Here is a 57,671-nt window from a genome sequence, read left to right on the forward strand (position 1 = left end):
TTTCAACAGATGTCGCCAGCCATTGTAGAAGGGAAGACAGGAGGCGTGGCGAATCTTGGGCGACAGTTTTGGGGCGCTCAGTCTTGGCGAGTGGTGACCAAACGCAGCGTCAGGCAGCATGTGCAGATAGAAGCGATACGACATCTGCATGAGCCATCACAACTTCTGGATGGGTTTGCAGCGCGGCGCTGTACTTGCTTGAAAAGCGATCGCCCATTGGGTCGGGCGTGAGCAGCGTGCGGACATCGGCCATCAGCAGGGCGATCGCATCGGCTGTGATCGGCTTGTCGGCATGGAGCAAATCATCCACCTGCACGATTAACTCCGACAGGCGATGCAGCCATTCAAACTGCTCGTGATGAATCACCAGTTGCAGCAGTTCGCCCTTGGACACCGTGCCACGCACCTGTTCGTAGCGGATGCGCTCGGATTCCAGCAGTTGTTTGTGCAGCCGCATGAGATAAACTCGAAGGCTACTGATCATTTGATGTTGATTGATTCGCTGTTGCAGCGTATTAGACATAAATTCGTCCCATCCTTCCAGCTTGATAATCGGCGATCGCCTGCATGATTTCGACTTCGGTATTCATTACAAACGGGCCATAGCGAATGACTGGCTCCTTCAGCGGCACACCGCCGATGAGCAGCAGGTCTAGCGGGGTCAGTGCATCCTCAGGATTGGCGATCGCCACGGTTTCGCCGTCTGGTGCAAAGATAATCATCTGTCCATCTTCGCCCCGTTCCCGATCGGCTCCAAATAGCCCAACGCCGTCCAGCACATAGGCAAACGTGTTGTATTCCTGCGGCATGGGCTGAAGAATGCTTGCACCGGGCTGGAGCGTGTAGTGGAGATAAACCATTGGCATTCGAGTTTCAATCACGGCTGTTTCGCCCAGCGCCTCGCCAGCGATAACTCGAACAGTCACCAAGCCATCCTCAGATTGTGCGCTTGGAATGCGCGAAGCCGGGATTTCCTGATAGCGAGGCGGCATCATTTTATCTTGGCTGGGCAGATTCACCCAAAGCTGAATGCCATGCAGCCGCCCGCCGGTTTGGGTAAAGGTCGCCTCTGGCATTTCGGAATGTACAACGCCTGCGCCCGCCGTCATCCACTGCACGTCTCCTGGCTGAAGCACTCCGGCATTTCCAACCGAATCCTTATGCTCTAGGCAACCATCCAGGATATAGGTAACAGTTTCAAATCCTCGATGGGGATGGTCGGGTGCCCCCTTTGCCTGCCCTGGAGCCAAGTCAACCGGGCCCAACTCATCCAGCAGCAGAAACGGATCAAACTCTGAAAAGCTGCTTTTTGGGAAGGGGCGACGAACGAGAAACCCAGCTCCTTCAAGGGTTTCAACACTATTGATGACTCCGGCGACCGTTCGTAGCGATTGCCCGGCCATGCGATTCCTCCTAAATCTTGAAATGATGCTTAGGCCGTTTGGGAATAAAGCGGATAAGTCTCGGCTGATTCGTTTCTGGCTGCCTTCTGGATTGACTGACTCTTTTTGAGCAATTCACTGTCCAGAGCAGCCTGCCTGATTTATCCTAGTAGATTCATCCCATATGTGACTAGTCTTATATTAACATATGAATGAGGCTCTTACATCAACCGCCCATTTATGATGTCTGCCTCTGAGATCCATGCTCCTGAGCGGGGCCACGAATGAAATTGCTGGAAGCCCCACAAACGCCGGACTGGCAATCCAAAAGCGCAAATCCAAAAGCACAAATCCAAAATCGCAAATCCAAAATCGAGAATCGATCGGATTCCCCAGTTTTGCCCATGTCTCTGTCTCATGCAATTCTTGGGCTGCTTCAGCAGCAACAGCAAACGGGCTATGACCTGAAAACGGAGTGTTTTGATCAGTGTATTGCCCATTTGTGGCCCGCAGATCAGGCGCAGATTTATCGCACGCTGGACAAGCTCCAGGCGCAGGGCTGGATTGACTGCACGGTGGAAATTCAGCGCGATCGCCCAAACCGAAAGGTCTACTGCATCACAGAAGCCGGAGCCGCAGAGCTAACTCGATGGCTGCAAACGCACCAACCGCTACCCGTAGTGCGAGAGCCGCTGCTGATACAGCTTTATTTTGCGGCGCAGTTGCCCGATGCGGCAATTTTGCAGCTATTGAACGCAGGGTTGGCCGAGCATCGAGCAAGGCTGGCCACTTGTCAGCAAGTAGAAGTGCCGCCGCTCGATGACCCCAGCGCTACGCGAGAGCAAAAGCTTCGGCGGCTTGTGTTGGATTTGGTATGTCGCAGAGAGCAAGCCTATCTGGGCTGGCTAGAAGAGGCGATCGCCCTATTTCGTGCTGCTGCGTTGGGAGAGGGGGGCGATCGCTGAGCTTGTGGGAACGGGACTTTCGATTGCTTTTAGCGAAATGCCCAGCGTTTTGGACTCGGTGTGGTCGGCAAACAAGCCCAAAATGCCCCCGGCTGAAATCGTCAGTAGCGGATGGGGAAAGGCATTCAGCAGCGCGTCTGCCATATTGAGCGCGAGGACAACGGATAGGGCCGCCACGGGCGCAAGCCTGCGATGATGCCAAGCACCCGTGGGAAAGTAAAAGATCAGCACCAGACTGGGCAGCAAAAAGACGAGCGTAAGGCTCGCCAAGCCTACTAGTCCACGAGTGCCATACACGATAATCCACAAACTATCGGTGATATACTCATAGCCCCTGTGATCAATCACGCGATTTCGCCCATACCCCCCCCAGCCAAACCACATTCGTTGATTGGCTTTGTCTACCAGAACATCTTCAGAATTGAGCCGAAATTGTAGAGATTCCGTCTTGCTTTCAGAAGTAACGCCGCTAACGGCTGCGGTAATTTCATCTTTTGCCAGGGAACCTGAGATGCCGTTGTGCAAATAAATCAAAATACAGAACGAAATTGCTAAAAGGGGTAAAAAGTTTCTTAAATATTTGCTGATAAAAAAGATGAACACGCCGACACAGAAAAACACCGTCGCTGCCAGCGATCGCGTCAAGAAAGACTGCACTACAATGGCGATCGCCAGCCACTTAAAGGGAAGCCCAAACAGACGATTAATTGTGCCGCTTTTCCAAAGCCATACTGAAATGACAGCGGCAGACATAAACCAAGCCCCCACAACCAGCCCGTGCGCCTGAAACACAATCGGTCGATAGCCAACGCCTTCAATCACGTTTTGACCAATCCGGCCCCCTGAGCCATCAAATCCATAAATGGTCTGGTGCAAGATTGGGCTGAGACGCATCTCAATCCAGCAAAGTGGAATATAGCTTAGCGTCCCCACAACAATGCCCAGGCACAGCTTTCTCAATCCTTCTAAATCACGGAGATAAATTCTGCCCAACAGATAGGGCAAGACCCAGTTTATGGTTTGAGCGCCCAGTTCCTTTAGTCCATCAAAAATACCCAGATCATTCGAGATAGACGAAATGAATGGACAGATCCACCACACGATCATTGGCAAGTCGAACCAGCTTAGGCGAAAGGAAAACAGGCGCTTTGCTTCCGCATTAAATAGGATGATTCCCAAGAAAACTGCATAGGTCGTGAATGCCATTCGAGTTCCTGGAATCAGAAGCGGAAGCTCAAATTCAAACTGAGACAGATAGAGAAATCCAGTTACAAAGCTCACAACAATCGCCCATTGAATCGACAATTGTCGAAACAAATTAATTACGATTGGAACCCATGCAAGCAGTGCAGGTGCAGGAGGAATAATCATCGACGTTAATCTGGCATTAATCTGCTGATGAAGCCTGAAACATTTCTAGAAATTCACGCCTTCGCAATACGGCATTTCTTTCAGGGTGAGGCAAGCGCTGCCCTAACGAGTCCAAGGATTATTGACCATCCGCGACCTCACTAGCGTCAGAAACGCTGTGGTGAAGTTAGACATTAAGCCAAGTGTCAAGTTAGGCATTAATCGCTGGTAGATTGACTCCAAAGAAAACTCGACCTGTCAAGAACAGAGACAAAATTGCCAGAAAAAAGAGCGTTAGCCGGAGGTCTTGACTGACACAAAGCAGGTGCTCTTTCCAAAGTCCATAGAGGTTTGCTACATAGATAGGTACGTTGCTGATGGGAACCGCAACTACGGCTCCAAAATCCCCTGCCAGGTGTGCGCCTAGGGGAATTCCTAGAATTAGAAATAGAAAACTCAAGAACTTGCCAAATGCTGAATATTGAGATTGCCCCAGCGCCAGTAGAACAGGACCCACCGTATTAGTTAGCGCCAGGGGCCAGATCCCCAATGAGAGAATTGACAGCATCCATCCTGCCTGACTATAGCGCTCGTCATACATAATGGAGATAATAATGTCTCCTGTACTAATTAGCAGAGCCAGTAATATTCCAATTGCTGCTAATACCAAACCCCGGTTTCTGAGAATCTTGGCTCGCAGTTCGTGTCGCTCTAGATGAATCAGCTTGGCCAGGGAAGGAAAGATTATCGTGCCGCCGACCTTTTCGATCAGCGTAGAGGGTAAAATTGCGATTCCCAGGGCAAGATTGTAAATCCCAAACATCGAGAGGGTAATGAGTTTTCCGAGCACCAATCGGTCGGTCTGGGTCGCCAGAAAATGCATTGCGCTGGAGGCAAAGATCCATTTGCCAAAGTTCAAGATCTCTCGAACGGCTGACTTGTCCCAGGCAAATTTATTCAGAGGGCCAGGAATGCTCCAAATGTTCAGGATCAGCGTAACAACCGCAGAAATAACCCCCGCAGAGGCGATCGCCCAAATCGACGGACTCAGCCAGGCCCAGATAATCAAAATGACACCCGAAACGACCTGAGCGCCGATTTCTAGGGTGGAAACATGTCGCATCGAGAGTTGGCGATTGAGCGTGATTCGTTTGGTCGGGTTGAATCCATCAATGACCAGAAAAAGCCCCATAAACGGCAGCAGCAATACCAGTTCGGGCTGGTCATAGAAACTGGCAACCGGCCAGGCAATCAGCAGGCTGCCTGCCCACAAAATGAATCCTCGAATCACCTGAATTGTCCAGGCGGTGTTTAGAAAATCAGGGTCATCGCCACGCTTGCTTTGAATAATGCTAGGAGCAACTCCCAAGTCCGAAAACAAAACTAGCGCCCCCAAAAACACCCAGACCAAGCTGACTTTGCCGAACATTTCGGGGTTCAGGAGGCGGGTCAGAACTAGATTGCTGCCAATTCGCAGCGCCAGGGAAATGCCATAAGTCAGGACAACCCAAGCCGTCCCACGAATCGCCAACTGCTTAATAGATGCCATTAGATGCCATGACCCTGCTTAAACAAACTTGCTCATCCGACTTGCTCATCCGAACTCATCCAACTTATCCATTAGTGTTGTCGCATTTAGTGTTGTCGCATTCTGTTGGATGTTTCTAGTTCGCTGCGATACAGTTACCTGTTTGAGGATGGATTTTGAAATCATCTGAACCTAGTCTTAACGGGCATCCTGAAGGCACCTCTAGAAGCACCTTTAGAAGATTGGCTCTCCAAACTAAGAATCGAAGGGCGATCGCCCTGCATGACAAAATCCTCCGATTCGATGCCAAAACCAAAACAAAAAATCGCTGGTCAACACTCAGAACTGCTAAAAAGCTCGAAAATCACGCCTCAAACAGACTTGTCGGTGAACCCCTAGTGAACCTGTGACGGACTGGCCTGGAAACTACGCCAATCTGCCAATGGTTTCTCAGTTGTTTCTTTTTGTATAGCTAACTTATATCGGTGAAGCTGGGGGCTTGTCAGTAATTTCACGGCCCTTCATCAAAACTTCATAAAATTCTGGATACCTTTTCTGAGGAAACCCGTAGTCCTTGCCAGTTCTGGATTTCATCGCTGTTGCCGAGCGGATCTGTTTTTGGGCAATCGCCCAAAATTTACGGGATTAGGCGTAATGATACCGTTTGCCCCGGAACAGGTTTGGTATTATCTGTTTGCTTCGATTCACAGAACTTATTAAAGCCAGGTTAATGACAGGGCATCAGTCGCAAGGAGCGTGCCTTATGTCGGATTATCAGGAACGCATTTACTCCCGAAGTGGGGACTTTGCTATTGGGGTTAGGAATGAGTCTGGAGGGGAATCCAGAAATTTTTTAGGGCGTGTTTGGAACGCAGGTCTTGGGCTGGCAGGGCTAGGACTGGGTTGCTGGATGGGGGCGATCGCCCTTGCGCTGCCATCCACCGCCCAGACCTTACCTGAACCTATGCCCTACGAACCTAGCGGAGGGGTTCCCTCTCGTGCGGCGGCAGCGATTCCGGCAGAAGCAGCCAGCACCGAATACACACTGGGAGCGGGCGATCAGGTGCGGGTTGATGTTTTTGGCGTTGCCGATCTCAGCGGCAAAACGTATACCCTGTTGTCCGACGGTTCCCTGACCTTGCCCTGGGTCGGAAAGGTGGTTTTGCAGGGATTGACGACCGAACAGGCTTCAGAAACCCTGGTGCAGCGCTATCGCCGCTATATCCACCGACCGTCGATTACCGTCAGCTTGGTCAGCCCGCGCCCGGTTCGCATCGGCGTGGTGGGCGAGGTGAATCGTCCCGGCGCGTACACCACTGGGCAATCGGCGGGCGGCACAATCGAGGGCGACGGGGCAGCCGCTCCCATTCGCACCGTGACGCAGGCCATCCAGGCCGCAGGCGGCATCACTCAATTAGCCGATATCCGCAACATCGAGATTCGCCGGCCGCAGTTAGGAAATCGTCAGGAGGTGATTCGGGTAGACCTGTGGGCATTTTTGCAGGCAGGCGAACTGGATCAGGACATTCCCCTGCGAGATGGCGACACGCTGATCGTGCCGACAGTCAGCGCCCTCGATCCTCGCGAAGCCGTCCAGTTGGCCGCCGCAAACTTTTCGCCCGAAACGGTCAGAATTAACGTCGTCGGTGAGGTGAAGTCTCCCGGAACGCTGGCGCTACAGTCCAACACGTCGCTCAATCAGGCGATTCTGGCGGCGGGCGGGTTTGACCTGACTCGCGCCCGCACCAGCGAAGTGCAGTTAATCCGCATCAATCCAGACGGTTCAGCCGTCCGTCGAGAAATTCAGGTAGATCTCTCCGCCGAGGTCAACGAAGCCACCAATCCGGCCCTGAGAAACAACGACATTGTGGTGGTGGGTCGCTCTGGGCTGGCGCGAACCGGAGACTTTTTGAATACGCTATTGGGGCCGATTAATCCGTTTGTGGGGGTGTTTAGCATCCTCCGAATTTTTGGCGGGAACTGATCTTCGTAGAGGTTTCGGTAGCGTTCCTAACACTGTGAGTGAGCGTGTGTGAGTGAGTGTGAATGAGAGTATGGGCGATCGCCCGTTCCTATTCTTTGAGTTGCATTCATGTTGCATTGATAACGTTCATCAAACTGTTCATATTTTTATTCATATTTTCATCCGTGTTTTGTGCCAGTCTTCTGTAACTCCTCCAATTGCCAGTTGAGTCAGGTATGAACCCAGAAAATCGTCACGAGCCGCTCCGCCTGGAGAGTAGCAACCAGTTGATCAGCCAGTTGCTCAGCCAAAATTCTGCTAGCGATGCCGATGAGTTTGCCCGCCTGATGCGAAAAGGGCTGAACATTGGTACGTATCGGCGCAGCATCTTCCGAAATTTCTGGCTAACGGCGAGCATTGTGGGATTGGTCAGCAGTCTGGCTGCCTTACGATATGCCACCACGCCCCCCACCTACTTGGGCGAGTTCCAGCTTTTGGTGGAGCCGCTGAATACACAGGCGCGGGTGGTCGATCCACTGGCGGTGACGCGAACGGGCAATAACGTGCCGACCGAGCATTCCTTTGGCGGGCTGGATTATCCTAGCCAGATTGCTGTGCTGCAAAGCCCCGGAATGCTGGAGTCGATTGTGCAGGAAGTGAAAAAGTCTTATCCAGACTTCAACGTGGGGATGCTCCAGCGGGGGCTGACGGTGGAGCGGAAAGGGCAGACGAATACGGATATGACCAAAATTCTTCGCGTCAGCTATGTCCACTCCGACCCCGAACTGGTGGCGACGGTGCTGCGGGAAACGTCGAATCGCTATTTGCAATACAGCCTGGAAGACCGCAAGACCCGCTACAGCGAGGGCATTAAATTTGTCGAAGATCGGCTGCCCGAATTGCAGCAGCGGGTCAATACGCTGCAAGATGAGCTGCAATCGCTGCAAGAGGAATATAACCTGGTAGACCCCAAAGAACAGGGCACGTTGCTCTCGGAAGAGGTGAGTCAGATTACCGCAGAGGAGCGGGAAACACGCAAACTGCTGCGGGAACAGGTAACGCTGTATAACTCGCTGCGGCAACAGTTGAACCTGACCCCAGAGGAGGCGATCGCCGCGTCTGCGCTCAGCGAAGAACCGGGCTATCTGAAGCTGCAAGAGCAGATGCAGCAGCTAGAAGCTGAGATTGCCACTCAATCAGCGCAATTTAGCGAAGAAAGCCCGATTATGCTGGATTTGCGGGCAAAGCAGCGCAATCTTTCGAGCCTGATGGGGCAGGAAGCACAGCGCATCTTGGGGCAAACTCTGGGGCAAGGAACGGGCAGTCCTCGTGTGCAGGCGTTTCAAAACTCGGTGCGGCTAAAGCTGATTGAGGAAATGGTAGCGGCGATCAACCAGATTCGCGTATTACAAGCCCGCAGCGCCGAAATTTCGGGCATCCAGGCTCAGGTGCGGAATCGGTTTCAGGAATTTCCTGCTGTCTCGCGGCGCTATAGCGAAATCCTGCGGCAGCTTGAGATTTCCAACCGCAGCCTGGATCAACTGCTCACCCAGCGCGAAAACTTTCAGATTGAATCGGCCCAGACGGAGGTGCCGTGGGAACTGGTGTCGCCCCCGACGCTGCCGAAAGACGGGCAGGGTCGCCCGATTCCCTTTGCCAAGAGCAACCGAGAACTATTGGGAGCCATCGGCGCTTCGATTTTGCTGGGGCTGCTGGCGGCTATCTTACTCGACCAGTTCCGCAATATTTTCTTTAGAACCGAAGATATCCAGGACGCGATCGACTTGCCCGTGATCGGTGTCGTGCCTTACGATGCCAGCGCTTCTCATCTGCAAGCAGAAGCCCAGCCACAAACGATGGGCGATCGCCTCGATTCTTCTCTGTTTAAGGAAGCCTTCAGTTCGCTCTATGCCAACCTCTGCTTTATGTCGGACGGTGCGCCAATTCGCTCGATCACCGTTTGCTCTGCCTCGCCCAGCGAGGGCAAAACCACGATTGCCCTGCACCTGGCCCAGGTCGTTGCCAGCATGGGCAAGCGGGTGCTGCTGGTAGACAGCAATCTCCGCCATGCCGACTTGCATCGACGGCTGCGGCTGGAGAACGAGACGGGCTTGAGCGATGTGCTGCTGCGTGAGGTGCAGCCTGATGACTTGATCCAACCCACCAGCGTCCGTAATCTGTTTGCGCTGACCGCTGGGCAACCCTCGCTAGAAGCCGTCCGACTGCTGGCATCAGAACACATGCAGACCGTCATGTTCCGGCTGCATCAGACCTACGACCTGGTGATCTACGACGCACCCCACCTGTTGGGGCTGACGGATGCGGAGTTCATCTCCGCAAATACCGACGGCATTCTGATGGTGGTGAGCGTTTGTCAGGCTAAGAAATCGCACGTTATGCAAGCCCTGCAATCCCTGAGCGTCCATCGCCTACCGAGTCTGGGTGTGGTTGCCAATCATCCCAACCCCAGGGCGATCGCCTCTCTGGGCTACTACAACACCCATCCGCGACCGCTGCGGCGACAGGCCCGCATGGTGGAGGAACCCGCCCGCGCCCTGCTGAATGGCAGTTCTGGTAATTCCAGCGGCGGTAATGGTTCTCATCATTCCAGAAGCTAGACACGGTTCAAGAAAGCTGGTTTTTCCCTTGTATCGAACGTGACTCAACTTAAATCTTTAGCGGTGGAGAGTGTAATGCGGATTGCAATTGTCGGTTGTGGATTCGTTGCAGACTACTATCTCAAAACCTTGCAGCGGCATCCAGAACTCAAGCTGATGGGCGTGATGGATCGCGTTCCAGAACGCGCTGAGCGCTTTTCCGCATACCATTCCGTCCCTCGGTATGACACGTTCGACGATCTGTTGCAAGATCCCAACGTAGATATTGTCCTCAACCTCACCAATCCCCGCAGCCATTACCAGGTTTCCAGAGATTGCCTGGCCGCTGGCAAACACGTCTATTCTGAAAAACCGCTGGCGATGGACATGGCAGACGCAACCGAACTGGTTGAACTGGCTGAAGATCGCGGACTGCTCATTGCTTCAGCGCCGTGTAGCGTGCTGGGCGAAACGGCGCAGACGGTGTGGCGGGCGCTGCGGGAAAATCGCATCGGCAAAGTGCGCCTAGTCTATGCCGAAATGGACGACGGGCTGGTTCACAAAATGCCCTACCCAAAATGGGTCAGCGAATCGGGCGTGCCCTGGCCCTATAAGGACGAATTTGAAGTGGGCTGCACGCTGGAACATGCGGGCTATTACGTGACCTGGCTGACGGCATTTTTTGGCCCAGCAGAGTCGGTGACGGCGTTTTCCTCCTGCCTGATTCCTGACAAGGAAACGGACGTGCCTCTGGCGGTGAATGCGCCCGATTTTTCCGTTGCCTGCATCAAGTTTGCCTCTGGCGTGGTGGCGCGGCTCACCTGCGGCATTGTGGCCCCGCATGACCACGGGCTACGAATCATTGGCGACGACGGCGTGTTGGGCATTCACGACTGCTGGTATTACGAAGACCCGGTATATATCCAGCGGATGGTGACCCTGCGCCGCAAAGCCTTTATGAGTCCGATCAAACAGCGCTATCCGCTGCTGAGAAAAGGGGGCAAACGGTTTAACTACAAGGGTTCTCAGCAGATGGACTTTGCTCGTGGCGTGGCGGAAATGGCAGCGGCGATCGCCGAAGGTCGGCCCTGTCGCCTGTCGCCCCGCTTTTCGCTCCACAACAATGAAATCGTGCTGGCGATTCAAAACGCAAGGGAAACCAGCCGAACCTATCGACTCACCACAACCTTTGAGCCAATCGCGCCGATGCCCTGGGCCAGTGAGGGGGGAGAGACAAGGGAACAGCCAGAATTGGAGCCAATGTCCACGGCTAAGGTCGCAGCTTTAACATCCAAAGTCCCGCACTAGATTCGCACTCAAGTCGCACTCAAGTCGCACTCAAGTCGCACTTAATTTCTCGCACTAAATTTCTGAGATGCAAACACCATCACGCACCATTCGCTGGGGCATTTTGGGAACGGGCTATATTTCTAGGGCGTTTGCTGAGGGACTGCGGCCGCTGCCGGGGGCGCAACTGGTGGCGATCGCCTCGCGTACCCTATCCAGCGCCCAGCAGTTTGCCCGAGAGTTTGGCGTAGCCAAAGCCTACGGCAGCTATGGGGAACTGGTTCAGGATGCTGAGGTGGATGTGGTGTACATCGGCACGCCCAACAGCCGCCACCGCGACGACTGCCTGCTGTGTCTGGGAGCGGGCAAGCCTGTGTTGTGCGAAAAGCCCTTTGCGCTGAATGCGCGGGAAGCTGGCGAGGTGATTGAGTTTGCCCGCAAGCAGCACCTCTTTTGCATGGAGGCAATGTGGATGCGCTTCTTGCCGCTGGTGCAGCGAGTCCGGCAGATGGTTCAAAGCGGGGCGATCGGCGAAGTGTGTACGCTGACGGCGGAGTTTGGCTATCCGGCTGCATTTGACCCGTCGAGCCGCTTGTTTAACCGGGAACTGGGGGGCGGGGCGCTACTGGATCGGGGCGTGTATCCACTGTCGCTGGCGTACTTCTTGCTGGGGGAACCGGAGAGCGTGGTCAGTCAGGCGGCGATCGCCACCACGGGCGTTGATGAACAGTCCAGCTATTTACTGAAATATGCGGGCGGGCAATTGGCGATGCTGTCGGCAAATCTGCGAACCTACGCCAGCAACGAAGCTGTGATTACAGGCACTCGCGGACAAATTCGCATCCATGCGCCGTTTTATAAGCCGCATCAGCTTTCGGTGGCGACGTTTGCGGCAGCGGGCAATGGCTCAAGCCAAGCCTCAGGCGGGAATCGTCCCTCCAGCCTGAAGCAAACCATAACATCCGCTGTTCAAGACAATTCCCTTCTGCAACGCCTCTATCTGCAATTCGGCGATCCGTTCCTCAAGCGACTCCGCCAGCCAACCAAAACCATCCTGGAGCCATACGCGGGGAATGGCTACGGCTATGAAGCCGCCGAGGTGATGCGTTGTCTTCGCAGCGGCGAGATCGAGAGCAGGATTATGCCGCTAGACGAGACGCTGGCTATTCAAAAAACAATGGACGAGATGCGTCGCCAGTGGGGTCTGGTGTATCCTCAAGACGAGATCTGACTTGAGATCTGACTAGGAACTTTTTCGAGATTGCCAGGAAGGGCGATCGCGCCTGAGTCCCGTTCCTTAGAGTCCCGTTCCTGTATAGAGTCTGCCATGTCTGCAATTCCTGGATGCGTCACGTAGCGCTGGAATAACGCCGCCAGCCTTGCCGCTTCTACACTGGCACTGTGGGACTGAGCCACTCGCGCTGCGCCAGCCTGTCCCATGCGCTCCAAATCTGCCAGCGGTGTCTTCAAGACCTGGCGCATCGCCGCCGCCAGCGCCGTTACGGAACCCGAGGGCACCAGCCAGCCGCAGACTCCCGGCTCCACCAGTTCAGGAATCCCGGCAATATAGGTACTCAGCACGGGTCGCCCTAGCGCCAGCGACTCCATCAGCACTACGGGCAGCCCCTCGGCAAAGCTGGGCAGCACCATCACCTGCGCCGCCAAAATCTGCTGCTGCACTTCCGCATTGGTCGCCCAGCCCGTGATTTCCAGATAGTCGTGCAGGTTCAGAACATTGATACGCTGTTCAATCTGCGCCCGCAGCGGCCCATCACCCACTAGGACGACCTTAAACCTTAATCCCTCTGCTGCAAGCTGGCTCACCGCTTCCACCAGCAGCAGGTGGCCCTTTTGCTCCCCCAGTCGCCCCACGCAGACAAAGCGGGCCTCCTGCGGCAGCGGTACAGACGGCTGCGATAAGAATAAGTCATCTACGCCGCAGTGGACGATGTGAATCTTTGACCACTGCGGATAGTCGCACCAGCGGAAAAGCTGACTTTCGGTAAAGGAACTAATGGCGACGACAAAGGCAGCGTGGCGAATTTTTTCGGAAAGGGCGATCGCCTCTGGCTTGTCAAACTCGTGGGGGCCGTGAACCGTGAAGCTATAGGACGGCCCGCCCAGCGCATGACACAGCATCGCCACTGCGGCTGCATTCGTGCCAAAGTGCGCGTGTACGTGGTCGATGCCCATTTCCATGCAGCCGCGCAGCAATCCACAGGCCTCAGCTAAGTAAACTAGGTTTACCAGCAGCCCCCTATCCGATTTCCAGCCCGTTTTGAGCGCTAGTCGCAGCGCAGCGAGAAACCGTTGAGGGCGGCTCATCACCCCGCGAACCACATTCAGCAGCAGATCAAATTTAGAGCCTAGAATAAACCGTGTTTTTTGAAACTCTTGCTGATCCGCTGCGTCAGTCAGCGCCAGTTCTGGCTTGCGAATCGAGAAACGGGTTATCTCAATTCCCTGCGTTTCCAGTTCCAGAATTTCTCGACGGATGAATGTGCAGCTTGCGTAGGGATGCTGATTCATCAGGTAAGCAATCTTCATACAGCGTTTTTGAAGCTAGTAAGGCACACGGATGGTCAATAAGCTCTTGCCTCGTGAGGGCAGCATGTGCCTCACCCCGCAAGAAAATGCTGTAGCAGCGATGCACTCAGAGAAAAATGAAGTTCACAGGATTGTGACATATCGCAGCACTGCATTTATGTCCCGGACAACACTAAGGTGGGAAGGTAGCCGACTGTGCAAGTTCTGTGTGTTTCAAAATTATGTTTCATATGAACAGTTCAGAGCGAGATAAAGACGGGGGGTTGGGATTTGGCCTGGCACGGAGCTTTTTAGAATTATGAAGTTTACATGAACTTGAAACGTAGAAACTGTAAAGCTGATGATCTAGAACAAAGCCATGCAGCAGTGTCCTCAGTGTATTCACGGAAACATTTCTAGCCCAAAAGACGCTTGAATTCATGGGACTTTAGCCCGATCCGTCTTGGAAAGAGGCGATCGCCCACGTCATAGTTGTCAATTCTTGAATATGAAGTTTACGTGAATCTGAGGTATAGATATTGCGAAAATCAGGTGTTGCCTAAAGAATAAATTCGAGCAGAGCTAAGTGTATTCACTGAAGCTCCTCTGTTGCTCCGGGGTTGCAGTTATGGTCATCACTGATTGGGTCTTGCTTCTGCTGTCTGGAGTCATTCTGATTCCTTGCGCCGTTCTACTCACTGAGTGTGTAATGGCGTTACGGATTTCGCAGAAGTCGTCAGGCAGACTGCCTCGTTTGTGTTCAGAAGAGGATTCGTGGTCTGGTATACGAAGCGATGTGGAAGCGGGCGATCGCTCGTTCCGGTTTATGGTGCTTATGCCTGCTCACAACGAGGAGCTTGGCATTTCAGACTGCTTGCATCACCTCATCCGCGAGGTTGATTCTCCTGAGCAGGTCTTAGTCGTAGCAGATAACTGCACGGATCAGACAGCGGCGATCGCTCGTTCCTTTGGAGTGAACGTGATCGAGCGCCAAGACCCGGCTCGGCTTGGCAAAGGCTATGCGCTGGACTATGGTCTGAGGCATCTCGAAGCTGTGCGTCCAGAGGTCGTCGTTCTTGTAGATGCAGATTGCGTAGCACGTTCGGGTAGCATTCAGCGAATTGCTCAGTTGGCGTTCCAGGAAAATCGTCCCGTTCAGGCAGTCTATTTGATGCAGGCTCCTGAGGCTCCAAGTCAACGAGATCTGATTTCTGCTTTGGCCTTTTTGTTTAAGAATCTGGTTCGTCCCGCAGGAATGGCGCAGCTTGGACTTCCTTGCTGGCTGACGGGTACAGGTATGGCCTTTCCGTGGTCAGTGATTCGCCAGGTGTCGCTGTCTAGCGGAAACTTGGTTGAGGATATGCAGATGTCGGTTGACTTGGCGATCGCAGGTTCTGCCCCCCTCTTGTGTGCAGACGCGGAAATTGGGGGCTGTCTGCCGTCTCAGCGCACCTCTGCCAAGCAGCAGCGGACACGATGGGAGCATGGTCATTTGCAAACTTTGAAAACGCAGGTACCCCGCCTGTTGCAGGCAGCGATTCATCAGCAGCGGATCGGTCTCTTGATGCTGGCACTGGATCTGGCCGTTCCGCCGCTGGCGCTGCTGGTGCTGCTTTGGACAGTGTCGGTTTTGGTTGCCATAGCGGGTTTTGCAGTGGGCGGAACGATCTTACCTCTAGTGATTTCGGCACTAGCGGGCGCGTTTTTATTAGCCGCTGTGCTGTTGGGGTGGTATCGATTCGGGCGATCGCTCGTGCCCCTGAGCGCGATCCTTGCTGTTCCGTTTTACATTCTCTGGAAGGTTCCGCTCTACGTCACATTTCTGTTCCGTCCGCAAACCAAATGGATTCGCACTGACCGCGAGACGCTTCGTACTGCTGAAGATTAGCAGCACAGCGTTTCAAGCAAGCGTTAATCGTAAATGCTGTGTCAGAGTTTTTTATCTACAACCTTTACCTAGAAAGAGTGGGCCGGTCACGACACTTATCGACAGGCAAGCAGGGCGCAGCACTATGCAAATTACGCAGGCTGAAATTTCAGATGTTTTAATTCTTGAGCCTCGTCTATTTGGCGACAGCCGGGGCTTCTTTTACGAAAGTTTTAATCAGCAGGTTTTTAGAGATAAGACAGGTGTGGACGCACAGTTTGTCCAGGACAACCATTCTCGCTCAATGCAGAACGTGCTGCGCGGGCTGCACTATCAGATTCAGCAACCCCAAGGGAAGCTGGTACGGGTCATCCAGGGTGCCATCTTTGACGTTGCGGTCGATTTGCGCCGACAATCGCCCACCTTCGCACAGTGGGTGGGTTGGGAGCTAAGTGCTGAAAACCGCCGCCAGATTTGGGTTCCGCCTGGTTTTGCCCACGGTTTTGCGGTGCTGTCGGAAACGGCAGAGGTGCTGTATAAAACGACGGACTATTACGCGCCGCAGCACGAGCGGTGCATTCGCTGGGATGATCCCGATTTGGCGATCGCCTGGACGCTCCAGACGCTGCCAATCTTATCTGCAAAGGATAGGGCAGGGCAAACTCTGAGGACTGCGGAGGTATACGCATGACCTCGATTTTACTCATCGGTGCGGCAGGGCAGCTTGGACGAGAATTGCAGCGAAAGTTACCGTGTTTGGGAACGCTCACTCGCCTCGATCGAAGCTGTTTAGATCTCACTCAATCGGATCAGATCTATCAAGCAGTGTATGCATGTAAACCGGACGTAATTGTGAACGCGGCTGCTTACACCGCAGTTGACCAGGCGGAACGCGAACCAGAACTCGCCCATGCTATCAACTCGGAAGCCCCGACGACGCTAGCAGAGATTGCAAACCGCATTGGTGCATCTTTCGTTCACATCTCGACAGACTATGTGTTTGACGGGCAGGCCCACACGCCTTATCTAGAAAATGCCCTAACCGCGCCGATCAGCGCCTATGGACGCTCCAAACTGGCAGGCGAAATTGGCATTCGGCAAGCTTGCGATCGCCACATTATTCTCCGCACCGCCTGGGTTTACGGCACCTGGAGCAAGAGCAATTTTGTAAAAACCATGCTGCGGCTGGGGGGCGATCGCCCAGAGATTCGCGTAGTGGCGGATCAGGTGGGAGCGCCCACGTGGGCAGCAGATTTGGCACAGGCGATCGCCATTTTGATATCGCGCTCTGGTGCGACTTCGGATCGGGTGCATCAGGGCTTGCCGAATGGGTTGCTGGTGCAGAGCAGTTCCCCTATCAATGGCAGTTCCCAGGAATCGCTCTGGGGAACCTACCACTATACGAATAGCGGCGTTGCAAGCTGGTACGACTTTTCGGTGGCCATTTTTGAAATTGCGCGTCAGCTTGGGTTTCCGCTTCAGGTGCAACGGGTGGTGCCGATTTCCACGGCGGAATATCCCACGCCTGCTCAGCGTCCTGCTTATTCGGTCTTGTCGCTCAAGAAAACTGCTGCGGTGCTGGGGGGCTATCCACCCCACTGGCGGCAGTCGTTGAAGAAGATGCTGGCTGAACTTTATACCCACTCCTATGAAAGCTCTTATTCTCTCCGGCGGTAAGGGAACGCGCCTGCGTCCGCTCACTTACACGGGTGCAAAACAGCTAGTGCCCGTGGCTAATAAGCCCATCCTCTGGTACGGGATTGAGGCGATCGCCGCTGCGGGCATCACCGACATCGGCATCGTCATCAGCCCAGAAACGGGTGCAGAGGTGAAGGCGAAGACAGGCGACGGTAGCCGCTTTGGGGTTCGCATTACCTACATTCTCCAAGAGCAGCCCGCCGGACTAGCCCACGCAGTCAAGGTAGCGCAGCCCTTTCTAGAAGATTCACCGTTTGTCCTGTACCTGGGAGACAACCTAGTGCAGGGAGAACTGGGCCTGTTTCTGGAATGCTTCCAAGCGAGGGGGTTGGACGCATTGACCCTGCTGTGCAGCGTACCCAACCCCAGCGCTTTTGGGGTCGCTGAGGTCGATGAGCAAGGGCGCGTGCTGAGGCTGGTCGAAAAACCCAAACATCCTCCATCTAATCTGGCGCTGGTGGGGATTTACTTCTTCTCGCCACGGATTCATGAGGCGATCGCCAGCATTCAGCCCTCCGCCAGGGGCGAGATGGAAATTACCGACGCAATTCAATTCTTAATCGATCAGCAAAAGCAGGTCGAGGCGCTGCAAATCCAGGGCTGGTGGCTAGATACGGGGAAAAAAGACGACCTGCTGGAAGCGAATCAGATCATTCTCGATGACTGCCTTTGCACCCAGCTAGAAGGCAACATTGATAATTTGAGTAAGATTAGCGGTCGCGTTCAGATTGCACCAGATTCTCAGGTGATCAACTGCACCATTCGCGGCCCCGTCGTGATTGGTCGCAATTGCCATCTGGAAAATTGCTTCATTGGGCCGTACAGCAGCATTGGCGATCGCGTCAAACTGATTGATACCGATCTGGAACACAGCGTAATTTTAGAAGGCGCAACAGTTGTTGGAATTCATCAGCGCATTGTGGACAGCGTGATCGGTCAGCGGGTGCAGATCAGGGCCGCGCCCCAGCGCCCAAAAGCCTTGCGTTTTATGGTGGGCGACGATTGCCACATCGAGCTTTGTCAGTAGTGCATGACGATTAGCACATGGAGTTTAGGTTTAAAGAAAGTCGATTTTTTTCATGATTTCTTCTATTCACAATCCAGGTTGAGAACATGATTCAAGCCATTCAGGGAAACCTGTATCTACGGGGCGATCGCCGCCTGCTAGTCACAGGTGGCGCAGGATTCATCGGGGCAAACTTTGTGCATCACTGGCATGAGAAATATCCAGGCGATCGCCTGATAATTCTCGATGCACTCACCTATGCGGGCAACCTGCAAAATATAGAGTCTCTACTTAACGAAGACTCTGTTCGATTTGTTCAAGGAGACATCTGCGATCGCCCTTCGATCGATGCGCTGCTGCGTGAAGAAGCCATTGACACGCTTGTTCACTTTGCAGCAGAATCCCATGTTGATCGATCGATCTTTGGTCCTGCGGCATTCGTGCAAACTAACGTCCTTGGCACGTTCACACTGCTAGAAGCCTTCCGTGATTACTGGAATGAACAACAGCAGCCTAATCACTACCGCTTTCACCATGTCTCCACAGATGAGGTCTACGGCAGCCTCCGCCCCGAAGACCCCGCGTTTTCAGAAACCACGCCCTACGCCCCCAATAGTCCCTATTCCGCCTCAAAAGCAGGCAGCGATCACCTTGTGCGGGCTTATCATCACACCTACGGACTGCCGACACTGATCACCAACTGTTCCAACAACTACGGCCCCTATCAGTTCCCAGAAAAGCTGATCCCGCTCATGTGCATCAACATTCTGCTGGGCAGGCCGCTGCCTGTGTATGGCGATGGGCAAAATGTTCGCGATTGGCTCTACGTCGGCGATCATTGCAGCGCTCTAGAAGTCGTGATTACTCGCGGCACCCCCGGAGAGGTTTATAACATTGGCGGCAATAACGAGGTCAAAAATCTGGATTTGGTACAAGCGCTCTGCGACCTGATGGATGAACTCGCACCCCAACTCCCAGTGCGCCCCAGTCGTAACTTGATTACTTTTGTCCAAGATCGTCCAGGGCACGATCGCCGCTACGCCATCAACGCTACCAAAATCAAAACCCAACTTGGCTGGACTCCTGCGGAAACCTGGCAAACCGGACTGCGGCGCACTGTGGAATGGTATCTCGCACACCCTTTCTGGTGGCAACCGCTACTCTCTAAAAAACTTAATTTTTCTTACACATCTGCCGAATTTTCAGATCTTTTTCAGTTCACGCGCTGCTAGTTTTTAGCTACGATTTACCTCTCAATCATCAGGGTTTATGTGCTTGGATTGTCCCTTTAGGCTGATACTTTTTGTTTGAGTAAACAATCAATTTTCAGTGCGATCGCCCCAAGAATAAACAAGACTCTAGAAATTCTCTGAAAATCTCGTCACAAGGTTACCATCAATACTTACAAGTCCGATGAATTCGTGGTTTATTCACTACCATCGGTTGGTTTATTCACTACTGTCGATCATTGAATTATCTTTAGGACGCTTTTAAGTTGACTCAAGCAAGAGCGACTCAAAGGTATTTCTAAAGCAGGATGAAAAGCACTCACACTGGTCTTTTATTAAGTGTCAGGATCACTAGTCATGAAACTTGGTAGCGGGTTTGTTGCCCTAAGGGAAATCAAAATCCTGGGTATTTCAATACACAACTTCTCTAAGCAGGAATTCCTGGAATTATTGGACTCTGGCGTTGTGTTTACTCCCAACGTTGATCACCTCATCAAATTGGAGCAAGATTTCGATTTCTTCCGGGTTTATCAAGAGGCTGACTATCGAGTCTGTGATAGCAAGATTTTGTATTATGTGTCTCGCTTCTTGGGAATGCCGATCAGGGAAAAAATTTCTGGCTCTGAGCTGTTGCCAGATTTTTGTCAGCATCATAAGGACAATGAAAACATCAGAATATTTTTGCTGGGCGCACGCGAAGGGGTCGCTTACCAAGCGCAACAGCGGATGAATGCCAAGGCCGGCAGGGACATTGTAGTGGGTGCCTACTCGCCTTCATTTGGATTCGAGCGAGATGAAGCCGAGTGCGCCGAGATTGTTGATATGATTAATCGCTCTGGCGCAACGGTCTTGGCGGTTGGTGTGGGTGCCCCCAAGCAAGAGAAGTGGATTGCCAAATACAAACATCAACTCCCAAACGTTCGTATCTTTTTGGCGATTGGTGCAGCAATTGACTTTGAAGCGGGCTACAAGCAGCGATCGCCCCAGTGGATCAGCGAGGCGGGTCTGGAATGGCTCCATCGCCTGCTGTCCGAACCCCGGCGGCTATGGCGACGCTATCTGATTGAGGGGCTGCCATTCTTTTGGCTAATTCTTAAGCAAAGGCTGAATCTCTATCACTCTCCTCACCTGTCGGCTCTTTCACATGAAGCTTATCGTTCTCGCGACAAGGTTGTTCAAAAGATTGGCCGTTAGAAACAAGCAAAGAACATCACAACATTATGAACTGCCCTCATTTGGTCGTTATTCCTTCGGTGCCTGTGTGGCAAGAGGAAGAGTCTCTAATATTTGATCGGAAGTTCTATGATGGAATGTTACAGTATGTTGGGATGTGGCCCGGCGAAGTGTCTTGCATTCTCTCAGCTACCTCTACACAGCTTCCCAGCTTCGGAATCGTGAGCAGAAAGTGGAGTGAGATGCCATTTCATTGCATCATTTTAGACAGTCAAAGATCAATTAGTGAGGTGCATTTACAGAGTGCTTCTGTTGTTCTAGCATCAGGCGATTCATTTGATCAATTTCATATTAGCAAGGTTTGCAAAAACGTGGGGGCAAAGTGCATTTATGTCATTGAATACACTCCTGAATCTCATTATCAAATTGCATCCCTAAGCGCAAAGAATTTGTTGGCTAGATTCCGCAAATTTTTCTATATTTGGAAAAACGAGAAGAAGCGTTTGTCTGCCTTTTCGCTCGCCGATGCACTCCAAATCAACGGTATGGCTGCCTATAGTGAATATCGAAGGTCAAACGCAGATTTGCTTTACTTTGATACGAGAGTTGATCATAAACATATGGTTAGCCGAGAGGTTCTTAGCGCCAGATTGGATTATTTGAGTAGCAGAAAGCCTCTCTGCCTTGCTTTTTCAGGTCGTCTCATTGCTATGAAGGGGGCGGATCACTTGATTGCGATCGCAGCCTTGCTGAAAGCACAAAATGTGCAGTTTTCAATGACCATATACGGCACAGGTGAGCTGGAACAGAAAATGCGTAACAGCATCATTCAGTTGGGGCTTGAAGATATGGTTTCCATGCCGGGAGCAGTTGATTTCTATCAGGAACTAATTCCAGCTTTACAGCAAAACGTTGACTTATTTATCATGCCCCACCGACAAAGTGATCCTTCATGCACATACCTCGAAACATTGGCTTGTGGGATTCCGATTGTGGGCTATAAAAATAAAGCATTCTCTGGACTTTTGGAACGAGCAGATATTGGATGGGGTGTGCAGATTGATGATCTGCAATCAATTGCAGGAACTATTAAATACCTAAGTCTCAACAGAGAAGAAATAGCACAAAAGTCGTTGAACAGCATTAATTTTGCCTACAGCCATAGCTTCGAGCTAACCTTCAAGCGAAGAACTGAGCATTTGTATGCTCTGTCTCAGTCTGAACGATTGGAAAACCACAAGGCGCTCGTTTCTGCTTAATCGGCCCATATGCCTGTCTTATTTTATCCGCTCAATGCTATAATCGCGGGACTATTTGCTTAGGCTGAATTATGCGGACAACCTGCATTATTAATAACTTTAACTACGGTCAGTTTGTTTTTGAGGCAGTCGAAAGTGCCTTGAATCAGACAGCTAAGTTCGATGAAATTATTGTTGTTGATGATGCTTCGACTGACCAATCTCAACTCGCTTTGCAAGAGGCTTATGCTCATCATCGTGTCATTCAGCTAGTCCTTAAAAAAAGAAACGAAGGACAACTTTCTGCATTCAATGAAGGCTTTTTAGCATCTACAGGCGACATTATTTTCTTTCTAGATGCCGATGATGTTTACCATCCTGAATATGTATTTGAAGCGCTCAACTTTTATCAACAGCATCCAGACTGCGATTTTCTATTCTGCCATTATGAACTGTTCGGACGGCAGGGGCTAGTGCAGGTTCCTCCACCAGAAAGCTCCAGTCGAGATTATGGATTTTCAGTCATCTCTAGCCTGTATTATGGACGATGGATCGGGGGGCCGACATCTGTAATCTCTGCCAAGCGATCTATTCTTAGCAAGCTTCTCCCGCTTCCACTTATCGATGACTGGCGAACAAGAGCCGATGACTGTTTGATTTACGGTACGTCAATCTTTGGGGCCAGAAAGTTTTTCTTAAACAGAACGTTAGTGAATTATAGAATTCATGGTGCAAATAACTTGCAAATGCGAAGAGAGATATACACCCCTCAAGCAGAATATAAGAGGGCTTTGGCGCTAAATCGCCTTTTTAATTGTTTGAAAGCAAGCAGTGGCTACGGTAATCAGCTTGTTGAACTGGCAGACAAAGAGTTCGATACGATACCTCAGCCTACGAGAGCAGACCTTAAGCTATACCTAAAGATTATTGCTTTATCAACCCTGTCGCTGCATCAAAAAATTCGGCGATCGCTCTCTGTAATCCAGTCTTTTGTTAGGCGCTCAAAGTTCAAGCCTTAGAAACTGTTTGGCGATCTTGACCAGCAATTTAGATTGCTCTCGAACTGCCATCGTTATGACGTAATCTATTCAGCCCATTACCTCACAACAGGGCTGCTGTCGTTTTTAAGCATTTTGGGCTTGCTGAAAAAGCCGATTGTTGCTATCGGCTATCAGGCTCCGCGTACAAAATCTTTTCACTGGAAGCTGTTTGTAAAAACCTTTATCGAAGGCAACAATAAAATTCTCTGCCTGAGCGAGTCTTTGCTAAAAGACTTGGAGGATCTTGGAATACCCAGACAAAAACTAGAGGTGATTGAATGGGGTACTGATTTGCGGTTTTATCAACCTGCTGAGCGGGATGAAACGCAGACTGATCAAGCAAGTGTAGAACGATTTATTCTTAGTCCTGGAAAGTCCTATCGAGACTATCCAACGTTGGTCAAAGCATTTGCAAACCTGGATTGTTGCTTAACCATCTGCGGTGCTGGACGGCTTGATCTTAAGTGTCTAAAAGAGGAAGCTTTTGGGGATGCCGCACAGCAGTTTCCAGACAACGTATCGGTGATTCAGGAGATGCTGGATTGGCGTGATTTTATTCGGCTGTATCAGCAGGCTTATGCTGTGGCGATTCCGATTATAGAAGAGGAAACCCGCTTCAAAAATGCTATTGGACTGACCGTGCTAACAGAGGCAATGGCGATGGGTAAGGCAATTGTGATGACCCGCAGCGACTATGTGGGTGTGGATCTGGAGCGAGAAGGAATTGGGCTGTGGGTTGAGGAAGGCGATGTGGATGGCTGGCAAAGGGCAATCGCCTACCTGTTGGACAATCCCAAAGAAACCCGCGAAATGGGTCGCCGCGCCCGCCTTTTGGCCGAGCAGCGCTTCAACCTAGAGCAGTTCTCCAAGAAACTGGCTGATTCACTCTGGCAGGCCTACAATGCCCAGCAACCTGCCCGCCCGACTATTCCCGTTCGCCAGCAGGCCCTGCTGCGCTAACTTGCGCCCAGTTGCAGCGCATACAGATTTGCGTAGATGCCTTTTTGGGCAATCAGCTCAGTGTGGGTTCCCCGTTCCGCGATCTGCCCCTGCTGAACCACGAGTACCTGATCGGCTTGGGCCACAGTGCTAAGGCGGTGGGCAATCACGAAGCTGGTGCGGTTTTGGAGCAGGCGGGCGATCGCCTCTTGCACCAATGCTTCAGTGCGTGTGTCGATGCTGCTGGTTGCCTCGTCCAGGATCAGAATCTTCGGGTTAATTAGCACTGCCCGCGCAATACTGACCAACTGTCGCTGTCCCTGGCTCAGCGGTGCGCCCCGCTCACCCAACAGCGTGCTGTAGCCCTGCGGCAACGAGGTGATAAATTCATGCACATTAGCCGTCTGGGCTGCCGCCTCAATCTCGGTCTGACTGGCATCTGGCGCACCAAAGGCGATATTCTCCGCCACCGTGCCGCTAAAGAGTAAGTTATCTTGCAGCACGATCCCAATCTGGCGGCGCAGGCTGGCTTGCGTCACGCGGCGCACGTCGATGCCGTCGATTTTTACCGCGCCCTCCGTCACATCATAAAACCGCAGAATCAAATTAATAATTGTGCTTTTGCCTGCGCCCGTCGGCCCCACCAGCGCCACCATCTGTCCCGGTTCTGCTACTAAGCTCACCTCTTGCAGCACGCGCTGATTTTCCGTATAGCCAAAGGACACCGACTCGAACCGCACCTCTCCTCGAATCGGCGGCATCTCAGTCGCATTGGGCGCATCCTGCAATGTCGCTGGCTCATCTAGCAGCAAAAAGATCCGGTCTAATCCTGCCAGCCCCGACTGCGCCTGCGTATAAAACTGGCTGAGGATCTGGATCGGGCGAAAGAACTGCTGCACGTACAGCAAAAACGCCGTCACCACACCCACCGACATCGCCCCCGTCACCGCCAGATAGCCGCCGTAGGCCATCACGCCCGCCGTTGCCAGCGTGTTCAGAAAATCAATCGACGGCAAAAACGCAGAAGTCACCGCCACTGCCTGAATGTTAGCGCGGCGATTCGCCTCGTTGAGGCTGTCAAATTCCTCGATATTCAATTGCGTCCGGTTAAAAGCCTGTGCCTCGCGCACACTGCTAATGTCCTCCTCCAGCTTGGCCGACAGTTCGCCAATCGTCTCCCGCGCCACGCGAAAGCGCCGCCGCGCCCAGCGCGAAAAGAAACCCGTGGTGAAAATCATCATGGGCACTACTAGATTGCTCAGCAGACCCAGTTGCAGGTTCATCGACAGCATGGCAATGATAATGCCGATCAGGCTAAAGCTTTGTCCCAGCATTTGCGGCACCGTTAGCCCAAAGGCCTGGTTCACCGTGTTTACGTCATTTAGCAGGCGGCTCATCAGGTCGCCGGCCTCGCTGCGGTCAAAAAAACTGACCGGCAGGCTCTGCACTTTCGTAAACAAATCTTGCCGCAGTTGCCCCAGAACCCGCTGCATCATGTTGCCGATGCGCCAGATTTGCCCGCGAATCGCCACCACACCCAGCACGTAAATCACGACCAGCAGCGCCAGCAGCCGCGCCAGCCCTGGCCAGTCGCCTTGCAAAATCAGGTTGTCGATCGCCCAGCCAATCAGCAACGGCCCGACAGACTGTGTGGCTGCGCCAATCATTACCAGCAGCAGCGCGATGGGAATTTCCTGGCGATAGGGCGCGAAATATTGCAAAAATCGCCGCAGGGTCGAGAGTTTGGGCTTTTGCTCCGCAGCGACAATGGGGGACGGGCCTCTGATCATAGGGCTTCGGCCTTGGGTGCGGGGTAGAGATGCACATCGCGCTGAGGAAAGGGAATGGTAATCCCGGCAGCGTCCAGCTTTTTCTTAATGTTTTCGTAGGCGGCGAAATAGACGGGGCCAGTAGTATTCAGCCCTCGTCCAGGGGGCGCACGGCAAAGTCTACGCTGCTTTCCGCCAGTTCCAGCACGCCAATCATCGGCGGCGGGTCGCTGAGAATTCGTTCATCTTGGGCTAGCGCCTCGGCGATCGCCCGCTTCACCCGGTCAATGTCTTCGTGGTAGGCAACGCCCACCACCAGATCCACCCGCAAAATGCCCTTCGTGGAATAGTTAATGATATTGCCGCCCGTAAGGCTGTTATTGGGAATGATGACCGTCTTGTTATCCAGCCGCCGCAGCACCGTTGTAAAAAGCTGAATGTCTTCCACAAAGCCCGATTCACCGCCGCCCTCGATCCAGTCACCGACGCGAAACGGATGAAAAAAGACAATCAACAGCCCCGCCGCAAAATTGGACAGCGACCCTTGCAGCGCCAGCCCAACCGCCAGACCCGCCGCCCCCAGCACCGCCACCAGCGACGTGGTTTGGATGCCCAGTTGCCCCAGCGCTGCCAAAATCACAAAGGCCGTCAGTCCGTATTCGGCCAGGTTGCTGGTAAACGCAATCAGGTTGGGGTCAATCGTGGTTGGGGTCATCAGCCGCTTGATCAGGCGGCGGAGTTGCTTGGCCAGCCAGCGACCCACGACTAGAATAATCGCCGCGCCCAGCAATCGCAGCCCAAAGTCTACGCCCAGGGATTGCAGTTGCAGCAGCAGGGCATTCCAGGCATCGAGGTTAAACAGATCAAAATCAAAGGTCATGAGCAGGAAATCGTTCAGTATGGCGTATGAGGTGAGGGGGGTTAACCCTAGGGCGGGTGTCCGCATTCTATAACCTAATCCCGAACCACTGCACTGACCCCCGGATACCGTATCTAGATATCTAGATACTTAGACCCCGCACGGCGGAGGCCACTCGTTCAGACACCTCTCTCATTCCCTAGTTCGCTACAATGAACGTTAGGCCTTAGAACCTTAAGTTTCTTCACTATCGCCCATTGACACCATGCTGAAAGCCCTGCTGGGAGACCCCAACGCCCGTAAGCTCAAGAAATATCAGCCTGATCTAGCAGAAATTAATCTGCTAGAGCCAGACATGGAAGCGCTGTCAGATGAGGAACTGCGGGGCAAAACGGCAGAGTTTAAGCAGCGAATTGAAAAAGGAGAAAGCCTGGACGACCTGCTGCCAGAGGCTTTTGCAGTGGTGCGCGAGGCAGCCAAGCGGGTACTAGGAATGCGCCATTTTGACGTGCAACTCCTCGGGGGTATGGTGCTGCACGACGGACAGATTGCCGAGATGAAGACGGGTGAAGGAAAGACTCTGGTGGCTACGTCGCCTGCCTATCTCAACGCGCTGTCGGGAAAGGGCGTGCATGTGATTACGGTGAACGACTACCTGGCCCGCCGGGACGCAGAGTGGATGGGGCAGGTGCATCGCTTCTTGGGTTTGTCAGTTGGGCTGATCCAGTCGGGGATGAACCCGATCGAGCGCAAGCGCAGCTACGACTGCGACATTACCTACGGCACTAACAGCGAACTGGGGTTTGACTATCTGCGCGACAACATGGCCACGTCGATGCAAGAAGTAGTGCAGCGCCCGTTTAACTTCTGCATTATCGACGAAGTAGACTCGGTGCTGATTGACGAAGCGCGGACCCCGCTGATTATTTCTGGGCAGGTCGATCGCCCCAATGAGAAATATACCCGTGCATCGGAGGTGGCGCGGGAACTGTGGCAGATTCGTCAGGGCGTGAAGCGGCAGATCGAGAAGGTGGAGGAGGCGATCGCCGCTGCCATCCAAAACGGCAACAAGTCCGAAGCCAACCAGCTCAACCGCGAACTCGATCGCCTCAAAGAAGAACTCGATCGCTACTACGAAGTAGACGAAAAGCAGCGCAACGTGCTGCTCAGCGACGAAGGCTTTGAGGTAGTCGAGCAGCGCCTTGGCGTGAATGATTTATTTGACCCGAAAGATCCCTGGGCGCACTTTATCTTTGGGGCGCTCAAGTCTTATGAACTATTTATCCGCGATGTGAACTACATCGTTCGCAATGGCGAGATTGTGATTGTGGACGAGTTTACCGGGCGGGTGATGCCGGGTCGCCGCTGGAGCGATGGGCTGCACCAGGCGATCGAGGCCAAAGAGGGCGTGGAAATTCAGCCAGAAACCCAGACCCTGGCGACAATTACCTATCAGAACTTCTTCTTGCTCTATCCCAAACTGGCTGGCATGACGGGCACCGCCAAAACCGAAGAAGCCGAGTTTGAGAAAATCTACAAGCTAGAGGTGACGGTGGTTCCGACGAACCGCCCTACCGGACGGATTGACCTGTCGGATGTGGTGTATAAGAACGAAAACGCTAAATGGCGAGCGGTCGCACAGGAGTGCGCCGAGATGCACCAGATTGGCCGCCCGGTGCTAGTGGGCACGACCAGCGTAGAAAAGTCGGAGCTATTGTCGAGCTATCTGTCGCAACTGAGCGTGCCCCACAACCTGCTGAATGCGAAGCCCGAAAACGTGGAGCGCGAGTCAGAAATCATCGCCCAGGCGGGTCGCAAGGGCACGGTAACGATCGCCACAAACATGGCAGGACGCGGTACGGACATCATTCTGGGGGGCAATGCCGACTATATGGCCCGTCTGAAAGTGCGCGAATATCTGATGCCGCGCATTGTGCAGCCAGAAGACGAAGCCGCCTTTGCGATCAGCGGGGCTGGGGCAGGCGGTGGTCGGTCGGGTGGGCAGGGCTTTGCACCGGGCAAAAAGCAGAAAACCTGGAAAGTATCTGCTGATTTGTTCCCGGTGCCGATTTCTAAAGAAGCCGAGCGATTGCTGAAAGAAGCAGTGGACTTTGCAGTGCAGCAGTATGGAGAGCGATCGCTCCCTGAGCTAGAGGCCGAAGACAAGCTGGCCACTGCCTCAGAAAAAGCGCCCAGCAGCGATCCGGTGATCCTCAAGCTGCGCGAAGCCTACAACCTGGTGAAGCATGAATATGAACGCCACACCTCTGCCGAGCATGACGAAGTGGTGAAGCTGGGCGGGCTGCACGTCATTGGCACAGAGCGCCACGAGTCGCGCCGGATCGACAACCAGCTCCGCGGCCGCGCCGGGCGGCAGGGCGACCCTGGTTCCACCAAGTTTTTCCTCAGCCTGGAGGACAACCTGCTGCGGATCTTTGGCGGAGAGCGCGTTGCAGGGCTGATGAATATGTTCCGCGTGGAAGAAGATATGCCGATCGAGTCGGGTATGTTGACGCGATCGCTCGAAGGCGCACAGAAGAAAGTCGAAACCTACTACTACGACATCCGCAAGCAGGTCTTTGAATATGACGAGGTGATGAACAATCAGCGCCGCGCCATTTACGCCGAGCGTCGCCGTGTCTTGGAAGGGCAAGACCTGAAAGAACAGGTGATCAAATACGCCGAACTCACGATGGACGACATTGTGGATGCCTACATCAACCCCGAACTGCCGCCGGAAGAATGGGAGCTAGATAAGGTTGTGGCCAAAGTCAAAGAGTTCGTCTACCTATTGGCGGACTTGGAGCCGAGCCAGCTTGAAGACCTGTCTGCGGGGGAAATCAAGACCTTCCTGCACGAACAGGCGCGAATCGCCTACGACATCAAGGAAGGGCAGGTCGATGCGGCATCACCTGGCCTGATGCGCCAGGCCGAGCGTTTCTTCATCCTGCAACAGATCGACACGCTCTGGCGCGAACACCTGCAACAAATGGAAGCCCTGCGCGAAGCCATCGGTCTGCGCGGCTACGGGCAAAAAGACCCGCTGATCGAATACAAGAGCGAAGGTTACGAACTCTTTCTCAACATGATGACCGACATCCGCCGGAACGTCGTCTACTCGCTGTTCCAGTTCCAGCCGCAGCCGCAGCCCGTGGCTTAACCAGACTGAATCACTGGATTGTCAACTGGGCGCAACGCGCAAAACTGACAGCCCTTGACAGTCCTTCAGAGAGATTCTGGCTCCTTCAGCCGCTCCAGCGCCACCAGCAGCCGCTCGACGCTGGCATTTGGCTCCAAAAACGAGAATAGATGACGAAAGCGGATTTTTCCTGCCGGATCGACCCAAAACTGGGCGGGCAGCGGTGCGCCCAGCGCCTGACCTGTCTGATAGCGGCGAAACACGCGACATTCGGGATCGCTCAGCAGCGGCATCTTTAGCCCCAAATCTTGCAGCACGATTTTGCTCTGGCGCTCGTCCGTGCTGGTGATCATCAGCACCTCTGCGCCGCGCTGGGTAAACGCTTCGTATTTTTCGTTCATCTCCAAAATGTGCGGATAGCAGAGCGGGCAATACTGCTTTTCCGTAAAAATTCGCGTGAAATAGAGCAGCACGGGGCGGTTCCACGCCTGCTCATTGAGCTTGCGATTGCCGACATAATCCGACAGGCGCACCTTGCGATCGCCCTTCACATCCAGCAGCTCAAACGGCGGCGCAAGGCTGCCTGTGACAAACTGGTTCGTAGCGGGAATCGGGAAGAAGTTTTTGTAAAAGCGATCGCCTAGCAGTCCGCGAAAGTCGGTGGAAGTTAGCATTGCAGAGGTCGGGGAGTTGGGTGCAGTGAGGACGTGGGTATTGAATGACAAATCAAGACCTTAAAACGCGGGTCAGAGCAGCCGTAGAGAGGGAACTGCAAGAGGCAGAGACACCGGGGGCGGCGATCGCCCTCCTTCGCAGCGGCGAAATCGTCCTGAAAGCTGGCGTGGGATACGCCGACCTCCAGCAACAGTGCCCGCTGCCCAGCGATGCCCGCTTCTATATCTACAGTATTACCAAACCGCTGCTGGCGACGGTAGCGATGAATCTGGTGCAAGCGGGGCGGCTAGATCTGGATGCTTCCCTCGCGCCGCAGTTTGCTCAGATTCCCTATGCGGTCGAGTCGCCCGTGACGCTGCGGCAACTGCTGAGCCACACGGGCGGCATCCCCGGCTATGGCGATGGCACGGCCTATGTCGAGGCGCTGCAAAGCCACCCGCGCCAGGCCTGGACGACGGAAACATTTCTCCAGGTGGCGCAAGACCAAGGGCAGCTTTTCTTGCCTGGAACGGGCTGGGCCTATTCCAACATTGGCTTTATGCTGCTGCGGCTGATCTTGACCCAGGAAACGGGTCTGTCGATGTCGGAATACCTGGCGGAGTGGATCTTTCGCCCGCTGGAACTGCAACATACGTTTGTTCCCGAAACGCTGGAGCAGGCGCAAGGATTAACCCCTGGTTACAGCCAGTTCTTTACTGGAGACGAGTTGCAAAACGTCGTGCCGCTCTATCATCCGGGCTGGGTGTCGCATGGGGTTGTCGTCTCCACGGCTGCGGAACTGGGCAAAATCATAGACGCGCTGTTTTCGGGCAGGCTGCTCGCGCCAGAACGCCTGCGCCAAATGCTGGAGCCGCTGCATGGGTTTGATTTCGAGCATCCGCAGATTGGCAAGATCGGCTATGGACTGGGGCTGTGTCTGGGGCTGGATTCGCCCTATGGCATCGTCGCTGGACACAACGGAGCCGGGCCGGGCTACGTCACGGGTGCGTTTCATTTCTCAAACGTGCAGGGGCAGCCGACCACAGCGATCGCCCTCGTCAACCGCGATCGCCATGATCTCGACCTGGGCACGCGCATCGTTTTTGCTATCCTCCGGGTGCTGGCAGATGCCCCCGATTAGCGCGATTCCTGATTCACAAGCCGACCTACTCAATCCCAAAGGTCACCGAAACCACGGCTGTAATGTCCTTCTCGATCGAAGAGGTGTCATACATGCCGTAGTCGCTGACCTCCGTCGAGTTGCGCGAGGTGATTTGAAACACGCCCGTTTCGGCACTGCGAACCGCGCCGACCTGGTTGCCTGCGCTCTGGGCGATCGCCTCGGCCCGTGCCTTGGCATCCTTCGTTGCTTCCGCCACCATCTCGATCCGCAGCTTGCTCAGCTCGGTGTAGAGATACTGCGGCGACTCAGAGATCAGGTTGATTCCGTCATTAATCAAATCGGTCGATTGCTGGGACAGCGTGGTGTAGCGATCGACCTCCGTTGAGCGTACCTCAAACCGCTGCGTCAGGCGATAGGCGAGGGTTTGCCCAGTCTCCCGTCCGTTAGGTGCAACCTCCGGAATCGAGTAAGATTCGATCGCGCTGAGGGTAATGGCTTCGGCGGGCACCTGATTTTCTTTCAGATAAGCCTGCACTCGCTCCGTCTGCCGCTTCAAATCTTGATAAGCGGCCTGGGCCGTCGGCTGCTGGCTCGACACCGACAGTCGCCAGATAACGTAGTCCGATCGGATCGGTCGCTTTGCGGAGCCAGTGACCACCATTACGTCGTTGCTAGATTTCACATCGCGCAGGGCCGTTGCGCCGATAAACGTGCTACCTACGAGGGCAAGAGAAAGCGCCACCATCCCCGCAAAAACCTGGGGATAGCGCTCCATAGAGGGCGTTTGCATCGTTTTTTCCTCTCCATTTGGAGAATAAAGATCCCGGCAAATCTCGCTTCCAGCAGCGATCGCGCTATGCGAGTTCACCCACCGTGAAAGCAGTATGTGCCTGGGTTCAAGGTTTAGTAATAGGTTCGTCAGTCAAATAAAAGCCGGTTTTTTGAAACAGTTCACTCCATTCCGGCGGGGATTGATGCGACCCTGGCTGACGCTGCCAATTTCAAGAAATTTCAAGAATTGGATGTCTGAAGAGACAAAGCAGACAAAGCGGGCGATCGCCCTGCTGCTATGAACTACCGCAGGCGCGGGGGAAATTCCTGACACAATCGATGGCGAAAAGTAAAGATTTTTAGAACGAAAATTTCTCCCCTATGGCTGCTAAAACCCTGTAGCTGCCAAAAAAGCTGCAAAAAAACGTCCCGCCAGAGGCTAATCGGGGCGATCGCCCTTCATCCGCTGCTCCAACTCTTCCAGCGTGTCGATTAGCAGTCGCCTGGCTTGCAGCGACCAGCCCCACTTTTGAACGGCGATCGCCCCTGCGCTGCCCAAAATCGTCGCCAAAAAATCCACCGGCTGCATAAACGAAATGCCCAGCAGCAGCCCCAGCCCCGCAATGCCCCACAGCGGCAGCGCCACCGTTTGCCGCTGGGTTTCCACCAGCTTTGCCAAGCCGTCTGTGGGCATTTCCGCCAGCAAGGTTTCCTTAATCTGCTGCTGCTCTGCCCGCGACACCGACAGGGCAATCTTTTGCCGCAGCTTTTCCTTCTTGCGGGCATCGGTGCTGTATTGCGTCAGTTCATCCTCTGCCATCAGCAGCAGGCGTTCTAGTTGTCCCATTGTTCAGTTGCGCGTTTGGTGCGGGTCGGTTGGATGCAAGTCAATATTCTTTACAATCAATATTCTTTACAATACGACACAACCTGGCACAACCTGATACAACCCGACGCGAATCGCTCCGCCCGCTACACGCTATTCCTCATCCCATAGCCGCTCTAGCTGATAGCGCCAGGCCCCCAGCGTTTGGTCGCGTTCGGCAGACCCCGCCTCCAGGCTGCCCATTATACCTTCGGCATAGAAGCGCTCCAGGGTTTGCAGCGTGGCTTCCATCGACTGCCCTTGCTGCTTGGCAGCGCGAATGATCTGGCGAATTTGCGCTTCCGCCAGACGGTCGAAGCTGGGGTTTAGCCCGCGCTCTTGCAGAGACACCAGACGGGCGATCGCCGCTCGAAAGTCCTCTACCGTGAGGCTAGCCAGGGCGTGCTGATATACGCCCCACAGCACGCCCTGATGGAGGGCATAGCGAACTTCCTGGGTTTCATCGAAATTTGCCTCCAGAAGTTGGGCAAGATAGGGGGCAGCCGCCTGGGCCGAGTCGATCGAGACGAGCGATCGCAGCCAACTCTGGTCTTCCGAAAGCAGCACCAGCAGGCGCAAGTTACCGATCTCGACTTGCCAGGATTCTGGCTCGGCAGCCTGCACCGCAGGGCCAAACAGGGTCATCAAAAGCGTCGTAATGTCGCCAGGAGTCATGGGTGCGATCGCCTTGGAAGTGGATTTGTAACCTACAATACCTCTCTTCCTGAACACAGAACCGAGAATACCGGCATAAAAGCTTTATAAATATAGAGTCTAAGTGGGGAGGAATTGAAGTCGTATGAGTATTTCGTCAGATTCACAATACGTGGATCGCAGTCAGGCGGGGGAAGACTACCCGCTTTCGGCGGTGCCGTTTGAGTCCCGCAAGCCTATCTGGTCGCTGGCACCGCTGCTAATGGGATTTGCGCTTACCTCAACGACGTTGTTTGCAGGGGGGCTAGTTGGCTCAGCATTTCCCTTTTCCACCATGCTGGCGATTGTGCTAGTTGGCAACCTGCTCTTGGGAACCTACTGCGCCGCAATGGGCTACATTGCTCAGCGGAGTGGGCTGACGACTGTTCTTATGTCGCGCTTCAGCTTTGGCAATGTCGGCTCTCGCTGGGTCGATTTTGTGCTGGGCTTTACACAAATCGGCTGGTACGCCGTGACCAATGCGTTCATTGCCGACGCACTTACCAAACAGTTTGGCCTGTCGGACGGGATGAAAGTCTTTCTGACGGTGTTCTTTACCTTCGCCTTTTGCGTTACTGCCTACATCGGCTACACGGCGATGGACTGGCTCAGCCGCCTCGCTGTGCCCGCTATGCTCGTCTTGATGGCGATTAGCCTGATTCGAGGATTTGGCGATGCGGGCGACCTAGCTAGCTTGCAGCCCTCTCAGCAGATGGGTCTTGGCGCGGCGATCGCCACGGTGATGTCTACCTTTATCTCCGGCGGCACCCAATCTACCAACTGGAGCCGCTTTGCGGATACGCCCAAAAACGCCATCTGGAGTACGTTTCTGGCGTTTTTCTTTATCAACGGGCTGCTGGTGTTTACGGGAGCCTTTACTACGCTAGTCTACGGCAGCGAAGACCTGATCGCGGCGATGGCCAAGCAAGGCCTGCTGCTGGGTAGCCTGGTTCTGCTGATCCTCAATGTGTGGACGACACAGGACAACACGATCTACGCCTTCTCTGTTGCGGGAACCAACTTTTTCCGTACCACCAAGCGACATGCCTTTGTGATTGGTGGGGCACTGTTTGCGCTGCTGCTAGCGCTGACGGGCATCTATGAAAACCTGATCACTTACTTGCTGCTGCTGGGCACGCTGATCCCGCCAATTGGGGGCATCATCATGACCGACTTTTGGCTGCGCCACCGGGGTCAGTTTCCTTCGCTGGATACTCCCCTGCCTGCGTTCAACTGGGCTGGCGTGATTTCCTATGTCGCCGCAGCGCTGATCGCCTATTTCACAGGCACGGCGGGCATCGGCATCGGCCCGCTAAATGGCATCATTTCGGCGGCGGTGCTATATGCCGTGCTGACCAAGGTGATTCCTCAGCCCATCCGGGTGACGGAAATGTAGTTTTAGTTTTTTCCCCAAGTGGGAGATGGTTAGCAGCGGGCGATCGCCCCCACCCCGTCCGTCCAACACTCTAGTCAAAGCGCCGCAGGGTATCTCTTGTGGCGCTTTTTAAGCTTATTAAACTCCATTCAATGCTTAAACTTCCTTAAAGGAATGCCGGAGTATGCACATAACTAGTTGCTAAAATTAACAAACATCTAGAAAAAGGAATGAGTGCATGCGCTACACCACAGAAGACGGCGGTCGCCTGAACAACTTTGCAGTTGAGCCAAAAATGTATACCGCTGAGCCACCCAGCAAAAAGCAGCAGACGATTTATCTCGTTGCTGGCATTGGCGCACTGGCATTAATCGGCGGTCTCGTGGCGATCGCCGTCTCTGTGTCCTAGCACGTCTTTTGACACGACCTGAACCGAGCAAAGAGCCGAGCAGCTCAGGCTAAGCCCTGTAGGACTCGGCTTTTTTTAATGCGCTTTTCCAGACGAACCCTTGCTCTCTGCTATGTTGTCGCCAGTTCTCGGCGCAAGAAGCTCAGCGTCTTGTCCCAGGCATCGGCAGCAGCATCGGGTTGATAGACCTCCGGGCGGGTGTCGTTGAAAAAGGCGTGATCGGCTCCGGAGTAGGTGTGGGTTTCGATGGAGCCACCCGCCTGTTGAATGGCTGCCTCCAGCGATCGCACGGCCTCTGGAGTCACAAACCCGTCGTTTTCCCCAAAAATGCCCAGCACGGGCGCACTCAGCTTCGAGAAATCGGGCTGCACATTGGGATGAATGCCATAGAAATCCACCACTGCGCCCACGCGCTGGCTCAGAGTCGCCGCCAGCAGCGCTAGCTGGCCGCCCATGCAAAAGCCCACCACGCCGAGGCGATCGCCCATTACTGCCGGGTGACTCTGCAAATATTGGAGGGTCTCTTCGAGCTTACGAGCCGTTTGCTCAATGTTTAGCGCCATAAATAGCCGCCCTGCCTCGTCGGGTGAGGTGGTCGTTTCGCCGTCGTACAGATCGGGGGCGATCGCCACAAACCCCGCTTCGGCAAAGCGATCCGTCACTGTTTTGATATGGGGAACCAGCCCCCACCACTCTTGCAGCACAATCACCCCCGGGCCCGATCCACCCGGCGGCAGTGCCAGATATCCTCGATTCGCAATGTCTGTTCCCATCACCTGTGCCCGCTAAACATCAAGTCGCAATTCAAGAAACCTCACTCAGTAAAGCGTCGAAATGTCCTGTTCTGCAAGAGTTTGCACGAACAGTTAGCGGAAAATCAATCCCTGAGCCACCCTGCAAAAGGTTAAAATATTTAGTAATTTGGTGTATGCTGCATTGCACAAGGTGTGCGGGCTGCATTTGTGGCGTTTCCTCCGCCAGACAATTCTTAGTCATGCCTAAGCTGTGAACTGCGCTAGAAGTCTATTCTGGCGATCGCCCCCAAAGTCACTCTATCCGGTACTCATTTCACGACTGCCGTCTTCAAACTCCAGCCAGCCTACTTGAAACACAGCGCTACCGACGTTCCGTTTGCTCGCCCGATCCCATCCGTGGTGATGTAGCCGATATGGAGGCCCTATCCACTCCACCCAACCGCGCCGAACCGTCTCTGCAACTGCTGTTGTTTGTAGACAAGCGCCCTAGCTCCGTCGAAAAGATTCGGCAGATCCGCACTCGCCTCAAAGAGCTAGAGGCAGACCATCCATTCGACCTGCAAGTGGTAGACGTGGGGGAGCAGCCGCATCTGGCCGAGCATTTTCGCCTGATTGCCACGCCAGCCATTATCAAAATTTACCCAGAGCCGCGCCAAACCTTGGCTGGCAGCAACCTGATCGCCCAGATCGATAGCTGGTGGTCTCGCTGGAAACAGTCTGCCCAGGAAAACCGGATTAGCCTCGGTTCCACGCCGCCCTTGCCAGTGGGGATAGAGTCGCTGCCAGTTCCCAATTCCGTCACCTATTCGGCTGAGCTAATTCGCCTGTCGGATGAGATTTTTCGACTGAATCAGGAAAAAGAAGAACTTCAGGAACAGCTTCGATTCAAAGATCGACTGATCGCGATGCTGGCCCACGACCTGCGAAACCCCCTCACAGCAGTTTCCATCGCGCTAGAAACGCTGGAACTGGGCAGCAGTATGCGAGAAATCTATGCTGAGTCGCGGCTGACCCCAGAAACCATGAGTCAGTTGATCAAGCACGCCCGCACCCAGGCGAAGACGATCGATCGCCTGATCACCGATACACTGCACGCTGCCAACAGCACAGGCGGCAAGCTCAACGTGCAGCCTCGCAAGTTTGACCTGGGCAAGCTGTGTCTTGGCTTAGTAGATGACTTTAAGGCTAAGCTGCAAATCAAGGCACAAACGATTACCACCGACATTCCAAGCGATTTGCCGCCTGTATATGCCGATCCGGATCGGGTGCGGCAGGTTTTGGTTAACTTGCTAGACAACGCGGTGAAATACACGCCTAATGGCAGTCATATTGAGGTTTCGGCGCTGCATCGCACGACGCAAAAGGTGCAGGTGAGCATCTGCGACGATGGGCCGGGTATCCCGGCTGAAAATCGCGATCGCATTTTTGAAGACAGCTATCGGCTGGAGCGAGATGCCACGCAAGACGGCTATGGGATTGGGCTTGCGGTTTGTCAGCGCATCGTGCGGGCGCACTACGGTCAAATCTGGGTCGATTCAGAACTGGGAGCCGGAAGCTGCTTCCACTTTACGCTCCCAGTCTATCGACCGTAGCGGGTTGCAAAGGGGCGATCGCCCCTGCCCTACATTGCGCCCACGCCAAACAGCACGGCGCGGATGGTTTTCAGAATCAGCGACAGGTCGTAGAGTGGGTGCCAGAGTGCCTGATAGCGAAGATCGAGCTTGACAATTTCCTCAAAATCATCGATTTTTGACCGTCCGCTCACCTGCCACTCGCCTGTAATCCCCGGCTTCACATTTAGCCGCAGCCAGTGATGGTCGGCGTAGTTGGCGACCTCATCCAGAGTGGGCGGGCGAGTGCCTACCAAGCTCATCTCGCCTTTGAGGACGTTGAGAAACTGAGGAAACTCGTCGATGCTCGTTTTTCTGAGAAACCAGCCGACGCGAGTCACCCGTGGATCGCGGCCGCGCTTGAAATTAAAAGGTTTTCCCTTTGCCGCATCGGAGGGAGTATCCGGCTGCTCCTGCATCCGATCAGCCCCCTGAACCATCGTGCGGAATTTGTAAATCGTAAAGCAGTGTCCTAATAGGCCACAGCGCTGCTGACTGTAAAAGATGGGGCCGGGGCTATCGAGCCGGATGGCGATCGCCACGGGCAAAAAGATAATTGCTAAGACCAGTAACCCAACTAGGCTGCCAAAAATATCAAGCGATCGTTTGAACCAGTGATTTACAGAGGGGTGGGGTAGGCGATCAGGTGTTTGTACGTGCAGAGCGGGCGCTATTGAAACGGAACTAAGTGAGTCTTGGAGCGAATCTGGAGATGCATAGCGAGACATTAGTAGTAACCCTTTCTGAAGTAACAACCCTGTTGCAGGATGACCGCATAAATACGTAAAAACCCTTTCGTGCAGGAATATATAGCAAGCGCTTATGGATCAAAGGTTCAGCAGAAACGTCTTTACGGAATCTTTGCAGAAGCCCGAAAGTAGCCCATGTTTTTAAAGTCTTCGTGAAGCTTTTTATGAACGCTCTATCAAGCGATTAAGACGAAATGTTAAGCAATAGTGTGCTTGGTAGCAACAGGCTGCCTTGATCAGGCTTTCTGGATCGCGCACCCGAGTTACGCATCCGTCCATAGGCTAACTCGCTCGCCCCCGCACGGAAACAGTCAGCAGCGTTCATGTTTCCACTTAACAGAAACGCCTAATTCCTTAGCCGCTTCACCCCGCACGGAAACAGTCAGCAGCGTTCATGTTTCCACCTTATTCATTCAGGTGAGGCAGTTTACTGAGGTAGTTTACTGAGGCAGTTTACTGAGGCAGTTTACTGAGGCAATGTCCTGAAGCTATATGCAGAGACCGCGAACGACTGGTCAAGACAGTGAATGGGCGATCGCCCCAATCTCTCGCCCCAATCTCTCGCCCCAATCTCTCGCCCCAATCTCTCGCCCCAATCTCCTGGGCAACCGCTGCAAACAGCATCACAGATTATTAAACTGTGTGACAAGATGTTCCCGATGCTCCCGATTTAGCCGAAAGTGTTGGACAGTAGCACGTTTATTGGCGTGTCGTTTGTTATTAGGAGTGTTACAAAATGGCTTTGTCAGATACTCAAGTTCTTACAGCGCTGGTGATTGCTCTACTGCCTGCGGTGCTGGCATTTCGGCTTTCGACCGAGCTGTATAAGTAAGTCGTCAGTCTGTTGGGGCTGAGTCTCTACTGGGCACTGCTGCGCGGCGACTCAGCCCTCTCAGGTTTCTCTCAACCCCCTTACTCGAGCCTGCCTGGATCTCAGACTTGCAGATTTTCAGACTTAAGGTTGCCAAATTTAGGTCTTAAGTTTTGGCGCGAGGGGTGCCAGAGCTTTGCATAGCGATTATATTGGGGTAGATTCCGGGCTACCGGTCAAATCGCCCCGTTTTTTATATGAACTGCTAGCATGAATGCGATTCAACCCTCCCGCCCGCCGCTTTACCCTGTCGAGCCAGTTCGCAAGCAGCCTCCCCGCCCAAAACGCAGGCTCCGGCAGCGGCGCAATCCCCATCAGTCGGTTGCGGTTGAAGCCAGCCTTCGGTTAGCCGTGAATGTGGTGGTGGGGATGGTGGCGATCGCCTCAATTGTCCGGCTGCTGCCCCAAAACATTAGCCAGCAGCAAAAGCTCAACACGCTCCAGTCGGATGTGGCTGCGCTAGAGCAACGGGTGGATCGACTTCAAGAAACCTTTGCCCGCCAGTTTGATGCAGGCCAAGCCCGCAGCGTTATGCAAGAGGAAACAGGGCGAATTGGCATTGGTCAGCGTCCGGTTGTCTGGGTGAAGCCTGCTGCGGATGCGGCGATCGCCCCCAGCCCTGCTTCTGTTTCCGAAAGCGCAGCAAACCTGGCGAACCCCGTTTCGTCTGTCGCGCCTCCTGTCTCGCCGCCAGATACAACCCCCGCTACCCCGCCTGCTCCCAGCCAGACCGATGCTTCTGGGGCGGGTATGGTGTCTTCTCCTGCGTTGGGTCAGGCTCCGGTCGCTGCTCCAAGTCGGGCATCGGCTGCCCTCTTGGGCTGGTAGCATCGAAATTTAACCTGCTGAAGGGCGATTTGAAGGGCGATCGCACTAGGGCGAGCTAAGTTCGAGGGGATTGTTTACGAATTCAAGGGAATTATAAGGGTGCTAGTTTTGACGAGACAGTCTTGCTCCCGGTTACAGTGACTCCTCACATCTACCGATTTGCCTGGAGTTAGATGTCGATTGGGGTTGACTATGATTGGGTTAGGTACAGCGTTTTTGAAGCTAGTGAGGTATGTGGATAGTCCAGAAGCGTTTGCTTCGTTAGGACTGTGCGTGCCTCACCCTGCAAGAAAATGCTGTGTAGCTTCAGCCGCTTAACAGGTCACCCCTGCTCTCTTTGGAATGGTGCCTCTGGGTCATGTCGATTCAAAAATTCCCCCTAGCCACACTCCTCAAGATCAGGCGATATATACAGACGACCCTGGCGTTGCCTGATGCAGAGCAGCAGGCAAAGGTGGTAGAAACGCTAGACGATCTGCCAGAGCCGGAATCTATCGATGACCTGAGCGGGCTGTTTTCTTCGGGAACGCCCATTGTTACGACCCTTTCGCCGATTTTGCAAGAGCAGTGGTTTATTAGCACAGTGAATCCGGCCGCGCCGCTGATCAAGATGCCAGGGCTGTGGCTAAAGCCGGGGTTTCGCCTAGTGAGCTATTTGTATCGCTCGGCAGAAGGCAGCGGTGTCGGGGTGGTGTGGGCCGTGCCAGAAGACTTTGGCACCACGGCTCAGCTTGAAAAGGCCGTGAGAGAGAAAAGCAATATTGCTCAGATCCCCAAGCCAGAAGGGGCGCTCAGCCACGCTATGGATGCCATTGAGGGCGATCGCTCGGCGGCTTCGTTTGTGCTGGCATCGATTTTACGACGAGAGCTTCAGGAACTGGGCACGTTGGGCGATCGCCGCAACTGGGCCTACCACCATCTCATTGAGGACATCCCTACTAAATACAACTGGCAGTGGCGAGCCGAGATCCCCAAAGACCTGTCGCCCAAGGTGCGCCTCTATCCCGACGGCCACGCAGCCGTGGAGCTATTCTCCTGTCGGGTTTCTGGAACCAAGACGCTGTATCGCCACCTCGATCGCTATCCGCCCAATTCCTACAAGCCCGATAGCCTGGATAAGATGCTGGCGGTGGAGCAGGTGGGTTAGCTGGCCGGATTCTCAAATCTCTGGAGTCAATTGGGATCAATTGGTCAGCTAATCTTGTGGTCAGCTAATCTTGCACATAGTCCTGCCCAGATAGCAGCGCCATCTCCGCCCGCACAAATTCGCGCCCCAAATAAGCAGCATGGTCAAGATAGCTGATGGGGCAGGGCTGCGCTTTTTCAAAAATTTCGACGCAGAGTTCCTTGGCGGTGCGTCCGCGAAAGGTTGCGGTGGGCGATCGCTTCAGGGAACCGTTACAAGGCAATGGCTCACCTGTCTCCGGATCGCAGGCTAGCCCCTTGTCGTTGATGACGTTAGAAAAATGGTCTGCACAAATCAGCTTGGCATCCCGATCTACATAAATAATGAAGTAGCCCTGGGGATCTAGCTCAATGTAGCGATTGGATAGCTTGTCATCTAGAGCGGCGTATTCATTGCGGAGCGCGATCGCCTCAGGACGCAGCTCTTGTTCAGCAGCTTGGTTCATAACAAAGGTAGAGGTTTTCGGAAGCGATGGGTATTGGAGTGTAGCCCACTCCCTAATCTATCGCATCCCAGCAGAGTGTCGGATAGAGCAGGCGGACTGGGTGATGCCGTTGAAAGCGGGTGATGGGACTCGAACCCACGACATTCAGCTTGGGAAGCTGATAAAAATCTTTGTACATCAAGGCTTTTAAGACCTTTTGCGAATTTCTACACCCAATTTACACCCAAAAAATTTTCTTCATCTTCCCTTCATGGAGAACTGAGGCGATTGCCTCTACTCCTCTTCATCTCCATCTGGGATGTATTTCAGAAAATCACCAGGCTGTGCATTAAACGCCCGACAGATTGCATCCTGGTTCTCTCTAGAAGGATATGCCTTCGGATCGCTATAGAGCCTATACGCGGTTGCCTGGGGCAGACCGGTATTCTTCCAGAACTCATAAGCGTTTTTGCAGCCCCTAGACTGGGCGAATTCTGCGATGGTGTTGATCATGGTCATCCCCTGAGGGTATCACTCCCACTCAAAAGATACTCTTACTGAGTGAATACCTCCACTCAAAAGGAGCTCTCATCTAGTGGATACTCTCGCTCAATAAGAGTATAGTGAGAATCAAAGCCCAGTCCCACCGACTTGCAATCTAGAGGACTGGGCAGCTCACAGATGGAGTTACACCCATGATGACAGATAAAGAACGGTACGAAGCCGCCAAATCAGCCGCAGGGGAAGCGATCGACGCGATCCTCACCTGCTACTGGGAGGCGAGCTTTCAATGCGCTCTGTTCGAAGAACGGTTAGCCGAGACAATCCACTTCTTCACTCGAAATGCTCGGAGCGTGGATGAGCCGCCGAATCCTGAGTGGATCGCAGAGCTAGACCCGGAAGATGTCCATGTCTAACTTTAGCGAGATGGAGATGAAGGCTGGAACCCTGTTCTATCAGGGCAAGAAGGCAAAGCTCGATTATGAGGGTTATTGCGACGTGGTGAAGAAGACCGGGGATCTCTACCTGCAATTGCTGGCAGATTATCTGGAACGAGTACCTAATGAGGAAATTTCAACGCGGGCGATCGCCATTGGCAACCTAATGGTTGAGGTTCAGGGAATTCTGTAGCAGATTGTTGGTCTTGAATCATTCAACGTGGAGAACACGGCATCGCTGTCGTGTTCTTCACGTTTTCATGGCTAGGCTATCATCACGACTTCATGTTGATTTGTTTGATTTCGTAAAATTCCTGATATTTATCTAAAAAAGTCCGATATCTGTTGATCTGAACTGGGAAAGATTACCTAGAAGAGTATTAGCGTGTCATAACGGATCTTGGACTTAGGACTTCAAAAACATGCCAGAGCGGTTACTGCAACTTGACGATGTTCGAGATTTGGCAAGTCCTGAGAAGATCGCTGCTCTATTTACCAAGTTGGGCTATCCCGTTGTTTTGACGGCTCAGCCACTTCCGGTTGAAGATCTTGAACTGCCTGCAAAAAGTGCTGAGGCAATTTATGATGCCTATCTCATTGCAGACTACACGCAGGGAGCAGATACCTTACAGGTTTTGCTGTTCCAGCTTCAGCCTGACGAGTGGGAGTCGCCAAGTGTTGCCAGTAACCGCATGAAGGCGATCGCCACTGCTCTTGCCAAGCGCCCAGCCAACTACCTTTTGCTCGCAACAAACCCAGCCTATGACCGCTTGATGCTGGTCAATCCTCGAAAGAGTTTTGACGACAAAATGAATGTCAAGGTCAGCATCCGTAAGCTGCTGATCGACCGAGCAAACCCCACTGCCTACGACCGAGACAGGCTAGAAGCGATCGCCGCTCGCAACTTAAGCCCAGCCGCGCTCTACAAAGCCCAATACGAAGCCTTCGATGTTGACAAGCTCACCAAGGACTTCTACCGAGGGTATGAAAAACTGTTTGACCGCGTTCAAGCAGCCGTCAAGCAGTGGAACCCTGAACCCTATTTTGAGGATGCCGACCGTCTGCATCAGTTTTCTCAGCGGCTGCTAGGGCGGATCATGTTTCTCTACTTCTTGCAGAAGAAGGAATTTCTTGCAGGCGATCGCCGCTTCCTCACCAACCAATATCGACAGCTCCAGCCCGACCCCAACGACACCGACTATTACGCCACCGTTCTAGAACCCCTCTTTTTTGAAATCCTCAACCAAGACCGTCCAAACTTGGAATCGCAATGGGGCAAAATTCCCTACCTCAACGGCGGCTTGTTTGACCGAGACTATGGCCCAGACGTGCGAGACATCGTTGGGCGAGAAACGCCAGATCAGATTTTGCTCCCCAATGCTCTGTTTGACCCTGGCAGCCAGGATGGAATCTTGGCATTTTTCAATAGCTACAACTTCACCATCTCGGAAAATGTACAGGGAGATGAGGATGTTGCTGTTGACCCAGAGATGCTGGGCAAGGTGTTTGAAAACCTATTGGCAAAAGAAGAACGCGGACAAAGTGGCACATTCTACACCCCCAGAGGCATCGTCAACTTTATGTGTGCTGAGGTGCTGTGTCGCTATTTGGCAAATCAAAGCGGCATCGCCCCAGAGGCAATCCGGGAACTGATGGAGCTAGAGCCAGACGCACCCGATGCAGAAATTAGCAAAAGGCTCAGCCGAGAGCAGGCAAAAACCCTGAAAAAAGCCATCGAAACTGTGAAAGTGCTTGACCCAGCCGTGGGGTCAGGTGCTTTTCCACTGGGAATGCTGCAAGTGATTTTGGCAGTGCGGCAGGTCGTCGCCCGTCGAGAAGGCATCACTGTGCAGCGGGGCAGCCTTGCCATTAGCCAATGGAAACGGGAGATTATTGCGAATAATCTCTACGGCGTAGACATCAAGCCAGAAGCGATCGAAATTGCCAAGCTGCGGATGTGGCTGTCGCTGGTGGTGGATATTCCCCATATCGAAGATGTGGAGCCACTGCCAAACCTGGACTATAAGCTGATGTGTGGCGATTCGCTGATCTCCACCATCAACGGCGAACACATCATCTCCGACCCGCGCAAAGACACGCAGCTCACCCTGCTCACCGTTTCGCCCCTGTCTGCCGAGATTCAAGCGCTGATCGACCTGGAGCAACAGTTCTACAGTGCAGATGCCGCGACCCGCCAACGGCTCAGGGCGCAAATCCTGGAAGCCGAGCGATCGGTCTTTATGCGAGCCATCGCCGATTGCCGCGAATACCTGACAGAACAGCAGCAAGAAACCACCCGCAAGCTCAGCCTGCTAAAGCGCCCCTCCAAAGACCTGAAAGACAAGCAAGCCCACATCGCCCAAACCCTCACCGCCCTAAACCAGTTTGAGCAACAGGTGCTAAGTGGAGAACGCTCCCTCACCTTCTTTCAATATCATCTGCATTTTCGAGATGTATTTGAGCGAGGTGGGTTTGATGTGGTGATTGGTAATCCGCCTTACGTTGATTCCGAAACAATGAAACGAAATCAACCTAAGCTGCGAGAGGAATATGCTTCGGCTTTTAGTACAGCAATAGGGAATTGGGATCTGTTTATTCCTTTTATAGAAAAAGGTGTAGATCTGCTTAAGAGAGATGGAGCTATTTCCTCAGAAGTGTTGAATGATAGCAAATATGTTTAAAAAAATAGCCCCTAATCGTGTAAACTAGAGGCTATAAAAAAGAAAATAATGTTAGTATCATGATATCAAACTTTCCTGAGATCGTCAAAAAGCATCTGGGCCACCTCGCCACGGATGACTATCCGGTTCTCAACAGCTTTCTATTTGTTTCTATTTGGCTCTCCTTGGTTCTCGATCAGAGTCAAAGCAGTATGAGGAGCGTCTTCAAGCGCTTAAATATTCGTGGCATCAAGGTCAAGATTTCTACTTTTTCTAAAGCCAGCAAGAACCGTGATCCCCAGATACTTTATGATCTTTTTTGGGTATTGAAGCAGGAACTCCACAAAAGGCATAAGATTGATGCTGCAAAGCTGACTTTATTTCCGCTGGATTCAACCATTGTTAGTTTGACGAGCAAGTTGCTCTGGGCGCAGGGTATTCACCAAGTAAAGCTGTTTAGTGGTTTAGATTTAATGACACATGAGCCGGGGGGTGTTTTCATCCACTTTGGTCAAGGTCATGACAGTAAACATGGGAAGGAAACGATCGATGCTGTGCCTGATAATAGTGTCGGGGTCATGGATCGGGGCTTTTTTAGCCTAGCTCGAATTCGCTATTTACTGAATCAAGAGAATCGCTACTTTATCGTCAGAATCAAGAATAATATTAGTCTCAAGATGCTAGAAAATGGCAACTTCTTGATTGGCACGGGTAAGGAGCAAGTTGAAGCACGGGTTGTCGCCTTTTGTGATTTAGAATCACAAACAGAATATCGCTTGTCAACGAATCTACCGATAGGGGGAGAAAATACCATTTCCAATGAGGAAATTAGCGAATTTTATCGTTTGCGTTGGCAGATAGAGTTATTTTGGAAATTTCTGAAGATGCATCTGAAACTAGATCGACTAATTACTAAGAATGTGAACGGGATTGAGATGCAGATTTATGCGTGTTTGGTAGCTTATGTGATTTTGCAATTGGTGACAATTCCGAAAGAATTTGGCAACAAAGTATTAGATAAGCTACGATATTTACAGGCTTTTATGTGTGAAAATATCAGTTATGCCCACTGGCTCCAAAAATTAGTGTTTTGTTGACAAAACCAGCTTGCCACAGGATTAGTGTGTCTATTTTTAGAAAAGAAAATCTTAAGATTCAACACTTTTGCTATTTCCTATATCGTTCCCAATAAGTTTATTGGGGCGAAATATGCAACTGAGTCGCGAAATCTAGCTTGCAAACTTCACGTCTTGGAAATTAGAAACTATTCTTCTATTGATGTCTTCAAAGAAGCAGATGTCTATCCAGTAGTGTTCATAATCGAGAAGAATAATAAGAGGGAACCAGTAGTGATGACACTCATGGAAGATGTCGACTTAGAGCAAAGCAAAAATCATATACAGCCTGACGTTTTTTATAAAAACACCTATTGGGATATTTATTTTTTGCCAAATCAAGTATTCAATATTTTCGAGAGACTTTCTGAATTTAAAACTCTGGGTTCTCCCGTCAGTACGGTGATAACTTTATTTAATCAGAGAAGCAGGCTAATAGTCTTTCTCGAAAATTGTTGAAATTGACAAAGCCATAAGCTTGCCGTTTAATCAATTTAATTCGGTTGTTGATTCCCTCCATTGCGCCACTCGTTGTGCGATTCCGAAAGTAGTTGCTAATTCCATCTAAATGGTTACGAATCGTTGTGCTTGCTTCTCTATAGACGACTCGCGCTTTATCGAGCCACCCTTGGATCTGACGCTTGCCTTCCTCAACGGTTAATGGTTGTTCATAAATCGCGCGAAACTCTTCTTTCCACTCATAGGCTTTTCCTAATCGCTTTGACCGTTTCAGAATCTCTTCTAACTTTGTCTTTTCTTCTGCTGTTAAATCCTTGCCATTCTTGAGCAAAATGAATTTGCTACCTCGGTCTGATACACCCGATTGTCTACGAATTTTATTTAACTCCTCATTGACTAGTTTCATGACATGAAAGCGGTCAATCACTACCACGGCATTGGGAAACACTTTCTTGACTACCTTTGGGAATCCTCCCCACATATCCACGCTCACCTCTTCAACTTTTGCACGCACCTCTAGGGGCTGCTGCTTCAGGGTTTCAATAATGTCTTCCTGTTGGTGACTGTCAATCACTTCAATCAATTTCCCGGTCTCAACGTCGCCGATAACGGTGGCGAAGTTTTGATGCCCTTTCCGCTTGCTGATTTCATCAATCCCAATGCGTTTGACTCCGAGTGCATCCCAATTTTGCAAGACTCATGTTGAGAATTGCCCATTGAGGTAGGCACAACGTTGCTTCAGCACCTGCGGAACGTTATCTTTGTCCCACTGCGCCCCCGATATCTTGATTCGCCGCCCAAGTTGTTTAACGGTCGATTCAATTGCCCCGGAACCAATGGAGACTCCTTCAGCTTGATAGTAGCCATAATTGACAATCCGCTGTCGATGCTTGTTAAGGTAGCTAACGAAATTCGTAACCCGCTCGTGTTGCCAATCCTCAAACTGTGCAATTGCGCCTTCGACATCGCCTTGCCACAAACAGGTTTCCACGGCATCTAAACGTTGCACAGAACCACCCACTTTGCCCAAATTCTCAACCAAGTGATACCAGTCCAAAATCTCCCGTCTTTGGGTCTGGTTGCCAATCTGGGTGTAGACATTCCAGATCCCATCATGCCCATCTCCAATACAAGTCAATGGGTCAGATAAAGACTGAACATTGACCCAGTTGACCAACTGCTCATTGTCTTGAAAGAAGGCAGCAACACAGGACTCGTGCAGATTCACTGCCTTGTAATCTCGCCATTCACTCGGTTCTCCTTCGGGTGTTCGCAATCGCACTTTACCTCCATCGATACTCATCTCCTCAACCGTTTCTTCCACTTGCGGTAACTCAAAGATTTGACGATGCACTAATCGCTGTTGAGTACTGTGAGAAACCTTTATCCCAGTCAACACTTCAATGTCTTCTGCCGCCCGCTCATACGATTCATTGGCACTCACCAACAAACAACACCGCTCCAGGTAAGGACTCCATCGTGTGTACGCTTTCACCTCCAGAATTTGAGCTTGTTTCTCACTCACTTGCAGTTGTCCAAGGATGCTCTCGATGCGACGCTTTCGTCCACTTGTCGTGCCGCTACTTGTTGCAATAAAAAATCCCCGATCTCTGGGCTGACATGTTCGAGCAGATGTCCTCGCACTGCCGCCTCAATCCCTGCCAACGTTTTACTTGCTCTGGGTCAGTTTCCTCGTATAGCAGAGCGGCAAGGGCACGAGCATGGGCTTGGATTTGGGCTTTTTTCTCAGCGTCCATGACAGGTATCGGGTAAAAGTACAATACTCAAAGTTTATCGCTATCGCCAAAGTCTAGAACTAAGCACTTTTACTCATCGCAAAAGTGGGATGCACTCTATCCGGCACCAGCAATCCCTCTACCGTTCCAATTACCCTTATGCGCTTTGAATGCCTCAATCACGCGATCGCGCTCTTCCTCACTAAAGGCGTTTGGAGATGGCTCAAGCTGATACTTAAATTTGGGCATCTCCCCTGCCATCCCGTCATAGGGATTGGCATCAATTAGCCCGTGCTTAATCGCCCATTTGCAGACTGCGGATAGCTGAATCAGAATCCGTTTCGTCTGATGTACAGTTGTGACTTTTTCCAGTTCGGCCTTGATCGCCAGCGCGTCTGAAACGGGATAGCTCGGAATCTTTTCTAAAATCCGTGCTAACGCTTCGTGATACCCCTTGGTCGTCGCTTTGAGAGAAGCGGCTTTATACTCTCGGTACTGCCGCCACAGGTCTGAAGCTCCCGGAATTGGCTTGGGTGTAATGTCGGGTGTAACCGTACTCAGAGCAGCTTGAGGCTTGTACTTCTCTAGAGTCGAATCGAAGTTCCCAGAGATAATGTCTAGCTCAATCTGATTTGCCCGTTGCTCTGCGGCTTTCCGATTGAGTGGGGTATCCGACAGCCCCATGCTGAGGTAATGACGCTTACCGCCATAGCGGAATCGAAGCTGAAGGCGATTATTAGAAGTAATGATCTGAACCGTTCCCTTAGAAGCCTTGCTGGTTGGGGGTGTCTGAGACATAGGGACAGTGTGGTTAATACGTTTGTATCTACACCCAATTTACACCCAATTTACACCCAAAATGCCCAATCATGCCCCAATCTTCGACAGTTCTTTAGAACGCATGAACCATTCTCGCCCTTCCTCTGACAAACTTGAAAGCCCTGAAACTGAAGAGTTCCAGGGCTTTCAAGTCATAAGCGGGTGATGGGACTCGAACCCACGACATTCAGCTTGGGAAGCTGACGTTCTACCACTGAACTACACCCGCATTTCGAGAATTCTAGGATAGCATTTTGAGTATAAACCGCGCGATAGCAGGAGCGGCTTAAAGATGAGTTTGTAAGAGTGGGTGATATCAAAATGGGCGATCGGCCATGCAACAAATCATCACAAATTCAGTCTAAATAGAGCAGGTTGCAGTTATCTTTCAAAGTAATTCCTTCAATTTCAGAAAACAATCAAAAATAGGCTGATAGTTGCTCGCTTACCTGGATTTATTCATCTATTTTGAATAAAGGGTTGATATGTAGAGATAGGACAAAGTTCGCACTTGCTGGCAACCCACTACGCAGAGCCGATGGATTTCAGCGGGCGCGGGACAAGGGGTGCAACCTCTCATCCACGCGGCGTGATCTCAGATCACAATGCAGGTGACGTGGGCGATCGCCCCGACTGCTCTATCTCACACCGATCTGCCGTCGGGTACGCTACGGTAGCTATATCGTGAAAGTGGGTACTCTGATCAGAAGCTTCCAGGTTTCTGCTCGTCCAGATTGGTCTAGATCGCCAGTGTGCTCTCGTTCTTATCCCTGTTATCCTTGTTCCTTTTGTGTTGTAGCGCTGTGAGCGACTCGCAATGTTTAACGCTACTGAACTCCTAATCTCCGACTTTGTGACCAAGCTCAAAGATGGATATCGCCATACCTATGGCGGTCTCAATGCTGGCTATGAAGATATTATTGGCTGGGTCGGGGCAATGGCGCTGGAGAACATCGCCAACAGCGACGCGCTCTATCACAACGTTGAGCACACTATTCTGGTGACACTGGTAGGACAGGAAATTCTGCGCGGCAAACACATCCGCGAGGGTGGCGTTTCACCGGATGACTGGCTCCATTTCATTGTGTCGCTGGTGTGCCACGATATTGGCTACGTAAAAGGGGTCTGTCGGGGCGATCGCGAAGGCTGGTATGCCACCGGGCAAAACGGCGAAATGATTAGCCTACCGCCAGGATCGTCCGATGCAGCCCTCACGCCCTACCACGTTGATCGTGCCAAGCTGTTTATTGATGAGCGGTTTGGTGGCAACCAAAAGATCGACTCTGCAATCGTAAAGCGCAACATTGAGCTGACTCGCTTTCCTGTTCCCCACGACGACGACCACCAAGATACGGTGCATTATCCAGGTCTAGTACGGGCTGCGGATTTAATTGGTCAGTTAAGCGATCCCCGCTATCTCAAAAAAATTGGAGCGCTCTACTACGAGTTTGAAGAAACAGGCGTGAACAAGGCGCTGGGCTATCGCCATCCGGGCGATCTGCGGGCAAACTATCCCAAGTTCTATTGGAACGGAGTCTATCCCTACGTGAAAGATGGGCTAAAGTATCTTTCGCTAACGCAGCAGGGGCAGCAAATCATTGCCAACCTGTACTCCAACGTATTCGTCGTCGAGCATGAGCCAGGGGGGCAGCTTTCCACCCCCCATCCCGAAAATCAGCCTGTAGGCAGCGCAGCCCACTAGATTTTGTGTGGAAGGTTGACTTTTCGTGATCAAAACGCCCGAAAAGTCAACCTTTTCTCAGCCTGTTCAGCCAGCCCTGAACCCGCCTAGCGACGGATGGGCGTGCCGCAGGGATAAGTGGCCACAGGCTCCCGTTCAGGTTTGGGCACTGGCTTGGCGTTGGGAATTGCAGCGGCTACCTTTTCCTCGGTGCGTTCCGCACGGGCTGCCAGATAGTCTCGTTGCAGCGTTGCCAGCATTTCCTCGCGGCGATCATAGAGGCGCTTCAGCGGACGCGGTTCGCACTGGTTGATCACGTAGGCTCCCATCAGTGGCAGAGCGATGGTGCTGTCGGTATAACAAACGATGGTGCTGGGCAGTTCTTCTGGGTCAACTTTGCCCCAGCTCACGGCTTCGCTGGGTGTCGCGCCAGAGAGTCCACCCGTGTCGGGACGAGCGTCGGTAATTTGCACGAAGTAGTCATGCCCGCGCTCCTCTAGCCCCAGCACCTCATGCAGTTGGGGCTGGGTTTGCAGCAGGAAGTTTTTGGGGCTGCCGCCGCCAAGGATGAGTGCAGCACTCTTGCCTTCTACATCAGGAATGCCAGAGTTGCGGGCTGCATAGGCGATCGCCGCTGTTTCGTTCACATCCTGCGATGGGTCGATCACCAGCTTTGAGCCTTCTAGCGCCAAGGCTGCGACGTTCATGCCAATGGAGCTATCGCCTGGAGAAGAGGTGTAGATCGGCACGCCGCACTCATAGGCCGTGGACAGCAGGCAGGGATTTTTCACACCAAGCTGTTTTTCCATCGCGTTGATGTATTTGCCCAGCAGGTGGTGAAATTCTGCCGTGCCCATGCGCTTTTGGAACGGCTCAGAGCGCAGCAGTTCCCGAATAAACGCATCCGTTTCCAGCAGCACGTCATAGCCAAACACAATGTCGTAGATGCGAATTCGCCCTTCCTGGCGCAGCTTCACGTCGTCTACAAAGGGGTTGCTGGCATAAAGCTCCATCCCCAGCCCGTAGTGCAAGTCGTGATACAGATTCGCGCCCGTGCTGATGATCCAGTCCACAAACCCGTGGCGCATCAGCGGCGACAGGACGGATACCCCCAACCCCGCAGGCGTGAGCGCACCGGATAGGCTGAGGGCAACCGTCACGCCCGGTTGCAGGATGTCGCGGCTGAGCAGATGACAGGCTTCGCGCAGACGGGCTGAGTTGTAAGCCGTGAAGTAGGTATCGATCAGGTCGGTGATGCCGATATTGGCAGACAGCGGCGCGGGCGAAATTTGACGACTAAGCAGTTTGGTCATGGCTTTTTCCCAATAAAGTCTGGCGTGAATGTAGAAAGAGTGCAGAAAACCTGTGAAAACCAGTCGGATCAGAAGAGAGGGTTGAACGGGGGGCAGTTACGCTAGGCAGGTGCGATATCTTGGCTCAAAGACCCTATTGGCGCGGCAGGACAGCGAGAACCCCCTCAGGGTTCCGCAAAACCGGGAATCTCGAACAGATTGCAACCGCGTCAGGGGCACTGTCAGCGGCGCTGGCATAAGCCTTTCAGAACCGGATGCCCCCGTTGCCTGAGCAGATCGCCTGAAACCCTGTCGCATTGCCGCAAGTGGATCGACTGCCTCGTGGAAGAAGCAGCGCGATCGCCCGTTTGGCGAAATCCAGCGATTAACCGTTCAAAAACTTTGATATAGAGTGCAGATCGACCCAGTTTGCTCACCCTTCTGTAAGAAGCCGAACCCAATCTGGGAGGCTCCAGGCAGAGGTATAGAGACAAACCTGAAGTTGCAGGTCGATCAGCGCATACTGGGCCCTTCGCAGCGGTCTGCCCAGGACAATGCAGGATCGGAAAGCCGAATTCGCTGTAGATTTATTCCCAAGTACCAGAAGAGAAGCCAGAGGCGACTTCCAGCAGAAAGGAGTTTCAACGGCTTGCAACCCTTTAGCGCTACGTCAGTCTACAGTTTAACATCCTTCTCGCAAACGACCAGATGCTAATGGGTGATAGGGCAGGGCAAACACCTACTCAGGATGCGAGGAGGGGAGAGAGGTAGAAGTTGTTCTATGCTGCCCTAAGGCAGTCGCCCGCCTAAAATCGCCAATCCCAAGCGCAAATCCCAAGTGCAAAGCCTATCTTAGCAACAGGAGCCGTACCGAATGGGCGTCTAGCCACTGTTGGTTCCGGCGGGCAAGGGCTTCGGTCGCCATAGGATGCGTTTGCTCTGGGTCTCCTGTGGCTTTCGCTTGTCCTCCGATCCCCCGCAGCGGTAAGCTCATCCCACCTGCTGTTCTGGAACGAAGGAGAACGTCATGGCGGTGCAGGAGAAAACGCTCACCTGTGGGCAGCTCGAATGGTTTTATCGAGCAGTAGAAGGAGATGCAGCGAGCCACCGGGTGCCTGTTGTGCTTCTGCATGGGCTGCCTGCCACAGGCTATAGCTGGCGCGGCGTGATGTCGGCGCTAGAGGAGCAGGGATTTGGGGCGATCGCCCCCGACTGGATTGGCTTTGGCTCCTCAGCAAAACCTGACCGCCGCACCTTTGCGTATACGCCCGATGCTTACATCACCGCGCTAGAAACGTTTCTGGCTGAACTGGGAATTGATCGATGCTCGCTGATTGTGCAAGGTTTTATCGGCTCCGTGGGGCTGCAATATGCCCTGCGCCATCCCGACCAGATCGAGCGGATGGTTATTCTGAATGCTCCGGTGACGAGTCGCGCCAAACTCCCTTGGAAGATGCAGCAGTTGGGGCTGCCGTTGGCGGGCGAAATGTTCACCCAAGACCCGCTGCTGGTGGATCGGACGCTCGAAGGTGGCGGCGGCTACGTGGTCAAAGACGAAGATTTGGATGTCTATCGCCGCCCCTTTTTGAAAAGCTCGGATGCGGGTCGGGCCCTGTTTGCAGCAGTGCAAAACCTGCGCCTGCCGCAGGCTACTGCTGAGATTGAGCAGGGGTTTCAAGCCTGGACGAAGCCCGTTTTGGTGGGTTGGGGAATGCGCGATCGCTGGCTGCCCCTCAGCCTGGCCGAGGCATTTGTGCAAACCACTCCCGAAGCAGAACTGATCCAACTGCCGGACGTGGGGCACTATCCGCAAATCGACTGGTTCGACAAGGTGAATGAAGCGATCCTGCCCTTCTTGCTGAGGATCGTCGTTTGACCCAGATTCCCTCACGGCGGCTCTCTGAACAGATTTGAGGTCAATTATTTTTTCGGCACTATTTTTCCCAAAACATCCGCCTTTTGGAGGATAAAAAAGTCTCGATTCTTTACCCCGATCCCCTTGCAAAGGATCACATGTCGCATCACACTAAACGTGGGGATCAAACAGGCGTTAAACGGCGGTTAAGAGGTCATTGTGAAAAGGGTATTAGCGATTATTTTGGGCGGCGGTGCAGGCACCCGTCTGTATCCACTCACAAAGCTAAGAGCTAAGCCAGCTGTGCCGCTGGCGGGCAAGTATCGCTTGATTGATATTCCGGTTAGCAACTGTATTAATTCCGATATTTACAAGATCTTTGTTCTGACGCAATTCAATTCAGCGTCGCTCAATCGCCATATCTCCCGCACCTACAGTTTTTCCGGCTTCCACGAAGGGTTTGTGGAGGTGCTGGCAGCACAGCAAACTCCTGAAAATCCCAACTGGTTTCAGGGCACGGCTGACGCGGTGCGGCAATATCTCTGGATGTTCCAGGACTACGATGTAGATCAGTATTTAATCTTGTCGGGCGACCACCTCTATCGCATGGACTATAGCGATTTTGTGGAGCGTCACCGCGAAACCAAGGCCGACATCACGATTTCGGTGCTGCCGATGGACAATGAGCGGGCCTCAGACTTTGGTCTGATGAAGATCAATGAGGATGGACGCATCATTGACTTTTACGAGAAGCCCAAGGGTGAGGCTCTGAAGCAGATGCAGGTGGATACCACTGTGTTGGGGCTGACCCCTGAAGAGGCGAAGCTCAAGCCCTACATTGCATCGATGGGCATCTACGTGTTTGAAAAGCAGGTCATGTTTGACCTGCTGCGGCGATCGCCCGAACAGACCGACTTTGGCAAAGAAATCATCCCCTCCTCTGCCAAGGATTACAACCTGCAAGCCTATCTCTTCAACGGCTACTGGGAAGACATTGGGACAATCCGCTCGTTCTACGATGCCAACCTGGCGCTAACGCAACAGCCGCAGCCGCCGTTTAGCTTCTACGACGAAAAGGCTCCTATCTATACCCGTGGGCGATCGCTCCCGCCCAGCAAGCTGCTCGACTGCACCATTACCGAGTCGATGATCGGGGAAGGCTGCATTCTGAAAAACTGTCAGGTGCATCACTCTGTTCTGGGCATCCGCACACGCATCGAGTCGGGTTGCGTGGTGCAAGACACGCTGATCATGGGGTCAGACTTTTATCAGCCCCTGGCCGAGCGCTCGAACAATTGCGACGACGGCAAAGTGCCCCTTGGCATTGGCGCAAACACTACGATTCGTGGGGCGATTATTGACAAGAACGCCTGCATCGGCTGCGATGTCAAGATTTTGAATAAGGATCACATCGAAGAAGCCGCCCGCGAAGAATACGGCTTCTATATCCGCAACGGAATCGTGGTGGTTCTCAAGGGGGCAACGATTCCGGATGGAACCGTGATCTAGAACCGTGATTTACGTGATTTAAAGGTTTAGAACTGAGGATAGGGTTTGGTTCTGGAGGGCAAGAGTCTGCTGCTGTGGATCAACGCACTGCTGCCCCAACGCCAACGGTTTGCCATCTGATTGTTCTGATTGGTCTGCCGGGAAGCGGAAAGTCCACGCTGGCGCAGGTTTTAGTCAATAACTATGGCTGTCGGCTAGTGTCTACAGACGCGATTCGGGGGCAACTGTTTGGCGACGAGGCGACGCAGGGCCCCTGGCCGCTGATCTGGCAGGAAGTCGAGCAGGCTTTTCGAGCGGCGACGGGCGTTCGTCCGGATCAAATCGTGCTGAAGCGACGGTCTGACGCTGCAAAGCCGCTTACGCACACCCCGTCTCACGAAATCTCTCATACGCTCTACGACGCGACTAATGCAGCACGGCGGCAGCGGCGGGAGGTCGTGCAACTGGGGCAGCGCTGTGGCTTTTCACACATCACGGGCCTATGGCTGGATATGCCGCTGGCGCTGTGTTTGGAGCGAAACCGCCAGCGCGATCGCCAGGTTCCTGAAGCCATCATCGAGCAGATGCATCGCCGCCTCTCCGCAGCCCCACCCAGCCTCAGCGACGGTTTCGATACCCTGATTCACCTGCCCCCGAACTTTTCTCCAGACCCCACAATCTGGGATTCAGCTCGGTTTGGGAAACCACACCCCCAATTCTCTTGAAGCTTTGGTAGGGTTGGATTAGGCGTACTGTAGCTCACCCAAATCAGTACCCCTACCCAATTAACTTAAAGCAACTTAAGTCACTCGATCGATTCAAGCAATTCAGGCAATTCAGTCAATAATTCAGTCAATTCAGAGTAGGTGATGACCCGATGGCTGCTCAGGACTTCAAAGACTACTATGCCATCCTTGGAATCAGCAAAAGCGCCAGCGCCGACGAACTGAAGCGGGCCTATCGCAAGCTGGCTCGGCAGTATCACCCAGACATGAATCCTGGCAACGCAGCGGCCGAAGCTCGCTTTAAGGAAATCAACGAAGCCTACGAAGTGCTGTCTGACCCAGACAAGCGGCGCAAGTATGACCAGTTTGGGCAATACTGGAAGCAAGCAGAAGGCTTTGGCGGCGGCGCTCCGGGCGACTTTGGCGGATTTGACTTTAGCCAATACGGCAGCTTCGATGATTTTATTAATGAACTGCTGGGCCGATTTGCGGGCGGGGTTCCGGGCGGCGATCGCGGCTATAGTTATCGTCCGGGCAGTCCACCAGGAGGCTTTGGTGGTTTTGGCGGCTTTGGCGAGCCTCCGACCAGCGCAGGCGGCGATCTGGAAGCTAACCTCAGCATGACCTTTTCGGAAGCCTTTAGGGGTGTACAGAAACGCCTGATTTTGGGCAACGAAGAAATTGAAGTGCGGATTCCAGCCGGAGCCAAACCGGGCAGCAAGATTCGGGTGCGTGGCAAGGGACAGATGAATCCCTATACCCGTCAGCGGGGGGATTTGTATCTCAAAATCGACATCCAGCCCCACCCGTTTTTCCGATTTGAAGAGGACAACCTGGTGTGCGAAGTGGCGATCGCCCCTGATGAAGCTGTGCTGGGAACCGCCATCGACGTGCCCACGCCTGATGGACTTGTGACCATGAATGTGCCCGCCGGAATCCGCTCCGGACAAACGCTGCGGCTGCGCGGCAAAGGCTGGGTGAATCCCAAGGGCGGTCGCGGCGATCAATTGGTAAAAATTGTCATCGTGCCGCCTA

Annotated in this window: 50 protein-coding genes, 1 tRNA gene and 1 pseudogene (1 of these 52 running past the window's edge); 31 read left to right on the plus strand and 21 right to left on the minus strand. The window is 53.0% G+C overall.

Annotated elements, in window-relative coordinates; genetic code table 11:
* Positions 1-109 precede the first annotated feature (109 nt).
* Positions 110-484 carry a hypothetical protein gene (locus tag O77CONTIG1_RS20015; protein WP_286132426.1) on the minus strand — a complete coding sequence of 125 codons (375 nt, stop codon included), beginning with the start codon at positions 482-484 and terminating at the stop codon, positions 110-112.
* 31 nt (positions 485-515) lie between these two features.
* The gene (locus O77CONTIG1_RS20020; RefSeq protein WP_068514349.1) at positions 516-1,403 is read right to left on the minus strand and encodes a pirin family protein; all 888 of its coding nucleotides are present in this window, start codon (positions 1,401-1,403) and stop codon (positions 516-518) included.
* A gap of 383 nt (positions 1,404-1,786) precedes the next feature.
* Here O77CONTIG1_RS20020 and O77CONTIG1_RS20025 point away from each other — a divergent pair, with 383 nt between their 5' ends.
* On the plus strand, positions 1,787-2,347 hold the full coding sequence (locus O77CONTIG1_RS20025; protein ID WP_068516853.1) for a PadR family transcriptional regulator: 561 nt from the start codon (positions 1,787-1,789) through the stop codon (positions 2,345-2,347).
* On the opposite strand, the gene O77CONTIG1_RS20030 is transcribed toward O77CONTIG1_RS20025, so the two are convergent.
* Both O77CONTIG1_RS20030 and O77CONTIG1_RS20035 read right to left on the minus strand, forming a co-directional pair.
* Entirely contained in the window at positions 2,306-3,553 is a 1,248-nt protein-coding gene (locus O77CONTIG1_RS20030) for an O-antigen ligase domain-containing protein (protein WP_156435504.1), read from the minus strand. The genes O77CONTIG1_RS20025 and O77CONTIG1_RS20030 overlap by 42 nt on opposite strands.
* 355 nt (positions 3,554-3,908) lie before the next feature.
* Positions 3,909-5,246, minus strand: a complete 1,338-nt coding sequence (locus O77CONTIG1_RS20035; RefSeq protein ID WP_068514354.1) for an oligosaccharide flippase family protein — start codon at positions 5,244-5,246, stop codon at positions 3,909-3,911.
* 943 nt (positions 5,247-6,189) lie between these two features.
* Between O77CONTIG1_RS20035 and O77CONTIG1_RS20040 the strand changes: the two genes are divergently transcribed.
* The 4 genes from O77CONTIG1_RS20040 (at position 6,190) to O77CONTIG1_RS20055 (ending at position 12,303) form a co-directional block, all read left to right on the plus strand.
* Positions 6,190-7,209, plus strand: a complete 1,020-nt coding sequence (locus O77CONTIG1_RS20040) for a polysaccharide biosynthesis/export family protein (protein ID WP_068514357.1) — start codon at positions 6,190-6,192, stop codon at positions 7,207-7,209.
* A gap of 215 nt (positions 7,210-7,424) precedes the next feature.
* The gene (locus O77CONTIG1_RS20045; protein ID WP_068514360.1) at positions 7,425-9,806 is read left to right on the plus strand and encodes a GumC family protein; all 2,382 of its coding nucleotides are present in this window, start codon (positions 7,425-7,427) and stop codon (positions 9,804-9,806) included.
* Between the two features lie 75 nt (positions 9,807-9,881).
* Positions 9,882-11,093, plus strand: coding sequence for a Gfo/Idh/MocA family protein (locus tag O77CONTIG1_RS20050; RefSeq protein ID WP_084782871.1), 1,212 nt, complete (start codon positions 9,882-9,884; stop codon positions 11,091-11,093).
* A gap of 67 nt (positions 11,094-11,160) precedes the next feature.
* Entirely contained in the window at positions 11,161-12,303 is a 1,143-nt protein-coding gene (locus tag O77CONTIG1_RS20055; protein ID WP_068514363.1) for a Gfo/Idh/MocA family protein, read from the plus strand.
* On the opposite strand, the gene O77CONTIG1_RS20060 is transcribed toward O77CONTIG1_RS20055, so the two are convergent.
* Positions 12,288-13,619 carry a glycosyltransferase gene (locus O77CONTIG1_RS20060; RefSeq protein WP_084782872.1) on the minus strand — a complete coding sequence of 444 codons (1,332 nt, stop codon included), beginning with the start codon at positions 13,617-13,619 and terminating at the stop codon, positions 12,288-12,290. The genes O77CONTIG1_RS20055 and O77CONTIG1_RS20060 overlap by 16 nt on opposite strands.
* Positions 13,620-14,307: 688 nt before the next feature.
* Here O77CONTIG1_RS20060 and O77CONTIG1_RS20065 point away from each other — a divergent pair.
* The 9 genes from O77CONTIG1_RS20065 (at position 14,308) to O77CONTIG1_RS20105 (ending at position 23,809) form a co-directional block, all read left to right on the plus strand.
* Positions 14,308-15,486, plus strand: coding sequence for a glycosyltransferase family 2 protein (locus tag O77CONTIG1_RS20065; protein ID WP_197673250.1), 1,179 nt, complete (start codon positions 14,308-14,310; stop codon positions 15,484-15,486).
* Positions 15,487-15,610: 124 nt separating this feature from the next.
* Entirely contained in the window at positions 15,611-16,156 is a 546-nt protein-coding gene (gene rfbC / locus O77CONTIG1_RS20070) for a dTDP-4-dehydrorhamnose 3,5-epimerase (RefSeq protein ID WP_068514368.1), read from the plus strand.
* A complete protein-coding gene (gene rfbD / locus O77CONTIG1_RS20075; RefSeq protein WP_068514371.1) occupies positions 16,153-17,142 on the plus strand; it encodes a dTDP-4-dehydrorhamnose reductase in 990 nt (329 codons plus the stop codon). The genes rfbC and rfbD overlap by 4 nt, the downstream gene beginning before the upstream one ends.
* The gene (locus O77CONTIG1_RS20080) at positions 17,114-18,190 is read left to right on the plus strand and encodes a glucose-1-phosphate thymidylyltransferase (protein ID WP_068514374.1); all 1,077 of its coding nucleotides are present in this window, start codon (positions 17,114-17,116) and stop codon (positions 18,188-18,190) included. The genes rfbD and O77CONTIG1_RS20080 overlap by 29 nt, the downstream gene beginning before the upstream one ends.
* Positions 18,191-18,276: 86 nt before the next feature.
* Entirely contained in the window at positions 18,277-19,401 is a 1,125-nt protein-coding gene (gene rfbB, locus O77CONTIG1_RS20085; protein WP_068514377.1) for a dTDP-glucose 4,6-dehydratase, read from the plus strand.
* A gap of 354 nt (positions 19,402-19,755) precedes the next feature.
* Positions 19,756-20,592, plus strand: a complete 837-nt coding sequence (locus O77CONTIG1_RS20090; protein ID WP_068514381.1) for a WecB/TagA/CpsF family glycosyltransferase — start codon at positions 19,756-19,758, stop codon at positions 20,590-20,592.
* A 26-nt stretch (positions 20,593-20,618) separates the two neighbouring features.
* Positions 20,619-21,830, plus strand: a complete 1,212-nt coding sequence (locus tag O77CONTIG1_RS20095) for a glycosyltransferase (RefSeq protein ID WP_068514384.1) — start codon at positions 20,619-20,621, stop codon at positions 21,828-21,830.
* A 71-nt stretch (positions 21,831-21,901) separates the two neighbouring features.
* Positions 21,902-22,828, plus strand: coding sequence for a glycosyltransferase family 2 protein (locus O77CONTIG1_RS20100; protein WP_068514386.1), 927 nt, complete (start codon positions 21,902-21,904; stop codon positions 22,826-22,828).
* Between the two features lie 33 nt (positions 22,829-22,861).
* Positions 22,862-23,809 carry a glycosyltransferase family 4 protein gene (locus O77CONTIG1_RS20105; RefSeq protein ID WP_068514388.1) on the plus strand — a complete coding sequence of 316 codons (948 nt, stop codon included), beginning with the start codon at positions 22,862-22,864 and terminating at the stop codon, positions 23,807-23,809.
* Here O77CONTIG1_RS20105 and O77CONTIG1_RS20110 read toward each other — a convergent pair.
* Both O77CONTIG1_RS20110 and O77CONTIG1_RS20115 read right to left on the minus strand, forming a co-directional pair.
* Positions 23,806-25,578 carry an ABC transporter ATP-binding protein gene (locus tag O77CONTIG1_RS20110; protein ID WP_068514391.1) on the minus strand — a complete coding sequence of 591 codons (1,773 nt, stop codon included), beginning with the start codon at positions 25,576-25,578 and terminating at the stop codon, positions 23,806-23,808. The two genes, O77CONTIG1_RS20105 and O77CONTIG1_RS20110, sit on opposite strands and share 4 nt — an antisense overlap.
* Before the next feature lie 127 nt (positions 25,579-25,705).
* Positions 25,706-26,437 (minus strand): mechanosensitive ion channel family protein, encoded by a 732-nt coding sequence (locus O77CONTIG1_RS20115; protein ID WP_286132427.1) that lies wholly within the window; start codon positions 26,435-26,437, stop codon positions 25,706-25,708.
* Positions 26,438-26,681: 244 nt separating this feature from the next.
* On the opposite strand from O77CONTIG1_RS20115, the gene secA reads away from it, so the two are divergent.
* Positions 26,682-29,576: a preprotein translocase subunit SecA gene (gene secA, locus O77CONTIG1_RS20120; RefSeq protein WP_068514393.1), complete on the plus strand. Its 2,895-nt coding sequence runs from the start codon at positions 26,682-26,684 to the stop codon at positions 29,574-29,576.
* Positions 29,577-29,641: 65 nt separating this feature from the next.
* On the opposite strand, the gene O77CONTIG1_RS20125 is transcribed toward secA, so the two are convergent.
* A complete protein-coding gene (locus O77CONTIG1_RS20125; RefSeq protein WP_068514396.1) occupies positions 29,642-30,229 on the minus strand; it encodes a peroxiredoxin family protein in 588 nt (195 codons plus the stop codon).
* A gap of 44 nt (positions 30,230-30,273) precedes the next feature.
* On the opposite strand from O77CONTIG1_RS20125, the gene O77CONTIG1_RS20130 reads away from it, so the two are divergent.
* Positions 30,274-31,350 carry a serine hydrolase domain-containing protein gene (locus O77CONTIG1_RS20130; RefSeq protein WP_068514400.1) on the plus strand — a complete coding sequence of 359 codons (1,077 nt, stop codon included), beginning with the start codon at positions 30,274-30,276 and terminating at the stop codon, positions 31,348-31,350.
* 25 nt (positions 31,351-31,375) lie between these two features.
* Here the strand turns inward: O77CONTIG1_RS20130 and O77CONTIG1_RS20135 are convergent, their stop codons facing one another.
* From O77CONTIG1_RS20135 to O77CONTIG1_RS20145, 3 genes are all read right to left on the minus strand, one after another.
* Positions 31,376-32,122, minus strand: a complete 747-nt coding sequence (locus O77CONTIG1_RS20135) for an SIMPL domain-containing protein (protein ID WP_068514404.1) — start codon at positions 32,120-32,122, stop codon at positions 31,376-31,378.
* Between the two features lie 420 nt (positions 32,123-32,542).
* Entirely contained in the window at positions 32,543-32,950 is a 408-nt protein-coding gene (locus O77CONTIG1_RS20140) for a hypothetical protein (RefSeq protein ID WP_068514408.1), read from the minus strand.
* A gap of 132 nt (positions 32,951-33,082) precedes the next feature.
* Positions 33,083-33,643, minus strand: coding sequence for a type III secretion system chaperone (locus O77CONTIG1_RS20145; protein ID WP_068514411.1), 561 nt, complete (start codon positions 33,641-33,643; stop codon positions 33,083-33,085).
* A gap of 124 nt (positions 33,644-33,767) precedes the next feature.
* Here O77CONTIG1_RS20145 and codB point away from each other — a divergent pair, with 124 nt between their 5' ends.
* Positions 33,768-35,057, plus strand: a complete 1,290-nt coding sequence (gene codB / locus O77CONTIG1_RS20150) for a cytosine permease (protein WP_068514413.1) — start codon at positions 33,768-33,770, stop codon at positions 35,055-35,057.
* Positions 35,058-35,274: 217 nt separating this feature from the next.
* Positions 35,275-35,445, plus strand: a complete 171-nt coding sequence (gene psb34, locus O77CONTIG1_RS24910; protein WP_156435508.1) for a photosystem II assembly protein Psb34 — start codon at positions 35,275-35,277, stop codon at positions 35,443-35,445.
* Positions 35,446-35,555: 110 nt separating this feature from the next.
* Here the strand turns inward: psb34 and O77CONTIG1_RS20155 are convergent, their stop codons facing one another.
* Positions 35,556-36,218: a dienelactone hydrolase family protein gene (locus tag O77CONTIG1_RS20155; RefSeq protein WP_068514416.1), complete on the minus strand. Its 663-nt coding sequence runs from the start codon at positions 36,216-36,218 to the stop codon at positions 35,556-35,558.
* A gap of 395 nt (positions 36,219-36,613) precedes the next feature.
* On the opposite strand from O77CONTIG1_RS20155, the gene O77CONTIG1_RS20160 reads away from it, so the two are divergent.
* Entirely contained in the window at positions 36,614-37,792 is a 1,179-nt protein-coding gene (locus O77CONTIG1_RS20160) for a histidine kinase (protein ID WP_068514419.1), read from the plus strand.
* A gap of 29 nt (positions 37,793-37,821) precedes the next feature.
* Here the strand turns inward: O77CONTIG1_RS20160 and O77CONTIG1_RS20165 are convergent, their stop codons facing one another.
* Positions 37,822-38,538 carry a sugar transferase gene (locus tag O77CONTIG1_RS20165; protein ID WP_068514421.1) on the minus strand — a complete coding sequence of 239 codons (717 nt, stop codon included), beginning with the start codon at positions 38,536-38,538 and terminating at the stop codon, positions 37,822-37,824.
* A 757-nt stretch (positions 38,539-39,295) separates the two neighbouring features.
* Between O77CONTIG1_RS20165 and psaM the strand changes: the two genes are divergently transcribed.
* The 3 genes from psaM (at position 39,296) to O77CONTIG1_RS20175 (ending at position 41,405) form a co-directional block, all read left to right on the plus strand.
* Positions 39,296-39,391 carry a photosystem I reaction center subunit XII gene (psaM, locus tag O77CONTIG1_RS23875; protein ID WP_084782874.1) on the plus strand — a complete coding sequence of 32 codons (96 nt, stop codon included), beginning with the start codon at positions 39,296-39,298 and terminating at the stop codon, positions 39,389-39,391.
* Between the two features lie 249 nt (positions 39,392-39,640).
* Positions 39,641-40,258: a hypothetical protein gene (locus O77CONTIG1_RS20170; protein WP_068514424.1), complete on the plus strand. Its 618-nt coding sequence runs from the start codon at positions 39,641-39,643 to the stop codon at positions 40,256-40,258.
* 358 nt (positions 40,259-40,616) lie between these two features.
* On the plus strand, positions 40,617-41,405 hold the full coding sequence (locus O77CONTIG1_RS20175; protein ID WP_068514426.1) for a hypothetical protein: 789 nt from the start codon (positions 40,617-40,619) through the stop codon (positions 41,403-41,405).
* Between the two features lie 64 nt (positions 41,406-41,469).
* Here the strand turns inward: O77CONTIG1_RS20175 and O77CONTIG1_RS20180 are convergent, their stop codons facing one another.
* From O77CONTIG1_RS20180 to O77CONTIG1_RS20185, 3 genes are all read right to left on the minus strand, one after another.
* The gene (locus O77CONTIG1_RS20180) at positions 41,470-41,889 is read right to left on the minus strand and encodes a DUF4346 domain-containing protein (protein WP_084782875.1); all 420 of its coding nucleotides are present in this window, start codon (positions 41,887-41,889) and stop codon (positions 41,470-41,472) included.
* A gap of 52 nt (positions 41,890-41,941) precedes the next feature.
* Complete coding sequence (locus O77CONTIG1_RS27225) at positions 41,942-42,070, minus strand: hypothetical protein (RefSeq protein WP_286132428.1); 129 nt, start codon at positions 42,068-42,070, stop codon at positions 41,942-41,944.
* Between the two features lie 92 nt (positions 42,071-42,162).
* Positions 42,163-42,381, minus strand: a complete 219-nt coding sequence (locus tag O77CONTIG1_RS20185; RefSeq protein ID WP_197673251.1) for a helix-turn-helix domain-containing protein — start codon at positions 42,379-42,381, stop codon at positions 42,163-42,165.
* A gap of 182 nt (positions 42,382-42,563) precedes the next feature.
* On the opposite strand from O77CONTIG1_RS20185, the gene O77CONTIG1_RS20190 reads away from it, so the two are divergent.
* The 4 genes from O77CONTIG1_RS20190 to O77CONTIG1_RS20205 all read left to right on the plus strand — a co-directional run bounded on the left by O77CONTIG1_RS20190 (position 42,564) and on the right by O77CONTIG1_RS20205 (position 46,563).
* On the plus strand, positions 42,564-42,785 hold the full coding sequence (locus O77CONTIG1_RS20190; protein ID WP_068514432.1) for a hypothetical protein: 222 nt from the start codon (positions 42,564-42,566) through the stop codon (positions 42,783-42,785).
* Positions 42,778-42,999: a hypothetical protein gene (locus tag O77CONTIG1_RS20195; protein ID WP_068514436.1), complete on the plus strand. Its 222-nt coding sequence runs from the start codon at positions 42,778-42,780 to the stop codon at positions 42,997-42,999. Before O77CONTIG1_RS20190 ends, O77CONTIG1_RS20195 begins: the two co-directional genes overlap by 8 nt.
* Before the next feature lie 229 nt (positions 43,000-43,228).
* Complete coding sequence (locus O77CONTIG1_RS20200; protein ID WP_068514439.1) at positions 43,229-45,487, plus strand: Eco57I restriction-modification methylase domain-containing protein; 2,259 nt, start codon at positions 43,229-43,231, stop codon at positions 45,485-45,487.
* Positions 45,488-45,546: 59 nt separating this feature from the next.
* Complete coding sequence (locus tag O77CONTIG1_RS20205; RefSeq protein WP_068507690.1) at positions 45,547-46,563, plus strand: IS4 family transposase; 1,017 nt, start codon at positions 45,547-45,549, stop codon at positions 46,561-46,563.
* A 433-nt stretch (positions 46,564-46,996) separates the two neighbouring features.
* Here the strand turns inward: O77CONTIG1_RS20205 and O77CONTIG1_RS20210 are convergent, their stop codons facing one another.
* The 4 genes and pseudogenes from O77CONTIG1_RS20210 to O77CONTIG1_RS20230 all read right to left on the minus strand — a co-directional run bounded on the left by O77CONTIG1_RS20210 (position 46,997) and on the right by O77CONTIG1_RS20230 (position 49,824).
* Entirely contained in the window at positions 46,997-47,734 is a 738-nt protein-coding gene (locus tag O77CONTIG1_RS20210) for an ISL3 family transposase (protein WP_068514442.1), read from the minus strand.
* Positions 47,735-47,737: 3 nt separating this feature from the next.
* Positions 47,738-48,797, minus strand: a pseudogene (locus O77CONTIG1_RS20215) (ISKra4 family transposase).
* 96 nt (positions 48,798-48,893) lie between these two features.
* Positions 48,894-49,574: an Arm DNA-binding domain-containing protein gene (locus tag O77CONTIG1_RS20225; protein WP_068514444.1), complete on the minus strand. Its 681-nt coding sequence runs from the start codon at positions 49,572-49,574 to the stop codon at positions 48,894-48,896.
* 178 nt (positions 49,575-49,752) lie between these two features.
* Positions 49,753-49,824: transfer RNA gene (locus tag O77CONTIG1_RS20230), tRNA-Gly, on the minus strand.
* Between the two features lie 588 nt (positions 49,825-50,412).
* On the opposite strand from O77CONTIG1_RS20230, the gene O77CONTIG1_RS20235 reads away from it, so the two are divergent.
* Positions 50,413-51,297: an Npun_R2479 family HD domain-containing metalloprotein gene (locus O77CONTIG1_RS20235; protein ID WP_068514446.1), complete on the plus strand. Its 885-nt coding sequence runs from the start codon at positions 50,413-50,415 to the stop codon at positions 51,295-51,297.
* 86 nt (positions 51,298-51,383) lie between these two features.
* Here O77CONTIG1_RS20235 and O77CONTIG1_RS20240 read toward each other — a convergent pair whose 3' ends face one another.
* Entirely contained in the window at positions 51,384-52,589 is a 1,206-nt protein-coding gene (locus O77CONTIG1_RS20240) for a homospermidine biosynthesis protein (RefSeq protein WP_068514449.1), read from the minus strand.
* Positions 52,590-53,595: 1,006 nt separating this feature from the next.
* On the opposite strand from O77CONTIG1_RS20240, the gene O77CONTIG1_RS20245 reads away from it, so the two are divergent.
* The 4 genes from O77CONTIG1_RS20245 to O77CONTIG1_RS20260 all read left to right on the plus strand — a co-directional run.
* The gene (locus tag O77CONTIG1_RS20245) at positions 53,596-54,444 is read left to right on the plus strand and encodes an alpha/beta fold hydrolase (RefSeq protein ID WP_068514454.1); all 849 of its coding nucleotides are present in this window, start codon (positions 53,596-53,598) and stop codon (positions 54,442-54,444) included.
* 198 nt (positions 54,445-54,642) lie between these two features.
* Positions 54,643-55,932 carry a glucose-1-phosphate adenylyltransferase gene (locus O77CONTIG1_RS20250; RefSeq protein ID WP_068514457.1) on the plus strand — a complete coding sequence of 430 codons (1,290 nt, stop codon included), beginning with the start codon at positions 54,643-54,645 and terminating at the stop codon, positions 55,930-55,932.
* A gap of 74 nt (positions 55,933-56,006) precedes the next feature.
* The gene (locus O77CONTIG1_RS20255) at positions 56,007-56,636 is read left to right on the plus strand and encodes an AAA family ATPase (protein ID WP_156435510.1); all 630 of its coding nucleotides are present in this window, start codon (positions 56,007-56,009) and stop codon (positions 56,634-56,636) included.
* 152 nt (positions 56,637-56,788) lie between these two features.
* Positions 56,789-57,671 carry the 5' portion of a DnaJ C-terminal domain-containing protein gene (locus tag O77CONTIG1_RS20260; protein ID WP_068514461.1) on the plus strand. The gene runs 95 nt beyond the window's last position, so the window shows 883 of its 978 coding nt (coding positions 1-883); its start codon is at positions 56,789-56,791; its stop codon lies beyond the right edge, outside the window.

It is taken from the genome of Leptolyngbya sp. O-77 (assembly GCF_001548395.1).
In the GTDB taxonomy this organism is placed as follows: domain Bacteria; phylum Cyanobacteriota; class Cyanobacteriia; order Elainellales; family Elainellaceae; genus Thermoleptolyngbya.

Coding starts and splice junctions, on each gene's coding strand:
- O77CONTIG1_RS20225 (WP_068514444.1), bottom strand. CDS start 49,574: ATGTCTCAGACACCCCCAACCAGCAAGGCTTCTAAGGGAACGGTTCAG.
- O77CONTIG1_RS20060 (WP_084782872.1), bottom strand. CDS start 13,619: ATGAAGATTGCTTACCTGATGAATCAGCATCCCTACGCAAGCTGCACA.
- psb34 (WP_156435508.1), top strand. CDS start 35,275: ATGCGCTACACCACAGAAGACGGCGGTCGCCTGAACAACTTTGCAGTT.
- O77CONTIG1_RS20095 (WP_068514384.1), top strand. CDS start 20,619: ATGAACTGCCCTCATTTGGTCGTTATTCCTTCGGTGCCTGTGTGGCAA.
- O77CONTIG1_RS20155 (WP_068514416.1), bottom strand. CDS start 36,218: ATGGGAACAGACATTGCGAATCGAGGATATCTGGCACTGCCGCCGGGT.
- O77CONTIG1_RS20015 (WP_286132426.1), bottom strand. CDS start 484: ATGATCAGTAGCCTTCGAGTTTATCTCATGCGGCTGCACAAACAACTG.
- O77CONTIG1_RS20135 (WP_068514404.1), bottom strand. CDS start 32,122: ATGCAAACGCCCTCTATGGAGCGCTATCCCCAGGTTTTTGCGGGGATG.
- O77CONTIG1_RS20175 (WP_068514426.1), top strand. CDS start 40,617: ATGTCGATTCAAAAATTCCCCCTAGCCACACTCCTCAAGATCAGGCGA.
- O77CONTIG1_RS20045 (WP_068514360.1), top strand. CDS start 7,425: ATGAACCCAGAAAATCGTCACGAGCCGCTCCGCCTGGAGAGTAGCAAC.
- secA (WP_068514393.1), top strand. CDS start 26,682: ATGCTGAAAGCCCTGCTGGGAGACCCCAACGCCCGTAAGCTCAAGAAA.
- codB (WP_068514413.1), top strand. CDS start 33,768: ATGAGTATTTCGTCAGATTCACAATACGTGGATCGCAGTCAGGCGGGG.
- O77CONTIG1_RS20165 (WP_068514421.1), bottom strand. CDS start 38,538: ATGTCTCGCTATGCATCTCCAGATTCGCTCCAAGACTCACTTAGTTCC.
- O77CONTIG1_RS20245 (WP_068514454.1), top strand. CDS start 53,596: ATGGCGGTGCAGGAGAAAACGCTCACCTGTGGGCAGCTCGAATGGTTT.
- O77CONTIG1_RS20240 (WP_068514449.1), bottom strand. CDS start 52,589: ATGACCAAACTGCTTAGTCGTCAAATTTCGCCCGCGCCGCTGTCTGCC.
- O77CONTIG1_RS20160 (WP_068514419.1), top strand. CDS start 36,614: ATGGAGGCCCTATCCACTCCACCCAACCGCGCCGAACCGTCTCTGCAA.
- O77CONTIG1_RS20125 (WP_068514396.1), bottom strand. CDS start 30,229: ATGCTAACTTCCACCGACTTTCGCGGACTGCTAGGCGATCGCTTTTAC.
- O77CONTIG1_RS20035 (WP_068514354.1), bottom strand. CDS start 5,246: ATGGCATCTATTAAGCAGTTGGCGATTCGTGGGACGGCTTGGGTTGTC.
- O77CONTIG1_RS20170 (WP_068514424.1), top strand. CDS start 39,641: ATGAATGCGATTCAACCCTCCCGCCCGCCGCTTTACCCTGTCGAGCCA.
- O77CONTIG1_RS20110 (WP_068514391.1), bottom strand. CDS start 25,578: ATGATCAGAGGCCCGTCCCCCATTGTCGCTGCGGAGCAAAAGCCCAAA.
- O77CONTIG1_RS20130 (WP_068514400.1), top strand. CDS start 30,274: ATGACAAATCAAGACCTTAAAACGCGGGTCAGAGCAGCCGTAGAGAGG.
- O77CONTIG1_RS20190 (WP_068514432.1), top strand. CDS start 42,564: ATGATGACAGATAAAGAACGGTACGAAGCCGCCAAATCAGCCGCAGGG.
- O77CONTIG1_RS20080 (WP_068514374.1), top strand. CDS start 17,114: ATGAAAGCTCTTATTCTCTCCGGCGGTAAGGGAACGCGCCTGCGTCCG.
- O77CONTIG1_RS20065 (WP_197673250.1), top strand. CDS start 14,308: ATGGCGTTACGGATTTCGCAGAAGTCGTCAGGCAGACTGCCTCGTTTG.
- O77CONTIG1_RS20235 (WP_068514446.1), top strand. CDS start 50,413: ATGTTTAACGCTACTGAACTCCTAATCTCCGACTTTGTGACCAAGCTC.
- O77CONTIG1_RS20195 (WP_068514436.1), top strand. CDS start 42,778: ATGTCTAACTTTAGCGAGATGGAGATGAAGGCTGGAACCCTGTTCTAT.
- O77CONTIG1_RS20200 (WP_068514439.1), top strand. CDS start 43,229: ATGCCAGAGCGGTTACTGCAACTTGACGATGTTCGAGATTTGGCAAGT.
- rfbB (WP_068514377.1), top strand. CDS start 18,277: ATGATTCAAGCCATTCAGGGAAACCTGTATCTACGGGGCGATCGCCGC.
- O77CONTIG1_RS20205 (WP_068507690.1), top strand. CDS start 45,547: ATGATATCAAACTTTCCTGAGATCGTCAAAAAGCATCTGGGCCACCTC.
- O77CONTIG1_RS20180 (WP_084782875.1), bottom strand. CDS start 41,889: ATGAACCAAGCTGCTGAACAAGAGCTGCGTCCTGAGGCGATCGCGCTC.
- rfbC (WP_068514368.1), top strand. CDS start 15,611: ATGCAAATTACGCAGGCTGAAATTTCAGATGTTTTAATTCTTGAGCCT.
- O77CONTIG1_RS20055 (WP_068514363.1), top strand. CDS start 11,161: ATGCAAACACCATCACGCACCATTCGCTGGGGCATTTTGGGAACGGGC.
- O77CONTIG1_RS20030 (WP_156435504.1), bottom strand. CDS start 3,553: ATGGCATTCACGACCTATGCAGTTTTCTTGGGAATCATCCTATTTAAT.
- O77CONTIG1_RS20090 (WP_068514381.1), top strand. CDS start 19,756: ATGAAACTTGGTAGCGGGTTTGTTGCCCTAAGGGAAATCAAAATCCTG.
- O77CONTIG1_RS20100 (WP_068514386.1), top strand. CDS start 21,902: ATGCGGACAACCTGCATTATTAATAACTTTAACTACGGTCAGTTTGTT.
- rfbD (WP_068514371.1), top strand. CDS start 16,153: ATGACCTCGATTTTACTCATCGGTGCGGCAGGGCAGCTTGGACGAGAA.
- O77CONTIG1_RS20115 (WP_286132427.1), bottom strand. CDS start 26,437: ATGACCTTTGATTTTGATCTGTTTAACCTCGATGCCTGGAATGCCCTG.
- psaM (WP_084782874.1), top strand. CDS start 39,296: ATGGCTTTGTCAGATACTCAAGTTCTTACAGCGCTGGTGATTGCTCTA.
- O77CONTIG1_RS20040 (WP_068514357.1), top strand. CDS start 6,190: ATGCCCTACGAACCTAGCGGAGGGGTTCCCTCTCGTGCGGCGGCAGCG.
- O77CONTIG1_RS20050 (WP_084782871.1), top strand. CDS start 9,882: ATGCGGATTGCAATTGTCGGTTGTGGATTCGTTGCAGACTACTATCTC.
- O77CONTIG1_RS20145 (WP_068514411.1), bottom strand. CDS start 33,643: ATGACTCCTGGCGACATTACGACGCTTTTGATGACCCTGTTTGGCCCT.
- O77CONTIG1_RS20020 (WP_068514349.1), bottom strand. CDS start 1,403: ATGGCCGGGCAATCGCTACGAACGGTCGCCGGAGTCATCAATAGTGTT.
- O77CONTIG1_RS20185 (WP_197673251.1), bottom strand. CDS start 42,381: ATGATCAACACCATCGCAGAATTCGCCCAGTCTAGGGGCTGCAAAAAC.
- O77CONTIG1_RS20025 (WP_068516853.1), top strand. CDS start 1,787: ATGTCTCTGTCTCATGCAATTCTTGGGCTGCTTCAGCAGCAACAGCAA.
- O77CONTIG1_RS20140 (WP_068514408.1), bottom strand. CDS start 32,950: ATGGGACAACTAGAACGCCTGCTGCTGATGGCAGAGGATGAACTGACG.